Origin of the sequence: Ensifer adhaerens, assembly GCF_000697965.2 — a bacterium.
GTDB lineage: Bacteria > Pseudomonadota > Alphaproteobacteria > Rhizobiales > Rhizobiaceae > Ensifer > Ensifer adhaerens.
Map to the genome: position 1 here is coordinate 3,244,234 of NZ_CP015880.1, position 55,767 is coordinate 3,300,000.

Genomic DNA, 55,767 nt, shown 5'->3' on the forward strand with positions numbered 1-55,767 from the left:
TTTCGGCCGAGGCGATGCGGCGCGCCAGCGTCACGCCGACGCCGAAGAAGAACGGGTCGCCCGAGGCAAGCACCACCACCGGGCTGCCGCGACGCGCGACGATCTCGACGACCGAGCGTTCGAGGGGGCTTAGCCAATTGTGCGCTTCGCCGGTGATGAGGGAGGCGGCGAGCTCCAGATGACGATGGCCGCCGTAGACGACCGGCGCTTCGGCGATCAGCCGCTTGGCCTCGTCGCCGAGACCCGCTACACCATCCTCACCGATACCGATGACGGTCAGCCAGGGGGAGACGATGGCGGGTTCGCTGTTCGACACGTCAGCCATGGAAAAACCTCGTATTCTGATTCTGGGTGGCACCACCGAGGCACGCGAACTCGCGCGCCGCTTGGCCGAAGATGTCCGCTACGACACCGCCATCTCGCTGGCCGGCCGCACCGCGGACCCGCGGCCGCAGCCGGTCAAGACGCGCATCGGCGGCTTTGGCGGCGCCGATGGGCTGGCGCATTTCCTGCATGACGAAAATATCGCGCTGCTGGTCGATGCGACGCACCCTTTTGCCGCACGCATTTCGCACAACGCCGCGGAAGCAGCGCAAAGAACCGGCGTTGCGCTTATCGCCCTCCGCCGACCGGAATGGGTGCCCCTGCCTGGCGACCGCTGGACTGCTGTCGATAGCGTTGTCGAGGCCGTCAGCGCGCTCGGTGATCGGCGACGCCGCGTCTTCCTGGCGATAGGTCGACAGGAAGCTTTCCACTTCGAGGTCGCGCCGCAGCACAGCTACGTCATCCGCAGCGTCGATCCGGTGACGCCGCCGCTTAATCTGCCCGACCAGGAGGCGATCCTGGCGACCGGTCCCTTTGCGGAAGCCGATGAAGCCGCGTTGCTCAGGAGCCGGCAGATCGATGTGATCGTCGCCAAGAACAGCGGCGGCAGCGCCACCTACGGCAAGATTGCCGCAGCGCGCCGGCTCGGCATCGAGGTGATCATGGTCGAGCGGCGCAAGCCCGCGGACGTGCCGACGGTCGGCAGTTGCGACGAGGCACTCAACCGCATCGCTCACTGGCTCGCCCCTGCATAGAAGCGCGGCGTGTAGACGAGATCGGGTTGGCTGTCGCGCTCGACGATTCGCGTCTCCGGCGAGCCGATGATGACGCATGTCGCCATGTCGGCGCGGTTGGCATCGGCCTCGCCGAGCGGCATCACCGCGATCCGTTCGTCCGGCCGCCCGGCCGCACGGCCGAAGATGACCGGAACCGTTGCCGGCAGAACGCTGCGCAGAAGCTCGAAGGCCTCACCGAGCTGCCAGGGCCGCGCCTTGCTGATCGGATTGTAGAGCGCAATGACGAAGCCCGCTTCCGCCGCCAGCCTGAGGCGCCGGGTGATGACTTCCCAGGGCTTCAGATTGTCGGAAAGCGAGATCGCACAGAAATCATGACCGAGCGGCGCGCCGATGCGGGCGGCAACGGCGAGCATCGCGGTCACGCCGGGCGTGATCACCAGTTCAACCGACTTCCATTCCGCCGGTCCCTTGTCGATCGCCTCGCAGACGGCGGCCGCCATGGCAAAGACACCGGGATCGCCACCGGAGACCATGCAGACCTTCACGCCTGCCGCAGCCCGCGTCAACGCGACCTGTGCCCGATCGAGCTCCTCGCGGTTGTCCGAGGCGACACGGATCTGATCCGGTCTGAGGTTCAGCCGGTCGAGATAGGGAAAGTAGCCGTAAAACTCCTGAGCGGCCGCAACGGCTTCCGCCGTTTCCGGCGTCATCTGCTTGGCGCTGCCCGGTCCGGTACCGACGACATAGAGCGTACCGGTCATGGTCGGTCCTTCCAGCCGGGAACGAGCACCAGCGAGAAATAGGGCGCCTCGTCGTCGGCCTTTTCCGCAAGAGCCGTCATCGCCGCGTTCTTCATCGTGCCGCGTTCGACATAGACGGCCTGGTCGAGACGGCCGGAGGCAGCGAGCGCCCGACGGATCTTCGGCAAATTGCGCCCGACCTTCATGATCACGGCGGCTTCGGTATCCGCAAGCCTGCGGCCGAGCTCGGCCTCGGCCATGGTGCCCGGAAGCACCGAGAGCACGTCGTCGCCCTGCACCAGCGGCAGGCCGGCAAGCGACCAACAGCCGGACATGGCGGTAATGCCGGGGATCACCTCGACCGGGAAACGATTGGCGAGCCGCACATGCAGGTGCATGTAGGAACCATAGAACAGCGGGTCGCCTTCACTGAGCACGGCGACCGTGCGTCCGGCGGCAAGATGCGCCGCTACCGCTTCGGCCGACGCATTGTAGAAGTCGGTGATCTGGGTCTTGTAGGCGCCATCGTCCTTGTCGATTTCGGTCGTCACCGGATAGTATAGCGGCAGCTCGACAAGATCGGGCTTCAGCAGACCCTCGACCACCGCGCGGCCGTTACCGCTTCGCCCGGCCTTGGCGAAATAGGCAAGCACATCGGCTTGCCCGAGCGCCTTCACCGCCTTGACCGTCAAAAGTTCCGGATCACCGGGGCCGGTCCCAACACCGATCAGGCGCCCCACGCCGACGCCGCTCACAGGCCCGGCCTCGCGAGCGAGTTGAGCGCTGCCGCCGTCATGGCGCTGCCGCCGAGCCGGCCGCGCACGATGGCGAAGGGAACGCCATAGGAATTCTCGGCCAACGCATCCTTCGATTCCGCCGCGCCGACGAAACCGACGGGCATGCCGAGGATTGCCGCCGGCTTCGGCGCGCCGTCGCGCAGCATTTCCAAGAGGAAGAACAGCGCCGTCGGTGCGTTGCCGATCGCGACCACCGAACCGGCCAGCCGCTCGCTCCAGAGCTTCAGGGCTGCGGCGGAGCGGGTGTTGCCGATCTCGGCCGCAAGGCCGGGCGTGCGAGGATCGCGCAGCGTGCAGATCACCTCGTTGCCGGCCGGCAGACGGGCGCGGGTGACACCGTGCGCAACCATCTCGGCATCGCAGAGGATCGGCGCACCGGCTTTCAGCGCCGCACGGGCCGAGCTTACGAAATCGGGAGAAAACACGAACTGCCTGGTCGCCTCGACGGAACCGCAGGCGTGCACCATGCGCACCGCCAGATCCGCTTCCTCTTCGGAGAAGCGCGACAGATCGGCCTCGGCGCGGATGATGGCGAAGGAACGCTCGTAGATGGCGTTGCCATCGCGAATGTAATCATACTCAGGCATGTCTATCCCTGTTCGAACGCTGCCGAGACGCGCGCAGCTCCGAGCCGTGTAAGACAGGACTGCGCCGATTCGCCAGCGTCTTTGTTTTGCCGCACCAGCCGGCCGAGCCGGGCAAGGGCGGATCCCATTCCATTCTCATCGGTGTAAGCGCTTGGCAAGCCATTGGCAGCCCCATTTACGACAAGCCCGTATCCTGATGGCGCACCGACCAGCGTCAGTTCGGACGGCTTCGGCCGGGCGCAGCCCTTGGCGCAGCCGGAGAGATGCACGGCGAGCGACCCGTCGAGCAATTCCGGCGCCGTCTCGACGAGGCGCTCGGCCATGCCCTTGGTTTCCATCCACGCCGAGGCGCAACCCCTGCTGCCGGCGCAGGTGGCGATCGCGTTGCGCGGATCCTGCTCGGCAATGCGAAAACCGTGTGCCGCTGCCAGGCTCTGCGCCACAGCCGCCGTCTCGGGGCAAAGGCCGAGGACGAAGAAGGCGTGCCCGGGCGCAAGCCGGATCGCATTGGCGCCAAGCGCCTGGACCTGATGCAGGTAGGATGCCAGCGCGGCGGCCTCCACCTGAGCAAAGGCCAGACCGAGGCCAAGAACGGTGTCGGCGTTACCCAGCGCATGAATGCCGGGTATTGCGGCCGAACGCGGAGCGGCCGGGCGTTCGGACGATGTCTCACAGCGACAGAGCGCACGGATTTCCGACGGGTCCAGATCGCGCCCGCGCACCGTCGTGCCCAGGATCGCCAGTTTCTCGAGAATGGTGGCCAGGGCCGGCACGACCGCGTTGCCGGCCAACGTCCCGACGATCGATGCCTTCGTTGCCGTGCCGCCAAGCGACAGCACCCAGGCCACCCCCGCGACAGTCGAAACCGCCTGAAGGCGAATGTCGGCGACGACAGCGCCGAGACCAAACCGGCCACCGCTATCGATGACGACGGATAGTTTGGGTGCAAGCTTCAACGGCACCTGGCGCGCACCCAAGGCTTCACGAAGCTCAGTGGCAATCGGCCGCGGATCGGCGATCTCGTCCGGGTCGATGCCGGCTAGGGGCGGCACCTCGATCGCGAGCCCCTCGGCAATGGCGATCTCCGCATCGCCGATCGCCTGCGCCAGCATTGGCCCCGAAGCCGCGCTCAGGCCGCGAAGCTGCAGGTTTCCGCGCGCGGTAATCTCGATGATGCCATTGCCGAAGCGCTCGGCAGCCGTGGCAAGGGCAATGACCTTCGGCAGCGTCAGGCTGTGATCCGTTGGCCTCACCCTCACGAGCAGGCCGTCGCCGGTCTGCATCGGCTCTGCCAAGGACGGGCAGGCACCGCGGCGCATCGAAGCGACGGTGCCGGCATCTCCGGTCAATGGAAGGGCGCAGCTGGTCATCAAATCCGCCATCACTTGAGGCTCTCCTCCCTGAAGAAGCTCTTAAGACGCTATAACACAGCCGCAAACCTTGAGTGAGATCAAACACGACGCAGATCGGCCCTCCCCGTCACTCGTCGAAGTCGGCGCCCTTGCGCAGGAGATAGATGTCCATGATCCATCCCATCTTCGCGCGCGCCGCCGCCCGCGTTTCAAGGATCCGGTCCTTCACCTCAGCCACGCGGCCGGAAATGACGATCTCATCCGGCGTGCCGAGATAGGCGCCCCAATAGATCTCCGCTTCCGGGTCCTCGACCCGCTGAAACGCCTGTTCGCCATCGAGCATGACGACCGAGGTCTGGCTCTTCTCGGGAAAGCTTTCGTGCAGCCGACGCCCCGTGGTGATCTCCACGGGCTTGCCGACGAGGTTCAGCGGAATGCGGTGGCTGGCGCAAAGCGCCTGCAGACTGGTGATCCCGGGAATGACGTCGTAGGCGAAGGCGACCTCACCGCGTGCCTTGACCCGCTCGACGATGCGAATGGTGCTGTCATAGAGCATCGGGTCGCCCCAGACGAGAAACGCGCCGGTTCCCTCTTCGCCCAACTCCTTCGACAGAAGCGCTTCATAAATCCCAGCGATCTGGGCGTGCCAGTCATCGACGCTGCCGTCATAGCTGACGCCTTCGGTGCGCCGCACGGGCACCGCGAACTCGACGGTGCGGCTGTCCTTGCGCGTGACGTAGCGGGCGCAGATGTCGCGGCGCACTTCGGCAAGCTCGGTCTTCTTCGCTCCCTTGGTCGGGATAAAGAGCACGTCGGCGCGGTTCAGCGCGTTGATCGCCTGCACGGTCATGTGTTCGGGATTGCCCGAACCGATGCCGATGATCAGAATTTTGCGCATGCCCGCCTCCGCCATTTCGTTCGGGCGTCTTAGGCGGATCGCCGCCGCCAAGGCAAGACCTCAGGGCGACGACAAAGCCGTCATTCGCGCCAAGCCTTCAGTTGATGTCCGCAGCCGGATTTTCCGGCAGCCGCCAGTCGATCGGATCGAAGCCTTTGCCTTCAAGGAAGGCATTGGCCTGGGAAAAATGCCGGCAGCCGAGAAAGCCGGAATGGGCCGAGAGCGGCGACGGATGCGGTGCTCTCAGGACAAGATGGCGCGAGCGGTCGACGAAGGCCGCCTTCTTCTGCGCATAGGAGCCCCAGAGCATGAAGACGACGGGATGCTCGGCCTCGTTGACCGCACGGATGATCGCATCCGTGAACTTTTCCCAACCGTGACCCTGGTGTGATGCCGCGTTGCCGCGCTCTACCGTCAGCACGCTGTTGAGGAGCAGCACACCTTGCTTCGCCCAGCTTTCGAGAAAGCCGTGTCGCGCCGGCGGAATGCCGAGATCTGTATTCAGCTCCTTGTAGATATTGACGAGCGAGGGCGGCGTCCGGACACCGGGGCGAACGCTGAAGCAGAGCCCATGCGCCTGGCCGTCACCGTGATAGGGATCCTGGCCGAGAATGACCACGCGCACCTTGTCGAGCGGCGTCAGGTCGAGCGCGCGAAAATACTCAGGCCCGCGAGGGAAAATCTGCCGGCCCTCGTTCTTCTGGGCCACGAGGAACTGCTTGAGGTCAGCCATGTAGGCGCTGGCGAATTCCGGTGCCAACGCTTCCTTCCAGCTTTCTTCAAGCTTCACTGCCGTTTCCATTGCACGTCCGCTCCATGTCAGGGCATCGAGGCCGCAATTTAGGCCGCCCGGACATCATCGCAAGCCCAATCGCGCCCGCCGCAGGAATGCTGCACCGGTTTTGCCGGGCGGCCACAACCACACGGGTATTACGCTAGCCCTTTTGAGGAGCATTGTATTTCAACAGATACAACGGTAATCAGGAGGCGATATCGTTGTATCCTAAGAGATATCACGCATCGTTGGAGGGAAATCGATGATCAAGAGAAGAGACTGGCTGAAGGGACTGGTGCTGGCGCTCGGCCTCGCCTGGGCCGGCGCAAGTGTTCTGCCGGCGTCCGCACAGGCGGAAGAAAAGGTGACGGTCTTTGCGGCTGCGAGCCTGAAGAACGCGCTCGATGCGATCAATGCCGAGTGGCAGAAGGAAAGTGGCAAGGAAACGACCGTTTCCTACGCGGCCAGCTCGGCGCTGGCCAAGCAGGTGGAACAGGGCGCGCCCGCCGACGTCTTCATCTCTGCCGACCTCGCCTGGATGGACTACCTCGCCGAAAAGAAGCTGATCAAGGACGACACCCGCGCAAACCTGCTCGGCAACCGCATCGTGCTCGTCTCCGGCAAGCAGGACGCTGCCCCGGTCGAAATCAAGCAGGGCTTCGATCTCGCAGCCATTCTCGGTGACGGTCGCCTTGCCATGGGTGCCGTCGATTCCGTTCCGGCCGGCAAGTACGGCAAGGCTGCGCTCGAAAAGCTCGACGCCTGGAAGGCCGTGGAGGCCAAGGTCGCCGGCGCTGAAAGCGTTCGTGCCGCCCTCCTGCTCGTTTCGCGCGGCGAAGCGCCGTACGGCATCGTCTACCAGACCGATGCCGCGGCAGACCCGGGCGTCAAGGTCGTCGGCACCTTCCCGGAAGACAGCCATCCGCCGATCATCTACCCGATCGCGATCACGGCCGAGAGCAAGAGCCCTGATGCGGCGGCCTACATCGACTTCGTCAAGTCGGCAAAGGCTGCTGAACTCTTTGAAAAGCAGGGCTTCACAGTCCTGAAGTAGCCGGCTGAAATAGGCGCTAGTGCCGTCTGTCCAGAGGCAGGCGAAGCATCTAACGTCATGTTCGCGTCGCCCGCGCCCAAACGCGGGCGACGCGAACATTTGTCAGAGGCAATAGGGGGCAGACAGCCGCGTCCCACAAGCCTCGTATTGGGGAGCGATATCCATTGGACTGGCTTGCAGTGAGCGATGCGGAATGGACGGCGATCCTGTTGAGCCTGCGTGTCGCAACCGTCGCAATGATCTGCAGCCTGCCCTTCGCACTCGTCGTCGCCATGCTGCTTGCCCGCGGGCGCTTCTGGGGCAAGACACTGCTGAACGGCCTCGTTCATCTGCCGCTGATCCTGCCGCCTGTCGTCACCGGCTTCCTGCTGCTCCTGCTTTTCGGCCGCCGCGGCCCGCTCGGCGCCTTCTTCGCCGATTATTTTGGCCTCGTCTTTTCCTTCCGCTGGACCGGCGCTGCCCTTGCCTGCGCCGTCATGGCCTTCCCGTTGATGGTGCGCAGCATCCGCCTGTCGATCGAGGCGGTTGACCGCAAGCTCGAGGACGCGGCGACCACGCTCGGCGCGAGCCCCCTCTGGGTCTTTGCCACCGTCACGCTGCCGCTGATCATTCCCGGCATCATCGCCGGCATGATCATCGCCTTTGCCAAGGCGATGGGCGAGTTCGGCGCCACGATCACCTTCGTCTCCAACATTCCCGGCGAGACGCAGACGCTTTCGGCCGCCATCTACACCTTCACCCAGGTGCCCGGTGGCGATGCCGGCGCCATGCGGCTGACAATCATTTCCGTCATCATTTCCATGGCCGCGCTGATCCTCTCGGAACTGCTGGCGACATTTGCCGCGCGCCGGGTGGCAGCCCAATGAGCCTTACCGTCGAAGCTCATCATCAACTCGGCAATTTTGCGCTCGACGCCGCCTTCACCTCGGATGGAGGCGTGACCGCGCTGTTCGGCCGCTCCGGCTCCGGCAAGACCTCGCTCATCAACATCATCGCCGGGCTTATGAAGCCCGAAAGCGGACGTGTCCTGCTCGATGGCGACGTTATCGCCGACAGCGAGAGGAGAATCTTCACGCCGGTGCATCGCCGGCGCTTCGGCTATGTCTTCCAGGAGGCCCGGCTGTTTCCGCATTTGAGCTCACGCCGCAACCTCGCCTATGGCCGCTGGTTCGCCGGCAAGAGCGGCACCGGCAATGAGTTTACCCGCATCGTCGACCTGCTCGGCATCGGCCATCTGCTCGAACGCAACCCTTCGGCCCTTTCCGGCGGCGAAAAGCAGCGCGTCGCCATCGGCCGAGCCTTGCTCGCGGCACCGCGCCTGCTTTTGATGGATGAGCCGCTGGCCGCGCTCGACGAGGCGCGCAAGGCCGAAATCCTGCCCTATCTCGAACGGCTGCGCGACGATGCCCGCATACCGATCGTCTATGTCAGCCACTCGGTCGGCGAAGTCGCCCGGTTGGCCCGGCGCGTGGTCGTGCTCGAAAACGGTCGGGTCACCGCATCGGGCGCGGCCGCCGAGGTGTTGAGCGCGCCCGCCGCAACGCTTGCCACCGGCAGGCGCGAAGCCGGTGTCCTGCTGGAGGGCGAAGTCGAGGGAACCGATCCGGTGCACGAACTGACGACCGTCCGGGTCGGACGGGAACGGCTGCGCATCGCCGGTGTCAGCGCGACGGCCGGCGTCAGGCTTCGCCTGCACATAGCCGCCCGCGACGTCATGCTGGCGACCTCAAGGCCAGTGGAAATCAGTGCGCTCAATGTGCTCGAAGGGCGCATTCTGACGCTGACATCGGAGGAGGATGGCAGCGTCGATGTCCGGGTGACTTGCGGCGATGCGACGATTGCCGCCCGCATCACCCGCTTTTCCTGCGACGCGCTGCAGCTTGTTCCCGGCAGAACCGTCTATGCCGTCATCAAGTCGGTCGCGATCGATCACTAAAGCCTGTCGCATGAAAACGCATTCGCGCGCCAGGCTCTAAGCTCTTGTTTTTATGCACCGCTGCACACTTTTGCGCGACATGCACTAGGCCTTTTGGGAAACAGCCTCGGCCGTATCGGACGCTGGTGTATCGCTGCTCCGAACGGATTCGAGCCAGGCCAGATCCTCGCCGATCGCAAAGCGTGCCTTCTCCTCCATCTCGCGGTAGCGCCGGATAAGCTCTTCGCCGAACGGCGTCACCAAGGCTCCGCCACCCTGCTTGCCGCCGCGCTGCGATTCTACCGAAGGCTCGCTGAACATCCGGTTCAGGGCATCGACCAGCAGCCAGGCGCGGCGGTACGACATGTCCATCGCCCGCCCGGCGGCGGAGATGGAGCCGGTCTCGCGGATCAGTTCGAGCAAGAGGATCTTGCCGCGGCCGAGCCGGTCGGCGGGCGGAAAATCGATGCGCAGGACGGGGCGAAGATCAGGGCGGCTCTCACTCATGCGCGCGAGCATAGAAGCACGCGCAAAATTCCGAAAGACCGTCTCGCGGCGAACCGGACGGGTTGGCGATAAAAGATTGCCAGCAACCGAGCGCCGGCCGACGACGGCCAGATTGCAGGTCTTGATCTCGCGGCGGCGGCATGCACCGATGACCGCGACACCTCCTGCCCGAAAGTGCCCTCCCCATGCCCGGCCCCACGCTCGATCCGATCGCCACAGACACCATCCTGCCCGCCAGGGCCGACGTCGTCATCGTCGGCGGCGGCATCATCGGCGTCAGCACCGCCCTCTTCCTTGCCGAACGCGGTATCAACGTCGTGCTCTGCGAGAAGGGCACGCCCGGCGCCGAGCAATCGAGCCGCAACTGGGGCTGGGTTCGGGTGATGGGCCGTGACGAGCGCGAAATCCCGCTGGCGATCGAGGCGCTGAAGATCTGGGACACGCTCGACACGCGCATCAGTGGCGAGACCGGCTTTCGCCGCAGCGGCATCCTCTATATCTCCGAGAATGAGCGCGACATCGCCAATCGCGACGCATGGCTTGCCATGGCCCGACCCTACGGCGTCGACAGCGTGCAACTCAGCTCCGACACGACAGAGGCGATGATGCCGGGCGCCGCCATCCGCTACCAAGGCGGGCTCTTCACGCCGAGCGACGGCCGGGCAGAACCGCAGAAGGCGGTGCCCGCGATTGTCGCCGGTGCACGCCGCGCCGGTGCCCGTATCCTGACGGGCTGCGCCGTGCGCGGGGTCGAAAAGGCAGCGGGCCGGATCTCCGCCGTCGTCACCGAGAGAGGCCGCATCGAGACGTCGACCGTCATCGTCGCCGGCGGCGCCTGGTCCAGGCTCTTTCTCAAAAGCCTCGGCATCCGGCTGCCGCAGCTGAAGGTGCGGAATACGGTGTTGAGAACCGGGCCGGTCTCCGGCGGTCCGGAAGGGGCCGGCGCAACCGCGACCTATGCCTATCGCAAGCGCCTCGATGGCGGTTACACGATTGCCGACGGTGCCGCCAACCTGCACGCGGTCGTGCCCGACAGCTTCGCATTCTTCCGGGATTTCCAGCCGGCGCGAAAGGCGGAGGGCGATGCCGTGCAGGTGGGCATCAACGCCCAGAGCTGGAACGAATTGTTCGAGATCGGCACCGTCCCGCTCGACCGGCCCGGCGCCTTCGAACGCCACCGCGTGCTCGATCCCAATCCGGATTCGCGGCGCGCCCTGCGGGCCCTCGACGCCGCCGGCAGGGCCTTGCCATTCCTGCGCAAAACCAAGGTGCAACAGATATGGGGAGGACTGATCGATGTGATGCCCGATGCCGTCCCCGTCATCTCACCCGCCGAAACCGTTCCGGGCCTCATTGTCGCGACGGGTTTTTCCGGCCACGGTTTTGGCATCGGGCCTGGCGCCGGACACCTCGTCGCTGACCTCGTAACCGGCGAGAAACCGATCGTCGATCCGACGCCATTCCGGCTCTCGCGCTTCCTCGATGGAACGCCGATCACCATCGCCCCGCCGGTCTGAGCGCTACCGCCGACGGATCGCCGCGAAAGAAAATTACCGGCAACGACCGGCAAGAAGGTGAACGACACAACGCGTGGGCGCACTCCCGGCAGGATTCTATCTTTCTTCGCCTGCCCCTGCCCCGCAACACGGAAAGACCTTCATAAGCCCCGGAACTCGTGGCAGTCTGTGAGCATTCCCGTCGGGAGAGCGGGGGCTTTTAGGAGGAGTCTGTGCAGACCTTGGGCGGAGGAGCCTTGCCGGTCACATTGCACGTCCTCGTACACCTCAGGCCCATCGTTATCCCGTCCCAGAGCATTTCCAGCGAGGGTCTTAGCGCCTTTGCGTCCGGAAATGCGTGAGAACAGAAATGAAGAGCGGTTCGACTCGAACCGATCTTGATTTGGTGCACTGCGCACTCCGGAGGAGGCCGGAAACCGCATGAGCGATCTCGATCGACTTAGCCTGCATGTCCCCGAACCCGCCGTTCGGCCCGGCGGCCAGCCGGATTTCTCCAACGTCAAGATCCCGAAGGCCGGCTCCGTGCCGCGCCCGGAGGTGGACGTCGCGCCGGAAGAGATGCGCGACCTCGCCTATTCGATCATCCGCGTCTTGAACCGCGACGGCGAAGCGGTCGGTCCCTGGGCCGGGCTGCTTTCGGATGACGAGTTGCTCTCCGGCCTCAGGCACATGATGCTGCTGCGCGCCTTCGATGCGCGCATGGTCATGGCGCAGCGCCAGGGCAAGACCTCCTTCTACATGCAGCATCTGGGCGAAGAGGCCGTCAGTTGCGCCTTCCGCAAGGCGTTGGTGAAGGGCGACATGAACTTCCCGACCTATCGACAGGCCGGTCTTCTGATCGCCGACGGCTATCCCATGGTCGAGATGATGAACCAGATCTTCTCGAACGAGAGCGACCCTCTGCGCGGCCGGCAGCTGCCGATCATGTATTCCTCCAAGGAGCATGGCTTCTTCACCATCTCCGGCAACCTCGCCACCCAATATGTGCAGGCGGTCGGCTGGGCGATGGCGTCGGCCATCAAGCGCGACACCAAGATCGCAGCCGCCTGGATCGGCGACGGCTCGACGGCGGAATCGGACTTCCACTCGGCGCTCGTCTTTGCCTCCACCTACAAGGCGCCCGTTATCCTCAACATCGTCAACAATCAGTGGGCGATCTCGACCTTCCAGGGCATCGCCCGCGGCGGCTCCGGCACCTTTGCCGCCCGCGGCCTCGGCTTCGGCATCCCGGCCCTGCGCGTCGACGGCAACGACTATCTCGCCGTCTACGCCGTCGCCAAATGGGCGGCCGAGCGCGCCCGTCGCAATCTCGGTCCGACACTGATCGAATACGTCACCTACCGCGTCGGCGCCCATTCGACCTCCGACGATCCGAGCGCCTATCGCCCGAAGACGGAATCCGAAGCCTGGCCACTCGGCGATCCAGTCTTGAGATTGAAGAAGCACCTCATCCTTCGCGGCGCCTGGTCGGAAGAGCGTCATGCGCAGGCGGAAGCCGAGATCACCGACGAAGTGATCCAGGCCCAGAAACAGGCCGAGGGCCACGGCACGCTGCATGCCGGCGGCAAGCCGTCGGTGCGCGATATCTTCGAGGGCGTCTATGCCGAGATGCCGCCGCACATTCGCCGCCAGCGGCAGAAGGCAGGATACTGATATGGCCAGAATGACAATGATCGAAGCCGTGCGCAGCGCCATGGATGTCTCCATGGAACGCGACGACAATGTCGTCGTCTTCGGCGAGGACGTCGGCTATTTCGGCGGCGTCTTCCGTTGCACGCAGGGGCTCCAGGCGAAATACGGCAAGACCCGCTGTTTCGACGCGCCGATCAGCGAAAGCGGCATCGTCGGCACGGCGATCGGCATGGCCGCCTACGGGCTGAAGCCCTGCGTCGAGATCCAGTTCGCCGACTATATGTATCCGGCCTACGACCAGATCACCCAGGAAGCGGCCCGTATTCGTTACCGCTCCAACGGTGATTTCACCTGCCCGATCGTCCTGCGCATGCCGACCGGCGGCGGCATCTTCGGTGGCCAGACGCATAGTCAGAGCCCCGAAGCGCTTTTCACCCATGTCTGCGGCCTGAAAGTCGTCGTGCCCTCCAATCCCTACGACGCCAAGGGCCTGCTGATCGCCTCGATCGAGGATCCGGATCCGGTGATGTTCCTGGAACCGAAGCGGCTCTACAACGGCCCCTTCGACGGCCATCATGACCGGCCAGTCATTCCCTGGTCGAAACACGATCTCGGCGAGGTGCCGGAAGGCCACTACACCGTTCCGATCGGCAAGGCGGAAGTCCGCCGAGAGGGCTCCGCCGTCACCGTCGTCGCCTATGGCACCATGGTGCACGTGGCGCTCGCGGCTGCCGAGGAAACCGGCATCGACGCCGAGGTGATCGACCTGCGCAGTCTGCTGCCGCTCGACCTCGATACGATCGTCAAGTCGGTGGAAAAGACCGGGCGCTGCGTCGTCGTGCACGAAGCGACGCTGACGTCGGGCTTCGGCGGCGAAGTGGCCGCCCTCGTGCAGGAGCACTGCTTCTACCATCTCGAAGCGCCCGTCGTGCGCGTCGCCGGCTGGGACACGCCCTACCCGCACGCGCAGGAATGGGACTATTTCCCCGGCCCCGCGCGCGTCGGACGCGCGCTCGTCGAAGTGATGGAGGCCTGACATGGGCGAATTCGTAATCAAGATGCCCGATGTCGGCGAAGGCGTGGCCGAGGCTGAACTCGTCGAATGGCATGTGAAGCCCGGTGACCCCGTGCGCGAGGACATGGTGCTCGCCGCCGTGATGACCGACAAGGCGACCGTCGAAATCCCCTCGCCCGTCACCGGCACCGTGCTCTGGCTCGGCGCCGAGGTAGGCGACACCGTTGCGGTGAAGGCGCCGCTCGTGCGCATCGAAATATCAGGCGAAGGCGAAACGGCTGCTCCCGTGGAAGAGAAGCCTGTCGCGAAGGTGGAAGAAAAACCCGCAGTGAAGACTGAGGCGCCCGCGCCGGTCTCCAAGCCGGCCCAGCCCGCCAAGGTCGAGGTCAAGGCGCCGACCACGAACGGTGTCCACGCCAACGGCGCACATGCCGCTGGCGAACGATTGGAGAAGGCCCTTGCCTCGCCGGCGGTGCGCCTGCGCGCCAAGGAAAGCGGCGTCGATCTGCGCCAGGTGACCGGCACCGGTCCGGCTGGCCGCATCACCCATGATGACCTCGACCAGTTCATCGCCCGCGGCGCTCAGCCGGCGCTTGCGCCGGCCGGCCTGCAGCGCAAGACCGCCGTCGACGAGATCAAGGTAACCGGCCTTCGCCGTCGCATCGCCGAGAAGATGTCGCTTTCGACCTCGCGCATTCCCCACATCACCTATGTGGAAGAGGTCGACATGACGGCGCTCGAGGACCTGCGGACGACGATGAACCGCGACCGCAAACCCGACCAGCCGAAGCTGACCATCCTGCCCTATCTGATGCGCGCGCTCGTGCGCACCATTGCCGATCAACCCGCCGTCAATGCCACTTTCGACGACGGCGCCGGCATCATCAGCCGCCATCACGGCGTGCATATCGGCATCGCCACGCAGACCCCGGCCGGCCTCACCGTTCCGGTCGTGCGCCATGCCGAAGCCCGCGGCATCTGGGATTGTGCCAACGAGCTCAATCGCCTGGCGGATGCTGCCCGCACCGGCACGGCCACCCGCGACGAGCTCACCGGATCGACCATCACCATCTCTTCGCTCGGCGCGCTCGGCGGCATCGTCTCCACGCCGGTCATCAACCATCCGGAAGTGGCGATCATCGGCGTCAACAAGCTCGCCGTCCGGCCGGTCTGGGATGGCACGCAGTTCGTGCCGCGCAAGATCATGAACCTGTCCTCGAGCTTCGATCACCGCGTCATCGACGGCTGGGATGCGGCCGTCTTCGTGCAGCGGCTGAAGACCCTGCTCGAAACGCCGGCGCTTATTTTTGTGGAGGCCTGAGGCGATCATGAAGGAAATTTCCTGCAAGCTGCTCGTCATCGGCGCCGGCCCCGGTGGCTACATCTGCGCAATCCGCGCCGGCCAGCTCGGCATCGACACGGTCATCGTCGAAAAGGCGAAAGCCGGCGGCACCTGCCTCAATGTCGGCTGTATTCCCTCCAAGGCCCTCATCCACGCGGCGGAAGAGTTTCATAAGCTGCGCTCGGCCGCTTCCGGCCGCAGCCCGCTCGGTCTGTCGCTCGCCAATCCGACAATCGACCTCGCCCGCACCATCGCCTGGAAAGACGGCATCGTCGGACGGCTGAACGGCGGCGTCATCGGCCTTCTGAAGAAGTCGGGTGTCAAGGCGGTGATCGGCACCGCCCGTTTCGTCGACGGCAAGACCGTCGATGTCGAGACCGAGATCGGACTGCAGCGCATCCGCGCCGAGACGATCGTCATTGCCACCGGCTCGGCGCCGGTCGAGCTGCCCGACCTGCCATTCGGCGGGTCGATCATTTCCTCGACCGAGGCCCTGTCGCTGAAAAGCGTGCCGAAGAGCATCGCCGTCATCGGCGGCGGTTACATCGGTCTCGAACTTGGCACCGCTTTCGCCAAGCTCGGCAGCCACGTGACCGTACTCGAAGCGCAGCCGCGCATTCTGCCGCTCTATGACGCCGATCTGACGAAACCGATCGCCAAGCGTCTCGGCGAACTCGGCATCGAGGTCTTCACCCAGACGGTCGCCAAGAGCTACTCCGCCGAAACCGGCAGCCTGCAAGCCGAACACAACGGTCGCGCAATCGATGTCGCCGCCGAAAAGGTGCTGGTCACCGTCGGCCGCAAACCCGTGACCGAGGGCGTCGGCCTTGAGGAAATCGACCTCGACCGCACTGGCCGCTTCATCCGCATCGACGACCAGTGCCGGACGTCCATGCGCGGCATCTATGCGATCGGCGACGTCACCGGCGAGCCGATGCTGGCGCACCGCGCCATGGCGCAAGGGGAAATGGTGGCGGAGATCGTCGCCGGTCACAAGCGCAACTGGGACAAGCGCTGCATCCCGGCCGTCTGCTTCACCGATCCGGAGATCGTCACCGCAGGGCTCTCGCCCGACGAGGCGCGTGCGAGCGGCATCGAGATCAAGATCGGCCAGTTCCCCTTCCAGGCGAATGGCCGCGCCATGACGACGCTTGCCGAAGACGGTTTCGTTCGCATCGTCGCTCGCGCCGACAACCACCTGGTGCTCGGCATCCAGGCCGTCGGCCACGGCGTCTCGGAACTCTCGGCAAGCTTCAGCCTGGCGATCGAAATGGGCGCGCGCCTCGAAGACATCGCCGGCACGATCCATGCGCATCCGACGCAATCGGAAGCTTTCCAGGAGTCCGCGTTGAAGGCGCTGGGGCACGCGCTGCATATCTGACGTCGAGGGGCGGTTGGGGCAAAAGTGCCCCTCATCCGGCCTGCCGGCCACCTTCTCCCCGCCACGCGGGGAGAAGGACACACGCGGGTGACGCACTCGCGCCAACCATTGCCTTTTGCCGTATGGGAGAAAGACATGAGCAGAACTGACCCGATCGTCATCGTTTCGGCGGCCCGCACGCCAATGGGCGCCTTTCAGGGCAGCCTCAAGGATTTGACCGCGCCGGAAATCGGCGCCATAGCGCTCAAAGCCGCACTCGATCGTGCCGGCCTTGATGCTGTCGACGAGGTGTTGATGGGCAATGTGCTGCCGGCCGGCATTGGCCAGAACCCGGCGCGCCAGGCAGCCCTTGGCGCCGGCCTCGGCAAGGAAACGCCGTCGACGACCATCTCCAAGGTCTGCGGCTCCGGCATGAAGGCGCTGATGCTTGGCCACGATGCTCTGCTGTCCGGTAGCGCGTCGGTGCTTGCGGTCGGCGGCATGGAGTCGATGACCAACGCGCCCTATCTGCTGCCGAAAGCGCGCGGCGGCTTCCGCCTGGGTCATGGCGAAGTCAAGGACCACATGTTCCTCGATGGCCTCGAAGACGCCTATTCCGGCCGGCTGATGGGCACCTATGCCGAGGACACGGCCGAGCACTATCAGTTCTCGCGCGCCGATCAGGACGGCTTTGCGCTGCGATCTCTGGAGCGCGCAACCCGCGCAGCTGAGGATGGTTCCTTTGCCGAGGAAGTCGTGGCAGTCGCTGGCGCCGGCAAGCGCCAGACCGCCAATCTCGACCGCGACGAACAGCCGACCAAATCGGATCCGTCAAAGATCCCGAAGCTGAAACCCGCCTTCCGCGACGGCGGCAGCGTGACGGCCGCCAATTCGTCGTCGATATCAGACGGGGCAGCGGCGCTGATCCTGATGCGCGCCAGCGAAGCGGAAAAGCGTGGGCTGACCCCGCTTGCTATCGTCGCGGGCCATGCGGGCCACGCCCAGGAGCCGGCCTGGTTCACGACGGCCCCGATTGGCGCAATCGACAAGCTGCTGGCAAGGCTCGCCTGGGAGAAGGGCAGCGTCGGCCTCTACGAAATCAACGAGGCCTTCGCCGTGGTGGCGATGGCGGCGATCCGCGACCTCGGCCTGTCGGACGAGATCGTCAACATCAACGGCGGCGCCTGCGCGCTCGGCCACCCGATCGGCGCATCCGGCGCCCGCATCATCGTGACATTGCTTCACGCCATGCGCGCCAAGGGCGTCAAGCGCGGCATCGCCTCGCTCTGCATCGGCGGCGGCGAGGCGACGGCGGTCGGGCTTGAGCTGTTGCAATAGCGTAGCGCGTTCCGGTCGCCTCGCGCTCCAACCTACGAGAAACGCCGCCGATCGAACCGGCGGCGTTTCTCGTTTTCAGCATGCGATTTGCCTGACGCCTCACCCCATACGCTCGGAAGCATAGGAGCCGGGGCTCGGCGGGAAGACGACGACACGGTTGCCGTTGATGAAGCAACGGTTGTGGATATGGGCGTGCACGGCGCGCGCCAGCACCTGGCTTTCCACGTCGCGGCCGATCGAGACATAGTCTTCGGCGCTCTGGGCGTGGGTGATGCGGGCGATGTCCTGCTCGATGATCGGGCCTTCGTCGAGGTCGGCGGTGACGTAGTGCGCCGTCGCGCCGATCAGCTTCACGCCGCGCTCATAGGCCTGCTTGTAGGGGTTGGCGCCCTTGAACGACGGCAGGAAGGAGTGATGGATGTTGATGATGCGGCCCGACATCTTCTTGCAGAGCGCGTCGGACAGGACCTGCATGTAGCGGGCAAGCACGATCAGTTCGGCGCCGGTCTGGTCGACCAGTTCCAGCAGCTGGGCTTCCGCCTTCGGCTTGTTCTCCTTCGTCACCTTGATGCAGTGGAACGGGATATCGTGGTTGACCACCACCTTCTGGTAGTCGAAGTGGTTGGAGACGACACCGACGATATCGATCGGCAGTGCGCCGATCTTCCAGCGATAGAGCAGGTCGTTGAGGCAATGGCCGAAACGCGACACCATGAGCAGCACCTTCATGCGCTCCTCGCTGTCGCGGATCTCGGCGTTCATGTCGAAGCGCTTCACCACCGCTTCGAAACCTGCCTTCAACTCGTCGAGTTTTGCGCCTTCCTGGCTGATGAAGCTGAGACGCATGAAGAACAGGCCGGTTTCGAGGTCGTCGAACTGCGAACTGTCGGAGATATAACAGCCCTTTTCGGCGAGATAGCCGGTGATCGCGGCGACGATGCCACGGGTGGTCTTGCAGCTGACGTTCAGCACATAGCTTTTCATCGGTATGTCTCTCGCTCCAGAGGTTTTTCCGGCCCCCCTTATACGGCCAGTCATACAAAAACTAGCGCGGCCTTTTCGCCGCCGTCGATCCATTCGCGACATTCGCTTGACGGAACCGGCCAGAGAAGGCGGCCCGCAGGATGCGGGCGCGCCCGAAGGTGCAAGGAGAAGGGATCAAGCGAGAAGCCGCTTGGCCGATCAGCGCGGCGTGCGGTCCGGGTGCGCGCGGGCGAAAGCCTCGATCTCCGCGCAGTTCTGGTCGATCGCGACCAGCCGCGGACAGGCCGAAATATCGACGTCCCATCGGCGGGCATTGTAGACCTGCGGCACAAGGCAGAAATCCGCCATGGTCGGCATGTCGCCATGGCAGAAGCGCCCGGTCGCGGAATGGTCGAGCAACCGTTCGAAGGCGGCAAGCCCCTCGCCGATGAACTTGCGCATCCAGTTGCGCCGCGCCGCCTCGCTGTCCTCGGCATTGGCCATGACGTGGGACACGACGCTGAGATTGCAGACGGGGTGGATGTCCATGGCGATCGCATAGGACAGGCTGCGCACCCGCTGACGACCGATGGCGTCATCCGGCAGGAAGCCGGAGGTTGCCCGGGTCTCGGCGAGGTACTCGATGATGGCGAGCGATTGCGTGAAGCGCTCGCCATCGATCTCAAGGACAGGCACGAGCCCTTGCGGGTTGCGGACCAGATGCCCCGGCGCCTTGTGTGCCTTGGCAAGCAGGTCGACCGGCACAGAACGATAGCTTTCACCGAGGTTGTTGAGCGCGATGCGCACCCGATAGCTCGCCGACGAACGCCAGTAGTCGTAAAGGACGGTCTCGCTCATGCCTTGCCCGTTCGTGTCAGTCAGCCGTTTGCGACTGTGTTGTAAGCTTCGACGGTCTGCTCGATAGCTCCGAAGATGGAATGACCGGTTTTGTCCTTCATCTCGATGCGCACGACGTCGCCGACCCTCAGGAACTGGGTTTTCGGCGCACCGCCGGCGATCGTCTCGATCATCCGGAGTTCAGCGATGCAGGAATAGCCGGCGCCGCCTTCCGCAACGGGCTTGCCCGGTCCGCCGTCGAGCTTGTTGGAAACGGTGCCCGAACCGATGATCGTGCCGGCGGAAAGCGGCCGGGTCTTGGCCGCATGCGCGACCAGCTGCGCAAAATCGAAGGTCATGTCGATGCCGGCATTGGCGCGGCCGAAGGGTTTGCCGTTGAGGTCGACTTGGAGCGGCAGGTGCAGCTTGCCGCCGTCCCAGGCGTCGCCCAGTTCATCCGGCGAAACGGCAACCGGCGAAAAGGCCGACGACGGCTTTGACTGGAAGAAACCAAAACCCTTGGCAAGCTCGGCCGGGATCAACCCGCGCAGCGACACGTCGTTGACGAGCATGACGAGCTGGATCGCCGCCCGTGCCTCGTCGATGGTCGCACCCATCGGCACGTCGTCGACGATGACGGCGACCTCGCCCTCCATGTCGACGCCAAAGGTCTCGTCGGCAAGCGGGATCGGATCGCGCGGCGCAATGAAGCTGTCGGAGCCGCCCTGGTACATCAAGGGATCGGTCCAGAAGCTTGAAGGCATCTCGGCATTGCGGGCCTTGCGCACCAGCTCGACGTGATTGACGTAGGCCGAGCCGTCGGCCCATTGGTAAGCGCGCGGCAACGGCGACAGCGCATCATGTTCATGGAAGCGGATCGTCGGCTGCGAACCGGTCTCGATCCCTTCGGCGACGCGCGCAAGCCGAGGGCCCGCATGCGCCCAGTCGTCGAGCGCTGCCTGCAGCGTGCGGGCGATGTGCCCGACCTCCGAGCAGCGGGTAAGATCGCGGGAGACGACCACGAGCTTTCCGTCGCGCGTACTGTCCTTGAGTGTCGCCAGTTTCATGCAGTCCTCCCTCTCAAACTTCTCATTGTTCCAGACCGAAGACCGCTTCGCGGCCGTCGCGGAATTCCTTTACGCGGACGAATCGTCCGCAATCTTCACAACAAGGCCGTCGGTGGCGATCGTCAAGGCGCCCGCCCAGTTTTTGCGAGCCGCCGCAATCCAGTGGGCCTCAGATATCTCGGGGTCGTCGGCGGGGATGAGGTGATGCAGCACCAGCCGGCCGACGCCGGCAGCCGCCGCGATCGCCGCCGCCTGTTCGGCGAAGCTATGGCTCGCCAGCAGATGCTCCTTCAGCCGCGAGCCATTGCCGGTGCGCGCCACCAGCCGGTCGACGCCTTCGGCGAGCATCGCCTCATGCACGAGGATGTCAGCTCCTTTGGCGAAATCAGCAAGCGGAGGGAAATAGGCCGTATCGGACGAGAACACGACCGAGCCTTCCGCATCGTCGAACCGAAGCGCAAAGCAATCGGTCACCGGCGGATGGTCGACGCGCAGCGCCGAGAGCGTCAGGCCGTTCTCGGAGAAGATCTCGCCTTCCGAAAACTCGATGACCTCGACCAGCATCCGCAGGTCGGGCCGGCCCTCATCGACGATACGGATCTCGATGTCGAAGGCCATCGATTGCAGGAAGCCCTGCCAATAGGCGCGAGTGCCTGTGGGCCCGTAGACGCGTACCGGCTGCGACAACCCCGCGGTCCAGGCCGTGTGAATGAGCGGCCCGAGTTCCAGCACATGATCCGAATGCAGATGGGTAATGACGATCAGGTCCAGCGTCTTCAGCGCCACACCGGCATCGGTCAGTCCGCGCGTGACGCCAAGGCCGCAATCGACGACAACCGTCCGGCCGCCGATTTGAAGCAGAGACGACGTCGGCCACGGGCCGCCCGGCCGGATCGCCGGACCGCCCTTGCTGCCGAGCAAAACCAGGCGTGAACTCAAGACCAATCGCCTTCCGGCGTCCCGTTGAACCGCTTCTTGAGATCCGTCCAGCAGTCGATGTAGTTGTCCTGCAACGTCTCCAGTTCGGCGGCGTAGCGGGTCAGTTGCTGCGGGAAGCGGGTCTCGAACATGAAGGCCATCGTATGGTCGAGCTTCACCGGTTTCAACTCGCTATTCGTCGCTTTGTCGTAGCCCGACGCATCGGGCCCATGCGCCAGCATCATGTTGTGCAGGCTCATGCCGCCAGGCACGAAGCCCTCTTCCTTTGCGTCGTAGCGACCGTAGATCAGCCCCATGAATTCGCTCATGATGTTGCGGTGGTACCAGGGCGGACGGAAAGTGTGTTCAGCCACCAACCAGCGCGGCGGGAAGATAACGAAATCGATATTCGCCGTGCCCTCTTCGCCCGAGGGCGCCGTCAGCACCGTGAAGATCGACGGATCCGGATGGTCAAAGAGGATCGCGCCGACGGGCGAATAGGTCTTGAGGTCGTATTTGTAGGGCGCGTAGTTGCCATGCCAGGCGATGACGTCGAGCGGCGAATGGCCGATCTCGGTTACGTGGAAACCGCCGCACCACTTCACATGCACGCGGCAGGGCGTCTCCTTCTCCTCGAAGGCGGCGACCGGCGTCTTGAAATCGCGCGGATTAGCCAGGCAGTTTGCGCCGATCGGACCGCGATCCGGCAGCGTGAACTTGGCGCCGTAGTTTTCGCAGACATAGCCGCGCCAAACCTTCTCGTCGCCAAGTCGCGTCACCTTGAACATGGTGCCGCGTGGCACGATGCAGATCTCGGAGGGTTCGACGTCCATCTTGCCGAGCTCGGTGAACACCTGGATCGCGCCCATTTCCGGAACGATCAGCAGCTCGCCGTCGGCATTGAAGAAATAGTCGTCCACCATGTCGGCGTTGAAGGCATAGGCATGCGCTGCCATGCCCGAATGCGTCGGCGCATCGCCCGCCGTCGTCATCGTGCGGATGCCCTGCAGGAAGTTCAGCTTTTCCGTCGGCTCCGGCAGTGGATTCCAGCGCAACTGGCCAAGCGCCAGGGAATGCTCGGCGACATGCGGCGCCGTCTTCCAGTGCGGATAGTCGATTTTGTTGAAACGTCCGGTGTGGCGAACGCTCGGGCGGATGCGATAAAGCCAGGACCGCTCGTTGGTGCCGCGCGGCGCGGTAAAGGGGGAGCCCGAAAGCTGCTCGGCATAGAGGCCATAGGCACATTTCTGCGGGCTGTTCTGCCCTTGCGGCAGGGCGCCCGGCAGGCTCTCGGTCTCGAAATCATTGCCGAAGCCGGGCATGTAGCCAAGCGCTTCGTTGGCCTTAGCCAGTGTCCCGGCCTGTTTTCCTGCCTTGTCCAGCATCGTCGATCCTCCTCCTCATGGCACCCTGCTTCGGCTTCGCGAAGCGACCTGTTCACAGGTCCGGCGCAATTCCAAATACCGCGGCGACGGCCTTTTCCCAGGGTGGACGCAGGCGTCGCCTTCGGCATATTAGTTGCAATCGTAACTATCGATTTTGTAACTATCAAGGATGCCCGATGGCCGCCGATGGCTTCGAACTCAATGCCTTCCTACCCTATCGGCTGAACCGCGCCGAGGAGTTCGTCGCGCTGCGCTTTGCCGCCCAGTACAAGGCGCGCTACCAGCTCACGCGCCCGGAATGGCGCACTCTGGCCGCCCTCGGCAGCACAAGCCGCCCGATGACGGCCACCGAAGTCGGCGCGCACTCGGCCATGCACAAGACCAAGGTCAGCCGCGCCGTCGCCTTGCTCGAAGAACGCCGCTGGCTGACGCGGCGCGAAGACGAAAACGACCGCCGCATCGAACATCTGGAACTGACGAAGACCGGCATCCGGGCCTATGGCGAATTGACGGAGCTTGCCGTCCGCTATCAGGCGGAACTCGACACGCTGATCGGGCCGGCCGGGATACAGGCGCTCGCCGTCGGGCTGGAAGCAGTGGAACGCGCTATCGGCAGGTTCGACCCTCCGCCCTCTGCCTGAGGCTTCAGCCCTTCATCCGCTCGGGGATCGGCACGCCCTCGAAGCTCTTCAAGGTTTCAAGCACGATCGACGTCTTCACATGCTGCACGCTGTCGTGCGGCAGAAGCACGTCATTGACGAAGCGCGACAGCCCCGCAAGATCCGGCGTCACCACCCGCATGTGGTAGTCCATCTCGCCGGTGAGCGCATAGGCCTCCAGCACCTCCGGCAGGCCGGAAATGAGCTTGCCGAAGCGCTTGGCATTGTCGCGATTGTGGGTGGCGAGCGTGACCGAGATCACCACCATCAGATCGAGGCCGAGCTTCTGCCGGTCGATCTGTGCCTGGTAGCCGGTGATGTAGCCTTCCGCTTCAAGCCGGGTGCGCCGGCGCGAACATTGCGATGGCGAAAGCGCGATGCGTTCCGACAGTTCGTTGTTGGTCAGATGCCCGTCACGCTGCAATTCGCTGAGGATCTTGAGATCGAACCCGTCAAGCTGCTCCATTCGTGCATCCTAATACGCAATTTTGCATGTTTCGTGCGCCATTCTGTCTAAACCGCGCAAGAATACAAGCATCATGCATGGGAATTGCGTCATACTCCAGCAAAGTTTGGAAGAATAAGAGGAGACTTCCGATGGGCCCCTTCCCGCATGACGCCCCGCCGGCAACGATTACCGCTGACAATCCCGCCGGCACCGACGGCTTCGAGTTCGTCGAATTCGCCCATCCGGAACCGGAAAAGCTGGCCGAGCTCTTTACTCGCATGGGCTACAGCCCGGTCGCCAAACACAGAAGCAAGAACATCACCGTCTGGCGCCAGGGCGACATCAATTACATCCTGAACGCCGAGCCTGGCTCGCACGCCATGCGCTTCGTCGACGAACACGGCCCCTGCGCCCCGTCGATGGCCTGGCGCGTCGTCGATGCCAAGCACGCCTTCGAGCATGCAGTCTCGAAGGGCGCCATCCCTTACGAAGGCAGGGACAAGTGTCTCGATGTCCCGGCGATCGTCGGCATCGGCGGCTCGCTGCTCTATTTCGTCGAGACTTACGGTGCCAAGGGCTCGGCCTACGAGGCCGAATTCGAGTGGACCGGGGAGCGCAATCCGAAGCCCGAGGGCGTCGGCTTCTATTATCTCGACCACCTGACCCACAACGTCTATCGCGGCAATATGGACAAGTGGTGGGCCTTCTACCGCGAACTGTTCAACTTCACGCAGATCCACTTCTTCGACATCGACGGCCGCATCACCGGCCTCGTCAGCCGCGCGATCACCTCGCCCTGCGGCAAGATCCGTATCCCCTTGAACGAGTCCAAGGACGATACGAGCCAGATCGAGGAGTATCTGCGCAAGTACAAGGGCGAAGGCATCCAGCACATCGCCGTCGGCACCGAAGGCATCTACGATGCCACCGACAAGCTGTCGGACAATGGCCTGAAGTTCATGCCGGGGCCGCCGGAGACCTACTACGACATGTCTCACGACCGTGTGCACGGCCATGATGAGCCGATCGACAGGATGAAGAAGCACGGCATCCTCATCGACGGCGAAGGTGTCGTGAACGGTGGCATGACAAAGATCCTCTTGCAGATCTTCTCGAAAACCGTAATCGGCCCTATCTTCTTCGAGTTCATCCAGCGCAAGGGCGACGAGGGTTTCGGCGAGGGCAACTTCCGCGCTCTGTTCGAATCGATCGAAGCCGACCAGATCCGTCGCGGCGAACTGGGTCCGCAGGCGGCCGAGTAAGTCAGGTCCGGCATCGGCCGGACGCCACCGCCCAGTCAAATCAGCCTCTCGCCTCAAGCGAGGGGCTTTTTACTTTGGAGACCTGGGCCACCTGCGAGCCAGCCGCGCCCAGTGTACCCCCCAACGTGCCCCAAGAGGGGCACGCATCGGCGAGATGCCTCAGTTCGTGGCGTCGTTGACCACCCGCCAGTGTGGCCGACCAAGGTCGTGCGGCCAATCGATGACGTCGCGGTCGTTGAAGTAGACGACCTCGGCGAGATTGGGGAACTGCGAATCCGCTTGCGTCGCGGCGTTCATCCAGGGCTGCATATAGGCTTGGCTGCCTTCCCATCCGAGCTCGGCCACCCATATCGGCTTGTTGTATTTGGCGACCAGGTCGTAGCCGGGTTTCAGTGCCTCGGTGAAGGTCTTCGGCGCGCCGTATTCGATCTTGTCAAACGGTTCAAGCCCGAAGACCGAGAGGCCGACGAGATCGACGTAGTCATCGCCCGGATAGTAGTCGACCAGGTTCGGCAGCCCCTTGGGCGACCACATGATCTGCGCTTTTGGCGCTTTCGCCCGCACGATGTCCATCGCGTGCCGGTAGGCCTTGATCCAGTCCTGGGGATCCCAGCCGGCCCAGGAGAAACGCCCGGACGTATCTTCCATTTCCTGGCCCCAGCGCACGATGACTGGGCTCTTCAGCCCGGCAATCGTGTTGGCGATTGCTTCCATGTTGGCGTCATACTCACCTCTGAGCATGCGGTCGCGAAGCTGCGTCGGCGTCAGTTTCCAGTCCAGCGACCAGGACCAGGGCTCGATGGTGATCAGCAGGTTGCGATTGCGCTGGAGCGCGTACTCGTCGGCGACCTGCAGAGAGGCGAGGTCCACGTCTTCCCAAGGCAGGAACAGCGCCTCGGTCGAGACATCGCTCTGGGCGCCGAAATCGCCATGCGGATCATAGGCACCGAACTTCGTTCCGCCCGGGTGAATGACCGGACGTTTATCGCTCATCGTCTGTTCTGCACTGGTCGCAGGATTGGCTTTCTCCTGCGCCAACGCGGATACCAAGCTTGCACTGAGATCCAGCTGGAGAGCCAGAGCCGTGCATAGCGCGAATGCCAATTTGCGTTTCATTTCATCCTCCTGCAGCAGAACGTCTATTTCTTGGCCAGGAACTGTTCCTTCAGCCGGAGTGCCTTGGCCGTGATGTTGTCGTGTGCGACGAAGCGTTTGTACTCGTCACCGGCGCGGGGCTTGGCATGGCTGAAGACGTACCACTTCCCGTTGGGCACCTTGCGTTGATAGACCGTGTCGCCGATCCGGGCGTGACCGAAGCAGCTCCTGGCGTTGCCGGCATTGGCCGAGGTCGTCCAGGTGGCCTGCATGCACATCATGCCGAGGTCGCTGACGTACCAGTTGCCTTCGGCAAAGGAACGATCGCCCTTGCCCTTGTCGACGAACGCCACGAGCTTGCGCCCGTGGGCTTCGAACCGGGCACCGCCTGTCGACCATTCCCAGGTCTTGTTGCGGTAGAGCGAGTAGACCTCATAGGCGCTGAGCGGCTTTGGCTTGACTTCCATCTTCGCCTTGACCGGCTCGGCGCCGAAATAGACCGCGGCCGCTGCCAAAGGCACCAGCAGCGGGAGAGCTATGACTTTCAACGACCCTTTCATTGCATTTCTCCTCGCATTGGAGACCACACACACTCGACTGCTTGCCGTCGTCATGACGGCACATGAAACCGACCGACCTTCCTGGTCGTTATCGTTTCCCTGTTACTTTGTTGGCTGATATTCGATGCACTGATTTCGCCGCGCGCCTGCCCGTCGGATGGCTGTGAAAACCCTCTCCATTTCAGGCGGAAGCGAACGGTTTTGAGATTGGTGCCGCTGCCGGCACCGGCGACCGTGTATCTCGTTTCGGTGAAGCTCACGAACTGCAGGCCGTGCGACAGCGCCTGGGTTGCCTCGGCCCCATGGCGCACGGCCGATTGAGCCGAGAGCACCGAGACCAGCACCAGGCACCCGGCCGTCGCCGCCGTCATCGTCGACCGCGGGATCAGGGCCAACCGGTTTTCGCGTGCGTGGCAAATGAGGATCACCGCCACCAACCCCGCATAGATGAGCGCGTTGATGCCGGCGAAGACATAAAACCCGCGCGCCGTGCCGGCATCGGAGATACCCCAGGCGACCAGAGCCGATGCCAAGGCGAGCACCAGATAGGGCATCAGCACCCGCAGCGGCAAAGGCGCGGCGGCACCGCCACCCTTCGGCGTGATGCGGAAGTCGACGAAGGAGCCCGTCAGATGATCGCGCACCGCCGCAAGGCAACCGAGCAGCGACCAGGGCCAGCGTGCAAACAGGAACAGCGTGCCTTCCCAGCTCAGGACGCGTGCGTCATAGGGCCGGAACGTGCCCGTCGAGCGCCAGAAATAGGCAAGCGCGATCAGCACCAACGAGAGCGGCGCGAAATGCAGCAGAAATTCCGGATAGGTGACGGCGACGAAGGTCCGACCGGAGACGAGCGCCACGATCGGCATCAGGAACATCAGCGCCATGAACGACGAAAACAGCGGATACCAGAGCTGCGAGAACAGGAACTGGAACTTCAGCCGCGGCGACAGCTTCGGCACGTAGACCGGCGAGTATTTCAACAGGATCGTGACGAGGCTTCGCGACCATTGGAACTCCTGAACCACGAGATCGGCGAAATTGGCCGGTCCGTCGCCATGGGCGATCGCGTTCAGCGCATGCACGCCGCGCCAGCCATGGGCATTCATGATCAGCGTTGTCGAATGGTCTTCGGCAAGTTCGGGCCCAAGCCCACCGATCTGCTTCAGGGCCTTGGTCCGAACGGCATAGTGCGAACCGATGCACAGCGGCGCCCAGCCGTTGTTGTAGCCGGCCTGCAGCGAGCCGTGCATGCTGGCCTCCGCGTGGAGCCTCCCGCGCGCTGCCCAGCTGGTGGCGGCGTTGGCATCGCAGATGCTCGGCGCCGAGACATAACCGACCGACGGGTCGTTGAACGGGCGCAGCACCTCGACGAGATAGGTGGTTTCCGGCACATGATCGGCATCGAACTGGGCGACGAAATCGTAGCGCTCGTAGCCATAGTGATCGTAGAAATAGGCGAGGTTTCCCTCCTTGCACCGGGTCCGGCGCGGCCAGGAAGAGCGATGGTAGTCTGCGACGCCCTTTCGCGTGGAGATCATCACCCCGCGCGCCGCGCACCAGGCAATCGTGTCCGGTGACGGATCTTCGTCGGCGAGCCACACGTCGAATTCGCAGCCGGTCTGGTCGAGCATGGCGAGCAGCGTCTTGCGCACCACCGAAAAGGGTTCCGAAGGCGCCTTGGTCACCACCATCGCGACCCGCCCCTGCGGCACCCGGACGGCGCTTGCCGCCATAACCTTCGCGCCGGAAAAGATCACGATGAAATAGACCGGCAGCAGCGTGATCCATCCGACGACCACCGTGATCAGCACATAGGACGGCCAGTCGACGACGTGGGCGGGATCAAGCCACCACTGCCAGAAATACAGGAGGGCGCCAAACCATGCGGCAATGCCGAGGACATGGAGCAGTCGCAGCCGGCCCGAAAACAGGGCGGCGGGCGCCGAAGCGGCCTTCCGGCTCTGCCCGAAGGCGATCGTCTCATCCGGTTTCGCGGTTTCCAGCGACCAGTTCATGAGCGCACCTCCAGGCCGAAGCTCGGCGCGGCCGTCGCGATGATCGTGTCGATGTCCGAAAGCTGCGGACGGAAACCCAGCCTCTGGCGCGCCCAGTTTGTGTCGGCATAGAGAACCGGCGGGTCGCCGGGCCGGCGCGGCAGCATCTGCACCGGAACCGGCCGACCGGTGACCCGGTCGATGGCCGACAGCACCTGCCGGACCGACGTCCCATGGCCAGAACCGAGATTGGCGTGCAACACCTCGCCGCCGTCGCGCAGATAGTTCACCGCCGCCACATGCGCGTCGGCAAGATCGGTCACGTGGATGTAGTCGCGGATGCAGGTGCCATCCGGTGTCGCATAGTCGTCGCCGAAGACATCGAGCCTGTCGATCCGCCCGGCCGCCGCCATCAGCGCACGGGGAATGAGATGCGTTTCCGGATCGTGTTTTTCGGTCAGCTGCCCCTCCGGATCGGCGCCGGCCGCATTGAAGTAGCGCAGCGCCACCGAGCGGATGCCGTAGGCACGGGCATAGTCGCCAAGCATCAGTTCGATCATCAGCTTGGTGCGGCCATAAGGATTGATCGGCAGCTGAACCATGTCCTCGGTAATCGGCAGCTGCGGCGGGATGCCGTAGGTGGCGCACGAGCTGGAAAAGACGATGCGTCCAAGTCCGGTCGCCCGGCAGGCTTCCAGAAGCGCGATGCTGCCGGCGACATTGTTGGTGTAGTATTTTCCGGGATCCTCGACCGATTCCCCGACATAGGCGGATGCGGCAAAGTGGATGAGGCATTCGGGCGAATGGGTCCGGATAGCCGCCGCCAACCGTTCCTTGTCCTCGATCGCCCCCTCCACGAGGGGGCCCCATTTCACGTTGGCTCGATGCCCCGTCGAGAGATTGTCGTAGACGACGGGAACGATGCCCTGCTCAGCCAGACGCTTGCAGGTGTGGCTGCCTATGAAGCCGGCTCCGCCGGTGACCAGTGCGACGCGAGACATGTCATACCGCCTCTCCGGCCACTGCGCGACCGGCCGCACTGAGGCGCTCGTCGAAATGGGCGATCGTGCGCTCAAGGCCTTCGCGCAGCATCACCTTCGGCTCCCATGCGAGCTCGCCACGCGCCTGGGTGATATCGGGTCGCCGCTGGCGGGGATCGTCGGTGGCCGCCGCCAGATGCACGATGCGCGAGCGCGAGCCCGTCATCGAAAGCACCATTCGCGCGAGCTCGAGAACCGTGAACTCTCCGGGATTGCCGAGGTTGATCGGCCCGGTGCACGGGTCGGCCGAGACCGAAAGGCGGAGGAAACCGTCGATCAGGTCGTCGACATAGCAGAAGGACCGGGTCTGGTGCCCGTCACCGTAGATCGTCAGGTCCTTGCCCTGCAGGGCTTGGACGACGAAGTTCGATATCACCCGCCCGTCATCGGGCCGCATGCGCGGACCGTAGGTGTTGAAGATACGCGCGACCTTGATCTTCACGCCGTAAGTCCGGTGGTAGTCGAAGAACAGCGTCTCGGCCGACCGTTTGCCTTCGTCATAGCAGGCTCGCGGCCCGATCGTGTTGACGTTGCCGAAATAGGTTTCCCGCTGCGGACTGGTCAGCGGATCGCCATAGACTTCCGAAGTCGAGGACTGGATGACGGTGGCGCCAGTGGCCTTGGCGTTTTCGAGCGCATGCAGCGCGCCGAGAACGTTCGTCATCAATGTCCCGACCGGGTCCGCCTGATAGTCCGGTGGTGACGCGGGGGAGGCAAAGTTGAAGATGACATCGGCATCGATCAGGTAGGGCTTTCGAACGTCGTGATCGATGATGTGGAGATGGGGGTCCTGCGCCAGATGAGAGAGATTTTCGCGCCGGCCGGTCGAAAAGTTGTCAAGACAGATGACCGTATGACCCAGGGAAATAAGTCTTTCGCAAATATGAGATCCGAGAAAACCACTTCCACCCGTTACTAGTATTCTCTTCGGTATTCCTGCGATCTTCTTAAGAAACTCCCGCTGTCCGACCACGGACAGCGGTCCCGTGACGACCTTTCGCATGCGCACCTCCAATTATTAAACTCACCATTTTCGTTGGTGATTTGGAGACGGGATGCGAGCGCAATAGATAATAAAAATATTCTCTTTATTACAACGACACGCACAACCCGACAAAAAATAAACTATTCAATTTCAATCAATATTTTTTAGATTCTCAATTTCAATATTAGCTAATTATCAAATACGAACCGTCCAGTCAATATGTATGGAATTTATTTCCAGTAAATAATCCAAAATTACAACAAATTACTATTGACATAATCATATGTGATTACATTTCAGCCAATCCAGGCCAAAAGTAACGAAATATTTACCAGTATATTCTAGGGTAATTTTCGGTGTGATCTTTCGAGCTTTCACTGTCGAGGAGACATGCCACAGCGGGACCGCCCGGCCAATCGCCGGGGCAGGCTCAAAGTAGCATTTGATTTCGGGAATCAGCCCCAGGAGAACGCACCTGGGGCCGAATACGTCGCGCCTAGTTCTTCCAACGCGACAGGAGGACGTCGCCGTTGCGCTCCGTCGCCGAATCGTTGGTGAAGTATCGAGACGCCGCTTCCGTACGGTTGCGAACGTTCATCTTCTTATAGATGTTGCGGACGTGAACCTTGACGGTATTTTCCGACAGCCCGAGCCGGTCCGCGATGATCTTGTTCTGCGTGCCCTTGCAGATCAGATCGAGGATCTGGACCTCGCGTGTCGTCAGGCCATCGGGGCCAGCATCGCGCTTGCGCCGTCCTGTTCCCGAAACGGTCGTCTGGCCCGGGGCCTCCCCGCGCCGGCCATAAAGGCTGTTCGCCGCGAAAGGCTCGGGAGAAAGCCGCCGCAGCAGAGCCGCCGGGAAATGTTCGCCGCCCTTCATCAGTAAGTCGATGGCCGCAAGGCAGACATCCAGATTGAGGTTCAACGGCAGGACGCCATGGATGAGGCGCTCTTCGACGAAGCCGGCAATCGACGGATCGAGTTCCTCGGCATTCTCCACCACCAGGCCAATCGATGCCCGCGGGTGGAACTCGTGAATGGTCCGCAAGATAGCCGGAAAGGACTTGGGAGGCATCCGGTACAGCATGATCAGCGTGACATCGACGAGACTACCGTCAAGCAGATTGTCGGGATCGGAGAAGCTGACGATATCGTGCCCTTGAAACCTGGACCCGACGGCCTGCATCAGGCATTCGGCGAACAGGTCGATCTTGGCGAGCATTACGATTTTTTTCTTTTGTGACAAAGCCTTGTTGTTATCTTCAAAATCACCCACGTTGGAGCTTCCAGGATACATTACGCCCTCCTAGGATTTTTCCATTTATTTTTATGGGTGCCCCGGTCTGGCCGTGGGCACGCCCCACTTTCAAAAAATTTATTCGGAACCACTTATGCGTCACGATTATTCCTGTGCGATAAAATTCGCGATAGCTAATGTAACGTAAAGATCTCCGCAACGAAACAGCCCAAAAGGATTAGAGAAGCGCCGGAAGGGCACTTAAATCGTTATAAATCGAACCATCTTTGGGTTATATTGCTAACGTTCTGTTTACCAAGACGCGGAACGCTCTCAAAAACAAGCCTCTAGGATACCCCCAGCAGAGCGAGCGTCCTATGCATTTCTGCCAAGACGGACCCGACGGCGCGCGATAAATGGATTAGTTAAGCGGCCTCGTGCAGCCGCGCTTACCCCCCCTCTTCCGCTCCGATATACGCAGGAATACTTAGTTGGTACTAGGAGGCCCGTCCGCTGCTGTCGACGATAGCCCGAAGCCAAGCGCAAAGCGTGGAAAGCGCGGAGGTATCGGTCGGCAGATGCCCCTGAAAAAGCAGGGGATTTCCTCGCTGCGCCAATGGCTTGCGGTCGATGGCTAGGCGAGAAAGTGTCAGTAATTACAAACCACTAACTAGAATTGGTATCTTCCGCGCCACGCCATTTGGTGTCAAATTGAGCGTTCGTTCCGGAAGATCAAAAGGGAGCGGCTGAGCGCCACCAAGCGCTTCCAGCCGTGAGAAGCCTCGACCTCCGGAGAGTAGCGTCAGCGTTCCACCGAGTAAGCGTAAAGCAAGTCAACATACAAACCGGACCTAAATCCGGGCATAAATTATATAAAAAAGTAAAAACTAAAATAAATTTAGCAAAAAAGCGAAAATCTCTAAATCAAGATATTATCGTTCTTCCAAACGGAGCCAACACCGGAAAAATACCGTAAGAGTTAAGGGTATTTGGTGTTGGCCTCCCCTTTTTCCGAAATCCGCTCCAGCAACGAAAACCGCGCCCGGCGACGTCAGGCAACGCCGAAAGAGGCAGCCATGATCAGCGCGCCTGGAAAGCGGCGCGCTGCCTGTCACTCAATGATGCAATCGGGCACCACGCGGCGACACCGCAAGGCGGCTCGCCGCTGCGATCACTTCTTGCTCAGCGCCTGCGCCAGCTGATCGACAATGTCCTGTTGCGACTTCAGGCCCGATGCCGTGAGGTAAAGCTTGGCGGAGTCGAGATAAACGACGTGTCCGTCCTTCCAGGCCTTGGTCTGCCGCACGAGTTCGTTGTCGAGCAGGGCCGCTGCCGGCTGTGCCTGCTGGCCGATGGCTGCATCGCGATCGACGACGAAGATCCAGTCGGGGTTGGTTTCGAGAATGTATTCGTAGGAAACCGCCTGGCCGTGGGTCGCGACCTGCAGCTCGGGATCGGCCGGCTTGATCCCGAAGACGTCATGCAACGCGCCGAAGCGCGATCCCTTGCCATAGGCGCTGATCTTTCCGCCGGTCGTCAGCAGGATGAGACCCGTTCCACGTTCCGCAGCAAGGCCACGCAGCGCCTCGATCGAGGAATCGAGCTTGGCGATGCTTGCCTTGATCTCGGCTTCTTTGCCGAAGATCTCGCCGAGGATCTCTGCATTCTTCTTGACGCTGCCGATCAGATCCTTGTCGTCCGAGGTCAGGTCGATCGTCGGTGCCAGTTTGGCGACTTCAGCATATTTCGCCTGCGACCGCCCGCCGACGATGACGAGGTTGGGCTCCGCCGCATTGATCGCCTCGAAGTCGGGTTCAAACAGCGTGCCGATCTTCGCATAGGTGTCGGCCTTGTACTTTTCGAGCGACGGCGGGACGGCCGATCCGGGGACGCCGGCGACGGCGACGCCGAGCATATCCAGCGTTTCCAACATGCCGAAATCATAGACCAGCACGGTCTTCGGGTTTTTCTCCACCTCGGTGACGCCGCTGCTGTGTTCGATCTTCAGTGTTTCGGCCATCGCCACCGATGCGCCGCCAACCGTCATCACGGCCGCGACGAGCAGTCCGCGCAAACCATTAGAGAAGGGAGATATATTCATGACTATTTACCTCATGTTTTCTCCTCCTCCCTAGCGCGATTTTGCCGGGAGGGCAATGCGCGCATTCCGCGTCATTCCCGCCTCACAAAACTTGACGAAGCCGATCATATATATGACTAAGGCGAGCCTTCGATCGAGCACCTCCTCACGGCCGCAAGCCTCAGGGGTTTCGTTGCGGCGGTCGATGGAAAAATGCAGCCACGGATACGAGAGCGGTGATCAGAACGAAAAGCAGCTGGAGCGTGACGCAACCATGAGGCCGGTCCTGTTCGCCATCCCGGTCGTCCTGTTGCTTGCCGCCGTCAGCGTCTTTACCGGTGTCGGCAGTCTTGCGGCCAGCGACGACGGCCGCGGCTGGCTTCTGGTCGTCGAAAGCCGCCTGCCACGCACACTGGCGCTGATGCTCGCAGGCGCCGGCCTCGCCGTGTCCGGCACGATCATGCAGATGCTGGCGCGCAACAGCTTCGTCGAGCCGTCGACCGCCGGCACCGCCGAGTCCGCCGCCCTCGGAATGCTTCTGGCCATGCTGATCGCGCCGGGCCTGCCGGTGGCAGGCAAGATGGCCTTCGCCACCCTGACCGCGCTTGCCGGAACCGCCCTGTTCCTGCAGATCCTGCGCCGCGTTCCGCTGCGCTCGGCGCTGATGGTGCCGCTGATCGGCCTCATGCTCGGCGGCGTGGTCAACGCCGTTACCACCTTCATCGCCTATCGCTACGACCTGATGCAGTCGATGGGCGCCTGGATGTCCGGCGATTTCTCGGTCGTCCTTCGCGGACGCTACGAGCTGCTGTGGATCGGTTTCGCGCTGACGCTGGTCGCCTACGCGACCGCCGCGCGCTTCACCGTCATTGGCATGGGCGAGGCGATCGCCCGCAATGTCGGGCTCGACTACGACAAGGTGGTCATCCTCGGACTTGCCATCGTCTCCATGGTCACGGCGACGGTGGTTGCGACCGTCGGTATGATCCCGTTCCTAGGCCTCGTCGTTCCCAATATCGTCAGCCTGACCCTTGGCGACAATCTCAGGCGCACATTGCCGGTGGTCGCCATCTCCGGCGCTGGGCTGGTTCTCGCCTGCGACATCGTTGGGCGAATGGTGATTGCGCCCTACGAGGTGCCGGTGGGCACGGTCATGGGCGTGATCGGCAGCCTCGTCTTCCTTTATCTCCTGCTTTCGAGGCGGTCCCATGCAGGCTGATGCCAAGCGGATCTCTCCGTCGACCGTCCTTCTTGCGTCCGCTGCGCTGGCGCTGCTGTCGATGATCGCCTTCATGACCATCGGCGCGAAGGGAAGCTGGAGCTTCATCCTCTCTTTCCGCGGCACAAAGCTTCTCGGCATGGTGCTGGTCGCCTACGCGATCGCCGTCTCGACGGTGCTGTTCCAGACGATTTCCGGTAATCGCGTCCTGACGCCGTCGATCATCGGTTTCGACGCCATGTACACGCTGCTGCAGACGGTCATGGTGTTCTTCCTCGGCGCCGCCGGCGCGGCAAGCATGAACCCGCAGATGCAGTTCACGCTCGAAACGACCGTGATGGTCGGCCTGTCGCTGCTCCTGTTCCGCGCCCTCTTTTCCGGCGGCAGCCGTAGCCTGCATCTCCTGATGCTGGTCGGCGTCATTCTCGGGGGCCTGTTCCGCAGCCTCTCCTCGTTCCTGCAGCGCATTCTCGACCCCAACGACTTCATCGTCCTGCAGGACAGGTTGTTTGCAAGCTTCAACAGTATCGATGCCAACCTGCTCGGTATTGCCGCCGCAGCCACCCTCGCCGTGACCTTCGTCCTGTGGCGGCTGTCGCCCACCTTCGACGTGCTCTCGCTCGGGCGCGAGGCGGCGATCGGGCTTGGCGTCGACCATCAGCGCGTGGTGACGCTTCTCCTGGTGCTGATCGCCGTGCTGGTCTCGGTCTCCACCGCGCTCGTCGGGCCGGTCACCTTCTTCGGTCTGCTCGTTGCAAGTCTCGCCTGGCAGCTGTCACCCACCGCCACCCACCGCTTCGTCCTGCCGGTCGCAGTCTTTATCGCGGTCGCGACGCTCGTCGGCGGCCAGGTCATCCTCGAGCGGCTGTTTTCCTTCAACACGGCGCTCAGCATCGTCATCGAATTCTTCGGTGGCCTAGTCTTCATCTTCCTGCTCGTCCGAGGCTCCGCGCGATGATCGAGATCCAAGAGGTAACGAAATCCTATGGCGGCACCGCGGTCGTCGACCGGGTGTCGCTGACGCTACCCGCAGGCGGCCTGACCTCGATCATCGGCCCAAATGGCGCCGGCAAGTCGACGCTTTTGTCGATCGTCAGCCGGCTGATGCCGATGGATACGGGCAAGGTGCTGGTCGACGGCCTCGACGTCAGCCGCGCCGCCGGCGACGTGCTTGCCCGGCGGCTGTCGATCATGCGCCAGGACAACCATATCAGCGCGCGCCTGAGCGTGCGCGACCTTGTCGCCTTCGGCCGCTATCCCTATTCCAAGGGACGGGTGACGGCGGCCGATGCGGAGCATATCGACCGATCGATCGCCTATCTTGGGCTCGAACCCTACCAGAACCGCTTTCTCGACGAACTCTCCGGCGGCCAGCGCCAACGCGCCTTCATCGCCATGGTGCTGTGCCAGGACACCGACTACATGCTGTTCGACGAGCCGCTCAACAATCTCGACATCAAGCATGCGGTCGAGACGATGAAGCTCCTGCGCCGGCTGGCCGACGATTTCGCCAAGACGGTGGTCGTCGTGCTGCACGACATCAACTTCGCCTCCGCCTATTCCGACCGCATCGTCGCCATGCAGGGCGGCCGCCTCGCCTTCGAGGGACCGCCGCAAGACATGATCGTGCCGTCGCGGTTGCAGGCGATCTTCGATGTCGACTGCCGCGTCCATGCCGTCGGCGAGACGCGCCTCGTCAACTATTTCGATTAGAACGCAGACATACGCCTTGGCCCGAATGCGCGAAGCGCGCTGCACGGACACCCATGCAGCGCGCTTCGACAATGATCATGCCGGGAACAGGGCGGACGCTATCCGGCCGCGCCGGGTGCGCCCTCCTTGCCGATCCGGGCCGCATCCGCCGCGTGGTCCTCGTCCGTCACGGAGGAGAAGCGCTTCAGCCAGCGGCCCATCTTCGTGTTGATGTCGTCCATCACGGTGAACATCACCGGCACGAAGACAAGGCTCAGCATCGTCGACGTGATCAGGCCGCCGATCACCGCAACCGCCATCGGCGCGCGGAAGGCGGCACCGGCGCCGACGCCGATGACTGCCGGGACCATGCCCGCCACCATGGCGATCGTCGTCATGATGATCGGCCGCGCGCGGGTGACGCCCGCCGTCAGCAGCGCCGTGCGCCGGTCGGCACCTTCGTTGCGGCACTCGATCGCATAGTCGACCAGCAGGATCGAGTTCTTGCAGACGATCCCCATCAGCATCAGGATCCCGATCATCGACGAAAGGTCGAGTGCCGCACCGAACAGGATCAAAGCCAGCGCCGCGCCGCCGATCGACAACGGCAGGGCAACGAGGATGGTCACCGGCTGCAGGAAATCCTTGAACAGCAGGATCAGAACCGCCACGACCATCAGGATGCCGGCAAGCAGCGCCAGGGCGAAGTTGCGGAACATCTCCGACATGTATTCCGCGTCGCCATAGTTGGCCTGCGTCACGCCCGTGGGCAGTTCCTTCATGGCCGGCAATGCCGAAATCGCCTCGAAGGCCGTGCCGAGTGTCATGCCGTTGAGGTTTGCCTCGACGGCGATCAGACGCTTGCGATCGAGACGCTCGACGCTGCTTTCCTCGGCACCGAAGGAGACGTTGGCGACGGACGTCAACGGCACCAGGGCACCCGCATTCGTGCCCACCCGCAGATTGCGCAAGGTGTCGAAATCGCCGCGGGCCGACCGGTCGAGCATCACCCGGATCGGCACCTGGCGGTTACCGAGGTTGAACCGCGCGGAGTTGCTCTCGCTGTCGCCCATCGTCGCGATACGGGCGACGGTGCCGATCGAGGTCACCGACACGCCGAGCCTTGCCGCCTCGTCGAAGCGCGGCTTGACCAGAAGCTCGGGCGAAAGCAGCGGCTCGGTCGACCGAACGCTGATCAGCCCGGGGAGTGCACGCATCTCGTTTTCCAGACGCCGCACCGAAGCCATCAACGTTTCCGGGTCATCGCCCGTCAGGTAGATGGAGAGGTCCTTCGCGCCTTCGGTCGAGGAGAAGGTTGCCTGGATGTCGGGGGTCTCCGCCAGCAGGGGCCGCAACGACAGTTCGAAGGACTTGCGGTCGAGTTCACGCTCCTTGCGCGGCTTGAGCTTGATGCGCAGCGATACCTCGTTGAGACTGTCGGTCGTCGCCAGAACGTTCTCGACTTCCTTGCGTTCCTTGAGCTTGGCCACCAGATCGTCGGAAATGCGCGCGGTTTCCTGGAGCCTCGTGCCGGGCGGCAGCGTGATCTTGAGCTGCGAGACGTTGCTGTCGCTCGTCGGCATGAAACCCGTCGGCAGCATGCTCAAAAGCGCGATCGAGCCGACGAAGATCAGCGCGACCATCGAAAGCGCGGTCTTGCGGTGATCGAGGGTCCAGCCGAGCATGCTGCGATAGGCGTCGCTGATGCGCGACGGCTTGACGGCATGGCCGTGACCAGGTTTCGGCCGCAACAGATAGGCCGCCATCAGCGGCGTCAGCAGGCGTGCCACCAGCAACGAGAACAGAACGGCGATCGCGACGGTCAGGCCGAACTGCTTGAAATATTGCCCGACCGCACCACCGATGAAGCTCACCGGCGCAAAGACGGCGACGATCGTCAGCGTCGTTGCGACGATCGCAAGGCCGATCGCATCGGCCGCATCGATTGCCGCGATAAACGGCCGCTTGCCCATGTCGACATGCCGCTCGATATTCTCGATTTCGACGATCGCATCGTCGACAAGAATGCCGATGACCAGCGTCAGGGCCAGAAGGCTGATGCCGTTGAGCGTGAAGCCGAGCAGGTCCATCACCGCGAAGGTCGGCAGGATGGAGAGCGGCATGGCAAGCGCCGAGATCAGCGTCGCCCGCCAGTTTCGCAGGAAGGCGAAGACGACGACGATGGTTAAAAGTGCGCCTTCGATCAAAGCCGTGACGGCCGCATCGTAGCTCTCCTGCGTATACTCGACGAGAGAGATCAGCTCGGTCATCTCGACGCCGGGGGTGCGCGCCTGGATCTCCTTCAGCCGCTCGATGACGCGCTCGGCAACGACCGTGTCGCTCGCTCCCTTGCTGCGCGAAACCGAGAAGCTCACGATCGGTTCGCCATCGAAATGGGCAAAGCTGCGCGGCTCGGACGATGTGTCCTCGATCGTCGCGATGTCGGAGAGCTGCAGCCAGCGGCCGCCTGCAAGCGGGATCGAAAGCTGTCGGAGCTCGTCCACCGAACCGGCACTGCCGACGGTGCGGATCGACTGTTCGCGTCCGCCGATTTCGCCACGACCGCTCGGGATGTTGATGTTGATTTCCCTGAGCGCCGTGTTCACCTGATCGGCCGTCACGCCAAGTGCCAGCAAGCGTTCGGGATCGAGCGAAACGCGCACTTCGCGGCTGACGCCGCCGAGACGCTGCACCTTCTGCACGCCGGGCAGCGTCAGCAATTCGCTGGTGATCGTGTCATCGACGAACCAGGACAGCTCCACTTCCGACATGTGGGGCGCCCGCACGGCGTAGTAGACGATGGCGCTGCCGTCGACGTCGAGGCGCGAGACGATCGGCTCCTGAATGGATTGCGGCAGGTCGGCGCGGATCTGCGCCACGGCCTCGCGCACGTCGTTTGCCGCCCGGTCCGGATCCGTGCCGATCTTGAATTCGACCGTGGTCGTGGAGACGCCGTCGGTAATGGTCGAGCGGATGTGACTGACCCCGACAAGGCCGGAGGCGACCCCTTCGACGCGGCGCGTCACCTGCGTTTCCATTTCGCCCGGCTGCGCGCTCGGTTGCGTGATCGTCACCGTGACGATCGGGAAGGATACGCTCGGATTGGCGTTGACCGGCAGCCTCAGAAACGAGGCGATCCCCATCAGCGTCAGCACGACGAAGAGAACGATCGTCGGAACCGGCTTGCGGATCGCCCAGGCGGAGATGTTGCTCGTCATTGCTGGTCGCCCGTCTGCATCGGCTGGACGTCTTTCGTTGCGACCGCTTCGCCTTCGCGCAGCGACGCCCCGGATTTAAGGACGACCCGTTCGCCGGTCGAAAGGCCCGAGGTAATCTCCACCTTGCCGCCCTGGCGCATGCCCGGCTTGACCGACTTGCGCACGACCTGGCCCCCATCGACGACGAAGACCGAGACGGCGCCATCCGGCGCACCGAAAAGCAGGGCGGAATCGTCGACCATGATCGCCTTGCGCTCGCCCACCACGATCTCCGCCCGGCCGAACGTGCCCGCGAAAGGCGGACGCCCGGTGGACAGCGTGACTTGCGCGGTGCCAAGGCGGGTCTCGCGGTCGATCTTCGGGTTGATTACCCGCACATGCCCCTGGAGCCAGTCGGCTCGGCCCGAAAGCTTGACCTTCACGGTCTGGCCAACCGCGAGCAACGGCAGTTCGGTTTCCGGCACGTCGGCCGCAAACTCGATTTCGCCACCGCGAATGAGCTTGAGCAGCGGGTCCGAGCCCGCAAGCGCACCGGCGCGCGCCAGCCGTTCCGAAACGATCCCGTCGGCAGGTGCCACGATCACGGCACGATCGAGCCTTCGGCGCGCCTCGGCCTCAAGCGCTTCCGCCTGGTCGTAATCGGCCCGCGCGACCTCGACAGCCTGTTCGGCAAGGGCGAGCGCGGAGACGCGTTCCTCGAGAATGGTCGCGGCCTGAAGGTGGCTCAACTGGCGGGCGCGCGCGAGTTTTCGCTGTTCCTGCGTGACCGTCTCTTCCTCCCGCGCCATCGCTGCACTGGCGCGCGCGACGCGGCCCTTGGCCTCGCGCAGAAGGTTCTCCAGCATGTCGGTTTCCAGCCGGGCGAGCACCTGCCCCGCGGCTACCCGATCGCCGATCTCGACCTCGACACTGGCGATACGCTGGTCAGTCAAGGTTGTGCCGACGGCAATCTCCTCGCGGGCAACGAAGATGCCGGCAAAGGAGCGTGTCCATTGCTGTGGGCGGCTGTCGGCAACGAGCGTCGTTACCGTGCGGGTGGCAGACGGGGCGGGAACGGAGGCGGCGGCCTCCCCCGAGGCGCGCGCCGGACCAGCAGCCGCCGCAATCATAAGCAACGCTGCAAGAGCGACGTTCAACTCAATTGTACGTCTCATTTCATTGGCTTTCCATTGGCGGGGCCGGCGGCGTGATGCGCCTGCGATACCGGATCCCGGGTCGGGCAAAGGGCGTCGATAATTTATTAGATCATTCAATCTAACAATAGAATTCATCAAACGCGACAATTGTAAGGCAGATCACACACGAGCATTGCGGGAAGATGGCGGAGATCATGCAAACGGCCGGCGGCCTTGACACCGATCGTCTGCCCACCGAAATCAGAGTGCTTGATCTAATAATTGAACGGCATGCAAGGAGAACCGGCGATGCGCAAGATCGACCCCGAAAAACATGCGGCCAGGCGTCGGCTGATTCTCGATGCGGCAATCGCCTGCTTTTCGCGCAAGGGTTTTCACGGCACGTCGACGGCCGAGATCTGCGCCGAGGCAGGCATGAGCCCGGGAAATCTTTTCCATTATTTTCCGACCAAGCACACCATCATCGCGGCGATCGTGGAAGAGGAACGTCAAGAAACGGCGGAGATTTTCCGAAAGCTGGGCGAAGAGGAGGATCTGTTCGCCGCCTTGCTGGGCTTTATGGATAGCGTTCTCGAACTCGCGGGCGATCCTGCCTATTCGAGCCTCGCGCTCGAAATCGCCGCCGAAGCGATGCGTGACGAGCGCATCGGGACGCTAGCGGCGACGAACGACGCGGAACTCCAGTCGGCGCTCGTGGCACTCCTGCGCAACGCCGCCAGCCGAAACCAGATCGACAGGACCCTCGACGCGGAGGGCGCTGCCCGCTGGATCGCCGCGATCATCGACGGCATCTTCAGCAGGGTCGCGGTCGATCCCGGCTTCAAGCCGAAGGAGGAAGGTGTGCTGCTACACCGCCTGTTGAGCCGCTTTCTGCGCACGCAAGACTGAGCGTGAGAAATACGAAACCGCAGCGGCCCTTCGGCACCCTGCGGTCTCCTGTTGCCGGCCCGCCTCGGCTTGAAGCCGAGGCAGTTCGTCGAAGCAATCTCAGGAATGCTTCTGGATGACGCCGTAGACGATGTTGCGGTTGGCACCGAAGAAGACGCGCGCGTCGATCGCAGACTTCCCGGCACTCTTGTGGATGATGTTCCACATGTCCACTTCGGAACGCAGCAGCAAGGCCCAGTTCATGAAGGTCTCCATGTAACCGTCGACACCGATGTCCTGGGCGAAGTTGGCAAAAAGGAAGACGCCGTTCGGCTTCAGCATCTGCAGGCAGCGATGCGTCAGCTTGATGGCCACCTTGTCGGCGAGATAGTCGTAGAGACCGGCCGCATAGATGAAGTCGAACGTGCCGAGCTTCTGGTCGCGGCCGAGCAGGCTGCGAACGGAACCGTCGACCGCTTCGATCGCCGTGCCGTAGAAATCGCGGCTGATCGATCCGACACTGAGAGGATCCTGATCGAGCGCCACCCAACGCTTGATGCGGCGTTCCTCGAGCGCTTTGGAGCGGTTGGCTTCCCGCAGATGACCCGCGGCAATCGTCAGGATCTCCGCCTCGGAACCCCGGCTCGCCGCGATCTCGTCGACGTGGCGCGTGAGGATATCGCGGCGTTCGCGCACCGCCACCGAGGACGAAGCGTCCTTCGTGTAGTCGTAAAGGGCGCGCCCGACCGGCGACGCCTGCTCGATTTCGCCGGCAACGCTCGCATGGCCGTAGATGAAGTCGAGCAACTGCGCGTCACCCGAATATCCCCTGGGCTTGTCGAACGACCACCGGGTGAACGGATCCTGCAGGAAGTACTCCGAAACCGGGTGATCCTGGGCAATCGGGATTAGCTCCTGCCACACGCTCGGGTGGTATTTGGCACGGGTCTGGTGGAGGGAGGCCGCGAGCCGGTCGATAATTTTCGACGCATCCGTTCCTTGAATGAATTGTTCCTGAGCGACCCTGAGAATCAATGCGAGCTCGGCCTTGGCGGTCGAGAGCTGTTCGTCATGTCGTTCGCCGCGGGGCGAAACGAACTCATCAGCCATTGCCTTGGGAGTAATGAGGCTCTGACCGTCGAAAACAGTCTGAAATTGGCGCACGCGAGACCATCCGTTAAAGCTTTGTTAACAATAGTCGCGAAGATGCGCGCATTACGGCTCGGAATGCAAGTTTTTGTATATAATAAGGTAAATACTCGGAGCTCACCCCTTTGGGTGATACCGATTCGCAGATGCCCTGACCCATTAATTTAACAAAACTTAATGGACACCTCCTATCATGCCTCGCAGCGTTTCCCGCCCTTGTTGCATATGGGCCGCGGCGAACACGCAGGGAGTGTCCGAAACAACGTCCATTGATGGAAAAGCGACGACAGATTTCCGTTGACCGTGACGCAGCGCGATGGATCAGTGCATGAAGCACACGTTGGCCGACGTAGTTGACATCGACCTACACAAGCAGCCGCACAGGCCGCACCTGGCTGAGCTTCAGACCCTCTATCGTATGGAGGGCGAGGCTGGCCGGCGCGCCTCGACCCGGCAGGGGCTGTGGGTTGCCGTCGTCGTCTACCTGCTCTTCTTCATCCCGGACATCCTGCTCGTCCCCGACGTCGCCTTCTACACGATCGTCTCGCGCCTCTTTGTCGGCATCGGCTCGCTTCTGACCTTCGAGATCCTGTTTCGGCTGAAGGCCCAGACCAAATGGCTCGACGGCACCTGCGCCGCAGCCCTCGTCTTCGGCTACATAGGCTGGCTCGTTCCGGCGATGATGACGGCCGATACGAGCAGCATGTCCTACTACATGATCTTCGGCGCCATCTTCATGATGGGCGCCAATCTCTTTTTCAGCTTACGGTTCCGCCTCTCGGTGGTCGCCTCCAGCATCGTGCTGGTGACGTTTTTCATCGCGCTGTCGTTCTTCTCCGAGCACGATCCGGCCTACCTGATCGCCTTCGGAACGTTCTACGTCTCCTGCTTCGTCTTCACCTCCTATGTGAACTGGAAGCTCAACCGCGAACGCTACAAGGTTTTCCTCAACGCCTTCGAGGCGAAGATCCAGCAGAACGAAGCTTCCGAGCGGGGAATGGCGCTTCTGCGGCTGTCCAACACCGATCCGCTGACCGGTCTCGACAACCGCCGCGCCATCGATCAGCAGCTGCGCGACTACTGGAACGATTGGCAGAAGCTCGGCAAGAACTTCACCGCCATGCTGATCGATGTCGATTTCTTCAAGAAATACAACGACTGCTACGGCCACCAGGAGGGCGACCGCTGCCTCATTCTCGTGGCCAATGCGCTCGGCGAAGCGATCAGGAACTATCACGGCTCGATCGGCCGCTACGGCGGCGAGGAGTTCATCGTCCTTGCTCGCCTGGATACGCGCGAGCAGGCGGCCGAGCTTGCGGAGGTCATCTGCCGCACGGTTGAAAGCATGGGGCTGATCCACGAGCAGCGACGCGACGGCGTGTCCATCGTCACCGTCAGCGTCGGCGCCGCCTTCACCCGCAATCACACCGGCGCCAAGCTCGAGAAAATCATCCACGAGGCCGACCGCGCGCTTTACGCCGCCAAGGCGAGCGGGCGAAACTGCTCGAAGCTGTTCGATCCGAACGATCCGCAGAGCAGCGACGAGAGCGAGAACATCGCGGCCCTCCTGAAGATCGCCGTCGACCAGAACCTGGTATCCCTCGTCTACCAGCCGATCACGAACGTGACGACTGGCGAGGTCGATGCCGTCGAGGCGCTGATGCGCCTGACGATGCTGGACGGCACCTCGGTTCCGCCAAGCCTCTTCATCCCGGTCGCCGAGCGGACCGGCGCCATTCTCGATCTCGGCCGCTGGGCGATAAAGACCGTGTGCCGCGAACTGCTTGTCGACAATCACGTTCCCTTGGTCAGCGTCAATGTCTCGCCGATCCAGCTGAAGACGCCGGGCTTTGCGACCTCGGTCGCGGCGATCCTGGGAGAAACCGGGGTTGCCGGAAGCCGGCTCGCCTTCGAAATCACCGAAGGGCTGGAGATGGAGATGCACTCGGGCATCCTGCGCTGCATCAGCGACCTGGAGACCCTTGGCATCCGCATCTGGCTGGACGATTTTGGAACCGGCTTCGCCGGCCTCTCCTGGCTGCGCCTGATCGATTTCGACACGGTGAAGATCGACCGGTCGTTCCTGCACGATTGCGCCACGCCGAAGGGCCGCGCGATGCTGCAGGACATCATCGGGCTCGTGCGCAACCGCGGCCACAAGATCCTGATCGAGGGCGTGGAAACCGACGAGCAACTGGCCCTGATGCGGCGCTTTCGGATCGACCATGTCCAGGGTTTCCACGTCGGACGCCCGGCGCCAGCGGACATGTTCCGCACGCCCACCGACAAGCCACGTCTCCCGCTTCGAAACGGCGTCCGTAACTAGAAGCCTTGTCGACTTCATTTGCCACGATTTGCGGTCGACAGAAGGCAAACCGGTATCGGCGAACGGGAATGCCGCTGCCGCTTCCCGTTCGGCGCTGATCAATGACATCGGCAAGCGAAACGCCCGGCCGCGCCCCGCGTCTTCGGCATCGTCAGCGCGCGCCCGCGCAACCTCGGCAAGGAACGTGAAGCCCGACGCGAATAAATGTTGCGCTCCGACCGAACCGGTGCGTAGGATACGGGAGACTACACTGCCGCCGGATACAATCTCACATTGTGCCCATGGAGGCGCGTGATGGCCATCGGGGACCAGCAGGACGTCGGCGTCGAACAGACCATATCTCCGCCCAGCAGCGTGGAGGTTCTGGCACAGCTTGAGCGCATTCGCCTGAGCGCCGAATTCGATGCTCCAGACCGCGACCGTAAATTCCTGGCCTATGTCATCGAGGAAACGCTGGCCGGGCGCGGCGACCGCATCAAGGCCTATTCCATTGCCACCGAGGTTTTCGGCCGGGATTCCTCCTTCGACCCGCAAACGGATCCCGCCGTTCGGATCGAGGCGGGCCGCATTCGTCGGGCACTCGAACGCTATTACCTCGTCGCCGGACGCAGCGACCCGATCGTGATCCGGATGCCGAAGGGCGCCTATGTGCCGACCTTCGAAAGACGAGCCGAAAAGCAGCCAGCACCCGTTAGAGAAAGCGGAATGCCACCGTCCGAAGCCGCGCCGGTCGGCTGGCGTCATCTCCGCCGCATCCTGCTTGGCGCTGCGGCGCTTGTCTGTGGCCTCGCCGGTCTGTCGGCCGGCTTGCTGCTTCTTTCCGGTGACAACAGTACGGCGGCCAGTCGGCCAAATATTCCGAAGGTGATCGTCACGCCTTTCGAGGACATCTCGGGGACGCGGCAATCGGCGATGATGGCGCAGGGGCTGACGGACGAAGTCGTGAGCAACCTCGCCAAATTCAAGGAGATCGTACCGGTCACGGTCAGCGATCCGTTACGGACACCGGCCGATCAAACCTATGCGCTTGAGGGACGGGTAAGGCTCGAGGCAGAGCGGCTGCGGCTGGTCGTGAGGCTCATCCAGCGATCCGACGGGGCGGTCGTCTGGGCGAACACCTACGACGAACGACTGCAGTCCGGCGACGTCATCGATCAGCAGGCAAGGACGGCGGCCGCGGTCTCGAGCGCGGTGGCAGAACCCTATGGCGCCATCTTCCAGGCAAGCGCAGCCGAACTCAGGCGTTCGGTTCCCGAGGGCTGGCAGGCCTATGCCTGCTCCCTCACCTACTACGACCATCGCGGCGACATCGATCCGCAATCCCGTCGCTCCGCCGAGGAGTGCCTGCAGCGCGCGACCCGGCAATTCCCGACCTACGCCACCGCTTGGGCGCTTCTGTCGATGAGCTATATAGATGCGCTGAGCAATGGCCTCGATCCCTCGGCCTCAGCAGGGCTGCTGGAACAGGCTGGCGAAGCGGCGGCGCACGCCGTCGATCTTGCCCCCTTCGACGTTCGCGCCCTCGAAGCACAGATGCTCGTCCTCTTCGCTCGCGGCGAAGTCGATGCTGCCCTGGCCGTCGGCGCCCGCGCGCTTGCCATCAATCCCAACGACACCGAACTTGCCGGCGCATACGGCCTCCGGCTCGCGCAGTCGGGCCAATGGGATGCGGGCTGCAAGCTGCTGTCGGACGCCACCGAACGCAACCTCGGCCAGACTGGCGTTTTCGAAAGGGGGTTGGCAAGCTGCGCCTATTTCGCCGGCGACTATGTCGCCGCCGAACGGTGGGCGCGCCTCGCCAATCCGGGCGCCAACCCGGCCGACCGGGTCCTGCTGCTTGCGATTCTCGGAAAGCTCGGCAAGACGGACCAGGCGCGTGAGGAGCGAAAGTGGTTCGAGACCAACGCGCCGGCATTCCTCGGTGACCTCGGACAAGCGATTGCCCTTCAGTTTCACCGTCCCGAGGATCAGCACCGACTGTTCGACGGCCTGCGCGCCGCCGGCGTTGCTGTGCCCGAAGCGGAGTATCAGCAGGCAGGTACCACCAGCGCGATACGCTGATCAGATATTGCCGGGTTCAAGCTCGCCGTCACGGACGGCGGGTGCAGCCGCCTTCTCTGGCGCCGCATCAGAGCGCGCCCAGACCATCAGCAGATCATGCGCGACACTCAGAACGATCGGCCCGAGAAAAAGACCGATCAGGCCATAGGACAGCGTGCCGCCAAGCACCCCGAGCAGGATCACCAGCGTCGGCGTCGACAGCCCGCGTGCCACCAGGATCGGCTTCATCACATTGTCGATGACGAACAGCGGGATCAACAGAATCGTCAGCAACAGCGCCGGACCGAAATCCATGGTGAACCAGGCCCAGATCATGACGGGCAGCAACACCAGCGCGGGGCCGATCTGGATGATGCAGAGGATCAGCACGACGAAGGCAATCGCGCCAGGTGCCGGAACATCGAACAGGCTGAGCACCAGTCCGCACAGAAATGCCTGTAGCAGCGCCACGCCGATGACGCCGCGCGCCACGTTGCGGATCGTCGCCGTCGCCAGCTTGAGGAAACCGATGCCCCGCTGGCCGCCGATCCTGCCGGCAAAGCGCTGTGCCATTTCCGCCAGCCGCTCCGCCGAACCGAAGAGAAAACCTGCGATCAACACCGAGACCACAAAACTTAAGACCTCGGCGCCGACGCTCGCGACCTTGCCGAGAACCTTGGTCCCGGCTTGCATCAGCGCCGGTTCGATCTTGCTCAGCAGTGCTTCGATATTGCCCGACGCCATGCTCCAGACCGCATGTATGCGCTCGCCGACGACAGGCCACGTGCGGATATATTCCGGCGGGACCGGTACGCTCAGAGAACCGTCGGCAAGCCTGGCAAGCAGCGCCTGCAACCCTTCGGCAAAGCTGACCGCGATCGCAGTCAGTGGGGCGACGATGACGGCGAGGCATATCAGCGTGATCAGGAATGAGGCAAGGCGCCGCGAGCCGAGCAGGCGTCCCAGCCGGGCATAGGCTGGAAAGAGCGCCACCGCGAGGATTGCCGCCCATATCAGAATGATCGCGAAGGGTGCGATCAGCGTCAGAGACCAGTAGGCCAGAAGCCCGACGATGCCGATCCGGGCGATATCCGTGATCTTCGCCTCGATGGAAGGCGACCCGTTCGTTCCGTTGCGGACCACATTCGATCGGGAAGGATCCTCGTCCATGCTAGCCCCTTCCCCCTGACGCGAAACAGCCGACACCCGCAGCTCTATGCTCGCCGGCACCTTGCAAGCTCTACCGTCACGTGGATGGCACGCCCACGGCAACCGTGAGGCAGTAACATACAGTAGAATACGCCTGCCGGGCTTCCCGATCCGCCGGCCTCCTCTAGAGATTCCATTGACTGATGACGGCTGTGGTCAGAGACTGCTGCGCGATCAGCTTGAAATTGCAGAACAAGAAGCGTCGACAGGGGGCTGTCCCGCGCGCCAGTCCAAGCGCCCGTGCCATTGCCCAATACACGAGGGAGGCTGGATAGATGATCAAAAAGACGATCATCGCGCTCGGCAGCGCAATCGCGGTTTTGATAACAACACCCGTCACGGCGGTTCTTGCACAGCAGACAGCAGCCGCACCGGCTGCTCAGGAACAACAGACAGCACCCGAGCCGCTCAGCGACGATGAGCTCGAGGTGCTGGTGGCGCGCATCGCGCTTTACCCGGACGAGTTGGTGGCGCTCATTTCCGCCGCCGCGCTCTATCCTTTGCAGATCGTCGAGGCAGAACGGTTTCTTGAGGCTCGCGAGAAGAAACCCGACATGAAGCCGAAAGACGACTGGGACGGCAGCATCATATCGCTGCTGAACTACCCCCAGATCGTCAAGATGATGAGCGAGGATCTCGAGTGGACGCAGTCTTTCGGCGATGCGATCGCCAATCAGCAGAAAGACGTGCTGATGGCCATCCAGCAACTGCGTGACGAGGCGGTCGCGAAGAACATCATCAAGACCGACGACAAGGTAAAGGTGGTCCAGGAAGGCGACAACGTCGTCATCCAGGCGGCCAATCCGGAAACCATCTATGTGCCGCAGTATCCGCCGGAGATGCTCTACGAGCCGAACTATGCACCGGCGCCGATCGGCTACTATGACGAGCCCTATCCCGCCTACTGGTATCCGGGTGCGGCCTTCTTCGCCGGTGCGGTCACGGGTGCGGCCTTCGCCGCGATCGTCGACTGGGACGATTGGGGCGTCTGGGGTGGCCGCTGGAACGGCGGCGACATGGACATCGACTGCAACAACTGCTTCAACAACATCAACGGCAAGGTGAAGTGGAACGACGTCGACTGGAAGAATGTCGATCGCAGCAAGATCAACTTCAATCGTGACCAGCTTCAGCATTTCGACCGAAACAGCATCAAGAACAACATCAAGGCGAACGGCAACAACAACCTGCGCAACCGCGCCGCCGAGATCAATCGCGACCGGCCGAACGCACGGCCCGGCGGAGGTGGCGGCGGCCAGATCAGGGATGTGCGCAAGAGCACGCTCGACGGGCTGAAAGCGCAGCAGAGACCGGCAGCTCGGCCCGGCGGCGGCGGTGGCGGTCAGGCGATCGCCAAGGCCCGCGCTGGGGACGGAAAGCCGAGCATCAATCGCCCGGGCAACAAGCCGTCGCAGGTCAACCGCAGCGGTGGCAAGAAGAAGATGGCGGCAAAGGCGCAGAACCGGCCGAAGAAGCCATCGGGCCTTGGCAATGTCAATTCCGGACGGCGTGAGGTCGCTTCCTCACGCCGCGGCGGGCAAAGCCTTGGCGGTGGTCATCGCGGCGGTGGGCGGCCACAGATGAGCCGTGGTGGCGGCCGGCCGCCGATGCACCGTGGCGGTGGCGGACGCGGCGGCGGCGGCCGCAGACGTTGATCGGATCACAGGAGAACGACCATGACAAAGCTCTTCAATTCCCTTCTCCTGGGATCAGCGATGGCGCTGGTTCTGGTAGCGACGCCGATCGGCTCCGCCTATTCGCAGGACAAACCGCCTGCCGATAAACCTGCTGGCGATCAAGCTGCCGGCGATCAGCCTGCGGGAGACCAACCGTCGGCCGATCAGCCGCCGGCGGACCAGATGGTGGGTGGGCTGGATGCCTATGCCGCCGCAGAAGACCCGCCGGTCTTCGACGATCCGGACAAAGCCATCGGCGAATTCAAGGCCAGGCTGGCCGCGGATGATTTCGACGGCCTGGCAAAACTTTTGGGGCTTAATGCGGAGAAGCTGAAAGACAGCGAAGGGGTGAAGGATACGTTCGCTCTTATCCGCGAAGGGGCAGCGCGCAATGTCGTCGTTCGCGATCTGGAGGGTCGAAAGATCCTGCAGATCGGCGACCGGCTCTGGCCCTTGCCCTTCCCGCTCACCAAGGGCGATGACGGCAAATGGGCCTTCGATACCTATGTCGGGCTCGAAGAGATCGTCAATCGTCGCGTCGGCGAGAACGAGTTGCAGGCGATCGACACGGTCGAGGCCTATGTCGATGCCCAGAAGGAATACGCCTCTGAGGATCGCGACTCCGACGGCGTGCTCGAATATGCCCAGAAGCTGATCAGCACGCCCGGCCAGACCGACGGTCTCTATTGGCCGGCCGACCAGGGGGATGGCGAAAGCCCCGTCGGAGACTCGATCAGCGAAGCGGCCCTGGAAAAGGCAAAGGCTGGCGAAGGATACTTCGGCTACCGCTTCCGTATCCTGACCTCGCAGGGCGACAACATTGCCGGCGGTCGCTACGACTATGTGATCAACGGCAACATGATCGGCGGCTTTGCGCTGATCGCCTGGCCGGTCACCTATGCGGAGACGGGCGTGAAGACCTTCGTCGTCAACCAGCAGGGCATCGTCTACGAGCGCGACCTCGGGCCGAGCACGGAAGCAATCGTACCCTTCATCGACCGCTTCGATCCGGACGACAAGTGGTCCGTCGTCGACGATTGACGGGGATGCTACCATCGGCATGAACGATAACGCCGCCCAGTCGGGCGGCGTCAGACAATAACATCGCCGGCCCGTCCGCCAGCCTCTTCCTTTGCCTCAAACAAGTATCAAGGGCATATCGAGCGAGGCTCGGAATTTGCGCGGCTCGATCGGGCCTGCTGTCAGCGAAGCTCCCTCCGGGAAATGGGTCTGGACACGATGGGCCACATTGGCAAGGCCGATGCCGAGCCCGTGCGTCATCCCCGCCGCAGTCGCTGCGGCAACATCGTTTTCGACGATCAGATTGAGCCTGTCCCCGCGCCTTGCCGCGCGGATCAGGATTTCGACTGTGCTGCTGGAACGACCGACGCCGTGCTTGACCGCGTTCTCGACCAAAGGCTGCAGGATGAGACTTGGAACTTTCGCATCCTCGAGTTCGCCGGGAATGTCGATCCGAACGCGCATCCGGTCCGAAAACCGCTCCTTTTCGATCTCGAGATATTCCTTCTGCAGCGCCATCTCGTCGGCAAGCCTGAGTTCACGCAGGGGGTCGAGCTGCAGCGTCGAGCGCAGGAAGCCCGAAAGCGACATGATCATCCTTTCGGCCCGCTCGGAGGCCCCCTCCTCGACAAGGCCGGTAATGGAATTAAGCGTGTTGAAAAGGAAATGCGGGTTGATCTGGTACTGCAGCGCCCGCATTTGCGCCGCGAGCGCCTCTTCGCGCGACGCGATCAGCTTCAGGTCGCGGTCGCGCACGTCCATGTGATTGAGCAACGCGACGAAGAGAAACGACCAGCCGAAGAAGATCGACATGCGATAGCAGACCGCATAGGCGTAATCCATGATGTTGAACGGCACGACCACGGGCAGCATGATCAGGCTGCAGAGATAGGCGTCCAGCAGCGACATGCCGAGAGAGCTGACCAGCGACAGCAACAGACACGCCGCGATTTGCCGGCCATAGCTCTGCCGCCGCATCCGGCTGAGAAGCCCCGCGAGGAGGATGGCGACGAGGACAAAGACTGCTTCGAGCGCCAGCTTGCCGAGAAGGGGTTTCAGCGGATTGTTCCCGATCGTGAGCCAGATGGGACTGCTGATCAGGAATTCGGCCGCCGCGTAGATCAGTGCCAGCCGCAGGGTGACGACGCGAAACCGGTTGCCGTCCAGGAAACCGTCGGTGGGAATGGTGATGTGCTTCATCAAACTCTGTCGTGCTGAATTCGGGTTCAAGCCCCAGGCGCCAGCATGACGAGGGGCCGCTATTTGAAAAAGCAAATAAAGAAATGTAGCAACTAAAAGGATCACTCGGTTCCGTCTTTCCGCGCGAAGATTGCGGCGGAAGTCAGATGGCTCGGTCCCGTGGAAGGCCACGTGGGCCGACGACGGCAGGCGTCGGGCGAGAGTGCGTTGAGGGACGGGTTGACCACGAAACAGGCGTGGCTGCGATCATGGAGATTGTGATGGCATGTCGCGGGTGTCGCCTATCGTTACGGGCGCTGGGCCGATAGCGTCATGGTCCAGCGCTCTCTGGGTACGGGCTCGACGACGCCGCCACCGCCGCCGCCCCTCTCAACCCGATGAGGGTCGCCCCTGTGTGCGCCGTTCAAACGTCAAAAAGCCCGCTTGGATTTCTCCATGCGGGCTTTTTTTGATTTGGTTGCGGGGGCAGGATTTGAACCTGCGGCCTTCAGGTTATGAGCCTGACGAGCTACCGGGCTGCTCCACCCCGCGTCCAGCGCAAATCCCTGTGGGATTTGGCGCGGTAGCGTAAACCGCTTGGCGGTTTATGCTTTTTCCGGTCCGGGTTTTGCGAAGCAAAATCCCGTTGTGTGTTTCGATTTTACCTACGCAAAAAGGCCGCTTGGTGGCGGCCCTTGCGTTTCGGCTTGGCCGAGTTTTGTGTCGAGAAGATTTCCGGATTTTATCTTGCGCTTTGCAGACCTGGCAGCGACCTACTCTCCCGCGTCTTAAGACGAAGTACCATCGGCGCTGGGGCGTTTCACGGCCGTGTTCGGAATGGGAACGGGTGCAGCCACCCCGCCAGAACCACCAGGTCGGCAAAGCGCAAGATTTGCGTCTAGCGGACGCAAACCGGATTGAGAAGCTGGTGAGTTGGTCGAGCCAACTCGTTTTGTTTTGAACACGTCGCTCATCTGAAGATGAGCATGAGCAATGGGAACGATCAAGCCAATCGAACGATTAGTACTGGTAAGCTTCATGCGTTGCCGCACTTCCACACCCAGCCTATCAACGTGGTCGTCTTCCACGGTTCTCAAGGGAATACTCGTTTTCAGGTTGGTTTCCCGCTTAGATGCCTTCAGCGGTTATCCATTCCATATATAGCTACCCTGCTATGCCCTTGGCAGGACAACAGGTCCACCAGAGATATGTCCATCCCGGTCCTCTCGTACTAGGGACAGATCCTGTCAATATTCCTACACCCACGGCAGATAGGGACCGAACTGTCTCACGACGTTCTGAACCCAGCTCACGTACCGCTTTAATTGGCGAACAGCCAAACCCTTGGGACCTGCTCCAGCCCCAGGATGCGATGAGCCGACATCGAGGTGCCAAACAACCCCGTCGATATGGACTCTTGGGGGTCATCAGCCTGTTATCCCCGGCGTACCTTTTATCCGTTGAGCGATGGCCCTTCCACGCGGGACCACCGGATCACTATGACCGACTTTCGTCTCTGCTCGACTTGTCAGTCTCGCAGTCAGGCGGGCTTATGCCATTGCACTCGACGACCGATTTCCGACCGGTCTGAGCCCACCATCGCGCGCCTCCGTTACTCTTTCGGAGGCGACCGCCCCAGTCAAACTACCCACCATACACTGTCCCGGATCCGGATAACGGACCGCGGTTAGACATCCATGACGATAAGGGTGGTATTTCAAGGATGGCTCCACAAGAACTGGCGTCCCTGCTTCAAAGCCTACCACCTATCCTACACATGCCGACACGAATGCCAGTGTAAAGCTATAGTAAAGGTGCACGGGGTCTTTCCGTCTGACCGCAGGAACCCCGCATCTTCACGGGGAATTCAATTTCACTGAGTCTATGCTGGAGACAGCGGGGAAGTCGTTACGCCATTCGTGCAGGTCGGAACTTACCCGACAAGGAATTTCGCTACCTTAGGACCGTTATAGTTACGGCCGCCGTTTACTGGGGCTTCGATTCAGAGCTTGCACCCCTCCTCTTAACCTTCCAGCACCGGGCAGGCGTCAGACCCTATACGTCGTCTTGCGACTTCGCAGAGCCCTGTGTTTTTGATAAACAGTCGCTACCCCCTGGTCTGTGCCACCCCAACAGACTTGCGTCCCTTGGGGTCACGCTTCTTCCGAAGTTACGCGTGCAATTTGCCGAGTTCCTTCAGCATAGTTCTCTCAAGCGCCTTGGTATACTCTACCTGACCACCTGTGTCGGTTTCGGGTACGGTCTATACGGTGGAGCTATTTCCTGGAACCGCGTCCCCGCCCACACAATCCAATAAGTGTGAACAAGTTAAGCGATCCGTCACTACCACCAGGCCCACGAATATTAACGTGGTTCCCATCGACTACGCGTGTCCGCCTCGTCTTAGGGGCCGGCTAACCCTGCTCAGATTAACTTTAAGCAGGAACCCTTGGTCTTTCGGCGAGAGGGTCTCTCACCCTCTTTATCGTTACTCATGTCAACATTCGCACTTCCGATACCTCCAGGACCCCTCACGGGTATCCCTTCACAGGCTTACGGAACGCTCCGCTACCACACGTCTTGCGACGTATCCTCAGCTTCGGTGCATGGCTTTAG

46 protein-coding genes, 1 tRNA gene, 2 rRNA genes and 1 pseudogene (2 of these 50 cut by a window edge) are annotated in these 55,767 nt (G+C 62.7%); 21 read left to right on the top strand and 29 right to left on the bottom strand.

Annotated features, from left to right (window positions below):
- A protein-coding gene (locus FA04_RS15860) for a bifunctional cobalt-precorrin-7 (C(5))-methyltransferase/cobalt-precorrin-6B (C(15))-methyltransferase (RefSeq protein ID WP_034787097.1) crosses the window boundary here: on the bottom strand, positions 1-325 show its beginning. Its footprint begins 917 nt before the window's first position; the window shows 325 of its 1,242 coding nt (coding positions 1-325); it begins with the start codon at positions 323-325; the stop codon falls past the left edge of the window.
- On the opposite strand from FA04_RS15860, the gene FA04_RS15865 reads away from it, so the two are divergent.
- Positions 294-1,079, top strand: coding sequence for a cobalt-precorrin-6A reductase (locus FA04_RS15865; RefSeq protein WP_082573069.1), 786 nt, complete (start codon positions 294-296; stop codon positions 1,077-1,079). The genes FA04_RS15860 and FA04_RS15865 overlap by 32 nt on opposite strands.
- On the opposite strand, the gene FA04_RS15870 is transcribed toward FA04_RS15865, so the two are convergent.
- The 6 genes from FA04_RS15870 to ung all read right to left on the bottom strand — a co-directional run bounded on the left by FA04_RS15870 (position 1,058) and on the right by ung (position 6,237).
- A complete protein-coding gene (locus FA04_RS15870; protein ID WP_034787103.1) occupies positions 1,058-1,822 on the bottom strand; it encodes a precorrin-3B C(17)-methyltransferase in 765 nt (254 codons plus the stop codon). The genes FA04_RS15865 and FA04_RS15870 overlap by 22 nt on opposite strands.
- Entirely contained in the window at positions 1,819-2,556 is a 738-nt protein-coding gene (locus tag FA04_RS15875) for a precorrin-2 C(20)-methyltransferase (protein WP_034787112.1), read from the bottom strand. Before FA04_RS15875 ends, FA04_RS15870 begins: the two co-directional genes overlap by 4 nt.
- Positions 2,553-3,185 (bottom strand): precorrin-8X methylmutase, encoded by a 633-nt coding sequence (locus FA04_RS15880; protein ID WP_034787118.1) that lies wholly within the window; start codon positions 3,183-3,185, stop codon positions 2,553-2,555. Before FA04_RS15880 ends, FA04_RS15875 begins: the two co-directional genes overlap by 4 nt.
- A 2-nt stretch (positions 3,186-3,187) precedes the next feature.
- Entirely contained in the window at positions 3,188-4,555 is a 1,368-nt protein-coding gene (gene cobG, locus FA04_RS15885; RefSeq protein WP_034787295.1) for a precorrin-3B synthase, read from the bottom strand.
- A gap of 109 nt (positions 4,556-4,664) precedes the next feature.
- On the bottom strand, positions 4,665-5,435 hold the full coding sequence (gene cobF / locus FA04_RS15890; RefSeq protein WP_034787123.1) for a precorrin-6A synthase (deacetylating): 771 nt from the start codon (positions 5,433-5,435) through the stop codon (positions 4,665-4,667).
- Between the two features lie 97 nt (positions 5,436-5,532).
- Positions 5,533-6,237 carry a uracil-DNA glycosylase gene (ung, locus tag FA04_RS15895; RefSeq protein WP_034787127.1) on the bottom strand — a complete coding sequence of 235 codons (705 nt, stop codon included), beginning with the start codon at positions 6,235-6,237 and terminating at the stop codon, positions 5,533-5,535.
- A 235-nt stretch (positions 6,238-6,472) separates the two neighbouring features.
- Between ung and modA the strand changes: the two genes are divergently transcribed.
- From modA to modC, 3 genes are all read left to right on the top strand, one after another.
- The gene (modA, locus tag FA04_RS15900; RefSeq protein WP_034787129.1) at positions 6,473-7,264 is read left to right on the top strand and encodes a molybdate ABC transporter substrate-binding protein; all 792 of its coding nucleotides are present in this window, start codon (positions 6,473-6,475) and stop codon (positions 7,262-7,264) included.
- 164 nt (positions 7,265-7,428) lie between these two features.
- The gene (gene modB / locus FA04_RS15905) at positions 7,429-8,130 is read left to right on the top strand and encodes a molybdate ABC transporter permease subunit (protein WP_034787131.1); all 702 of its coding nucleotides are present in this window, start codon (positions 7,429-7,431) and stop codon (positions 8,128-8,130) included.
- Positions 8,127-9,200: a molybdenum ABC transporter ATP-binding protein gene (gene modC, locus FA04_RS15910; protein WP_034787133.1), complete on the top strand. Its 1,074-nt coding sequence runs from the start codon at positions 8,127-8,129 to the stop codon at positions 9,198-9,200. Before modB ends, modC begins: the two co-directional genes overlap by 4 nt.
- Positions 9,201-9,284: 84 nt before the next feature.
- Here modC and FA04_RS15915 read toward each other — a convergent pair whose 3' ends face one another.
- Entirely contained in the window at positions 9,285-9,686 is a 402-nt protein-coding gene (locus FA04_RS15915; RefSeq protein ID WP_051659096.1) for a winged helix-turn-helix domain-containing protein, read from the bottom strand.
- Positions 9,687-9,871: 185 nt separating this feature from the next.
- On the opposite strand from FA04_RS15915, the gene FA04_RS15920 reads away from it, so the two are divergent.
- From FA04_RS15920 to FA04_RS15945, 6 genes are all read left to right on the top strand, one after another.
- Positions 9,872-11,203 (top strand): NAD(P)/FAD-dependent oxidoreductase, encoded by a 1,332-nt coding sequence (locus FA04_RS15920; RefSeq protein WP_034787143.1) that lies wholly within the window; start codon positions 9,872-9,874, stop codon positions 11,201-11,203.
- Between the two features lie 420 nt (positions 11,204-11,623).
- A complete protein-coding gene (locus FA04_RS15925; protein ID WP_034787158.1) occupies positions 11,624-12,856 on the top strand; it encodes a 3-methyl-2-oxobutanoate dehydrogenase (2-methylpropanoyl-transferring) subunit alpha in 1,233 nt (410 codons plus the stop codon).
- A 1-nt stretch (position 12,857) separates the two neighbouring features.
- Complete coding sequence (locus FA04_RS15930; RefSeq protein ID WP_034787163.1) at positions 12,858-13,871, top strand: alpha-ketoacid dehydrogenase subunit beta; 1,014 nt, start codon at positions 12,858-12,860, stop codon at positions 13,869-13,871.
- 1 nt (position 13,872) lies between these two features.
- Positions 13,873-15,171 (top strand): dihydrolipoamide acetyltransferase family protein, encoded by a 1,299-nt coding sequence (locus FA04_RS15935; protein ID WP_034787169.1) that lies wholly within the window; start codon positions 13,873-13,875, stop codon positions 15,169-15,171.
- A 7-nt stretch (positions 15,172-15,178) separates the two neighbouring features.
- Positions 15,179-16,573, top strand: a complete 1,395-nt coding sequence (gene lpdA, locus FA04_RS15940; RefSeq protein WP_034787174.1) for a dihydrolipoyl dehydrogenase — start codon at positions 15,179-15,181, stop codon at positions 16,571-16,573.
- A gap of 135 nt (positions 16,574-16,708) precedes the next feature.
- On the top strand, positions 16,709-17,890 hold the full coding sequence (locus tag FA04_RS15945) for an acetyl-CoA C-acyltransferase (protein WP_034787179.1): 1,182 nt from the start codon (positions 16,709-16,711) through the stop codon (positions 17,888-17,890).
- A 99-nt stretch (positions 17,891-17,989) separates the two neighbouring features.
- On the opposite strand, the gene purU is transcribed toward FA04_RS15945, so the two are convergent.
- The 5 genes from purU to hmgA all read right to left on the bottom strand — a co-directional run bounded on the left by purU (position 17,990) and on the right by hmgA (position 23,060).
- The gene (gene purU, locus FA04_RS15950) at positions 17,990-18,874 is read right to left on the bottom strand and encodes a formyltetrahydrofolate deformylase (protein WP_034787183.1); all 885 of its coding nucleotides are present in this window, start codon (positions 18,872-18,874) and stop codon (positions 17,990-17,992) included.
- Positions 18,875-19,072: 198 nt separating this feature from the next.
- Positions 19,073-19,711: a maleylacetoacetate isomerase gene (gene maiA, locus FA04_RS15955; RefSeq protein ID WP_034787186.1), complete on the bottom strand. Its 639-nt coding sequence runs from the start codon at positions 19,709-19,711 to the stop codon at positions 19,073-19,075.
- A 20-nt stretch (positions 19,712-19,731) separates the two neighbouring features.
- Positions 19,732-20,757, bottom strand: a complete 1,026-nt coding sequence (locus FA04_RS15960) for a fumarylacetoacetate hydrolase family protein (RefSeq protein ID WP_034787188.1) — start codon at positions 20,755-20,757, stop codon at positions 19,732-19,734.
- Positions 20,758-20,826: 69 nt separating this feature from the next.
- The gene (locus tag FA04_RS15965) at positions 20,827-21,696 is read right to left on the bottom strand and encodes an MBL fold metallo-hydrolase (RefSeq protein ID WP_034787191.1); all 870 of its coding nucleotides are present in this window, start codon (positions 21,694-21,696) and stop codon (positions 20,827-20,829) included.
- A complete protein-coding gene (gene hmgA / locus FA04_RS15970; protein WP_034787194.1) occupies positions 21,693-23,060 on the bottom strand; it encodes a homogentisate 1,2-dioxygenase in 1,368 nt (455 codons plus the stop codon). The genes FA04_RS15965 and hmgA overlap by 4 nt, the downstream gene beginning before the upstream one ends.
- A gap of 176 nt (positions 23,061-23,236) precedes the next feature.
- Between hmgA and FA04_RS15975 the strand changes: the two genes are divergently transcribed.
- The gene (locus FA04_RS15975; RefSeq protein WP_034787197.1) at positions 23,237-23,701 is read left to right on the top strand and encodes a MarR family winged helix-turn-helix transcriptional regulator; all 465 of its coding nucleotides are present in this window, start codon (positions 23,237-23,239) and stop codon (positions 23,699-23,701) included.
- A gap of 4 nt (positions 23,702-23,705) precedes the next feature.
- Here the strand turns inward: FA04_RS15975 and FA04_RS15980 are convergent, their stop codons facing one another.
- Positions 23,706-24,185 (bottom strand): Lrp/AsnC family transcriptional regulator, encoded by a 480-nt coding sequence (locus FA04_RS15980; RefSeq protein ID WP_034787199.1) that lies wholly within the window; start codon positions 24,183-24,185, stop codon positions 23,706-23,708.
- Positions 24,186-24,316: 131 nt separating this feature from the next.
- Here FA04_RS15980 and hppD point away from each other — a divergent pair, with 131 nt between their 5' ends.
- Positions 24,317-25,429: a 4-hydroxyphenylpyruvate dioxygenase gene (gene hppD, locus FA04_RS15985; RefSeq protein ID WP_034787202.1), complete on the top strand. Its 1,113-nt coding sequence runs from the start codon at positions 24,317-24,319 to the stop codon at positions 25,427-25,429.
- 159 nt (positions 25,430-25,588) lie between these two features.
- On the opposite strand, the gene FA04_RS15990 is transcribed toward hppD, so the two are convergent.
- From FA04_RS15990 to FA04_RS16020, 7 genes are all read right to left on the bottom strand, one after another.
- Positions 25,589-26,545, bottom strand: coding sequence for a glycoside hydrolase family 26 protein (locus FA04_RS15990; protein ID WP_034787204.1), 957 nt, complete (start codon positions 26,543-26,545; stop codon positions 25,589-25,591).
- 23 nt (positions 26,546-26,568) lie between these two features.
- Positions 26,569-27,084, bottom strand: coding sequence for a DUF995 domain-containing protein (locus FA04_RS15995; protein ID WP_034787207.1), 516 nt, complete (start codon positions 27,082-27,084; stop codon positions 26,569-26,571).
- A 50-nt stretch (positions 27,085-27,134) separates the two neighbouring features.
- Positions 27,135-29,099 carry a glycosyltransferase family 2 protein gene (locus FA04_RS16000; RefSeq protein ID WP_063979552.1) on the bottom strand — a complete coding sequence of 655 codons (1,965 nt, stop codon included), beginning with the start codon at positions 29,097-29,099 and terminating at the stop codon, positions 27,135-27,137.
- Positions 29,096-30,079: a UDP-glucose 4-epimerase GalE gene (galE, locus tag FA04_RS16005; protein ID WP_034787210.1), complete on the bottom strand. Its 984-nt coding sequence runs from the start codon at positions 30,077-30,079 to the stop codon at positions 29,096-29,098. The genes FA04_RS16000 and galE overlap by 4 nt, the downstream gene beginning before the upstream one ends.
- Position 30,080: 1 nt before the next feature.
- Positions 30,081-31,121 (bottom strand): UDP-glucuronic acid decarboxylase family protein, encoded by a 1,041-nt coding sequence (locus FA04_RS16010; RefSeq protein ID WP_082566281.1) that lies wholly within the window; start codon positions 31,119-31,121, stop codon positions 30,081-30,083.
- A gap of 478 nt (positions 31,122-31,599) precedes the next feature.
- Positions 31,600-32,400: a helix-turn-helix transcriptional regulator gene (locus FA04_RS16015; RefSeq protein ID WP_051659091.1), complete on the bottom strand. Its 801-nt coding sequence runs from the start codon at positions 32,398-32,400 to the stop codon at positions 31,600-31,602.
- A 1,111-nt stretch (positions 32,401-33,511) separates the two neighbouring features.
- Positions 33,512-34,441 carry a siderophore ABC transporter substrate-binding protein gene (locus tag FA04_RS16020; protein ID WP_034787212.1) on the bottom strand — a complete coding sequence of 310 codons (930 nt, stop codon included), beginning with the start codon at positions 34,439-34,441 and terminating at the stop codon, positions 33,512-33,514.
- A gap of 253 nt (positions 34,442-34,694) precedes the next feature.
- Between FA04_RS16020 and FA04_RS16025 the strand changes: the two genes are divergently transcribed.
- The 3 genes from FA04_RS16025 to FA04_RS16035 are packed head-to-tail and all read left to right on the top strand — an operon-like array spanning position 34,695 to position 37,352.
- Positions 34,695-35,639: an ABC transporter permease gene (locus FA04_RS16025; protein WP_034787313.1), complete on the top strand. Its 945-nt coding sequence runs from the start codon at positions 34,695-34,697 to the stop codon at positions 35,637-35,639.
- Positions 35,629-36,597, top strand: coding sequence for an iron chelate uptake ABC transporter family permease subunit (locus FA04_RS16030; protein WP_034787214.1), 969 nt, complete (start codon positions 35,629-35,631; stop codon positions 36,595-36,597). The genes FA04_RS16025 and FA04_RS16030 overlap by 11 nt, the downstream gene beginning before the upstream one ends.
- Positions 36,594-37,352 carry an iron ABC transporter ATP-binding protein gene (locus tag FA04_RS16035; protein ID WP_034787216.1) on the top strand — a complete coding sequence of 253 codons (759 nt, stop codon included), beginning with the start codon at positions 36,594-36,596 and terminating at the stop codon, positions 37,350-37,352. The genes FA04_RS16030 and FA04_RS16035 overlap by 4 nt, the downstream gene beginning before the upstream one ends.
- A gap of 98 nt (positions 37,353-37,450) precedes the next feature.
- On the opposite strand, the gene FA04_RS16040 is transcribed toward FA04_RS16035, so the two are convergent.
- Both FA04_RS16040 and FA04_RS16045 read right to left on the bottom strand, forming a co-directional pair.
- Positions 37,451-40,549 (bottom strand): efflux RND transporter permease subunit, encoded by a 3,099-nt coding sequence (locus FA04_RS16040; RefSeq protein WP_034787217.1) that lies wholly within the window; start codon positions 40,547-40,549, stop codon positions 37,451-37,453.
- Complete coding sequence (locus tag FA04_RS16045; RefSeq protein WP_159415413.1) at positions 40,546-41,703, bottom strand: efflux RND transporter periplasmic adaptor subunit; 1,158 nt, start codon at positions 41,701-41,703, stop codon at positions 40,546-40,548. Before FA04_RS16045 ends, FA04_RS16040 begins: the two co-directional genes overlap by 4 nt.
- Positions 41,704-41,973: 270 nt before the next feature.
- On the opposite strand from FA04_RS16045, the gene FA04_RS16050 reads away from it, so the two are divergent.
- Complete coding sequence (locus FA04_RS16050; protein WP_034787219.1) at positions 41,974-42,573, top strand: TetR/AcrR family transcriptional regulator; 600 nt, start codon at positions 41,974-41,976, stop codon at positions 42,571-42,573.
- A 99-nt stretch (positions 42,574-42,672) separates the two neighbouring features.
- Here the strand turns inward: FA04_RS16050 and FA04_RS16055 are convergent, their stop codons facing one another.
- Positions 42,673-43,716, bottom strand: a complete 1,044-nt coding sequence (locus FA04_RS16055; RefSeq protein ID WP_034787222.1) for a class I SAM-dependent methyltransferase — start codon at positions 43,714-43,716, stop codon at positions 42,673-42,675.
- Positions 43,717-44,029: 313 nt separating this feature from the next.
- Here FA04_RS16055 and FA04_RS16060 point away from each other — a divergent pair, with 313 nt between their 5' ends.
- Positions 44,030-46,027: a putative bifunctional diguanylate cyclase/phosphodiesterase gene (locus tag FA04_RS16060; RefSeq protein ID WP_034787225.1), complete on the top strand. Its 1,998-nt coding sequence runs from the start codon at positions 44,030-44,032 to the stop codon at positions 46,025-46,027.
- Between the two features lie 294 nt (positions 46,028-46,321).
- Entirely contained in the window at positions 46,322-48,088 is a 1,767-nt protein-coding gene (locus FA04_RS16065) for a hypothetical protein (protein ID WP_051659093.1), read from the top strand.
- Here the strand turns inward: FA04_RS16065 and FA04_RS16070 are convergent, their stop codons facing one another.
- Positions 48,089-49,237 (bottom strand): AI-2E family transporter, encoded by a 1,149-nt coding sequence (locus FA04_RS16070; RefSeq protein WP_034787228.1) that lies wholly within the window; start codon positions 49,235-49,237, stop codon positions 48,089-48,091. It abuts the gene before it with no gap.
- Positions 49,238-49,551: 314 nt separating this feature from the next.
- On the opposite strand from FA04_RS16070, the gene FA04_RS16075 reads away from it, so the two are divergent.
- A complete protein-coding gene (locus tag FA04_RS16075) occupies positions 49,552-50,931 on the top strand; it encodes a DUF3300 domain-containing protein (protein ID WP_034787232.1) in 1,380 nt (459 codons plus the stop codon).
- A gap of 21 nt (positions 50,932-50,952) precedes the next feature.
- The gene (locus FA04_RS16080; RefSeq protein WP_034787236.1) at positions 50,953-51,993 is read left to right on the top strand and encodes a DUF2950 domain-containing protein; all 1,041 of its coding nucleotides are present in this window, start codon (positions 50,953-50,955) and stop codon (positions 51,991-51,993) included.
- Positions 51,994-52,089: 96 nt separating this feature from the next.
- Here FA04_RS16080 and FA04_RS16085 read toward each other — a convergent pair whose 3' ends face one another.
- Positions 52,090-53,172: a sensor histidine kinase gene (locus FA04_RS16085; protein ID WP_051659094.1), complete on the bottom strand. Its 1,083-nt coding sequence runs from the start codon at positions 53,170-53,172 to the stop codon at positions 52,090-52,092.
- Between the two features lie 273 nt (positions 53,173-53,445).
- Here FA04_RS16085 and FA04_RS35895 point away from each other — a divergent pair.
- Positions 53,446-53,553, top strand: a pseudogene (locus tag FA04_RS35895) (GNAT family N-acetyltransferase); the annotation flags it as partial.
- A 73-nt stretch (positions 53,554-53,626) separates the two neighbouring features.
- On the opposite strand, the gene FA04_RS16090 reads toward FA04_RS35895, so the two are convergent.
- The 3 genes from FA04_RS16090 to FA04_RS16100 form a co-directional block, all read right to left on the bottom strand.
- A tRNA-Met gene (locus tag FA04_RS16090) sits at positions 53,627-53,703 on the bottom strand.
- Between the two features lie 208 nt (positions 53,704-53,911).
- Positions 53,912-54,026, bottom strand: a 5S ribosomal RNA gene (gene rrf, locus FA04_RS16095).
- Between the two features lie 124 nt (positions 54,027-54,150).
- Positions 54,151-55,767: ribosomal RNA gene (locus FA04_RS16100) — 23S ribosomal RNA — on the bottom strand; it runs 1,179 nt beyond the window's last position.

What these genes read in the sequence shown, in the direction of transcription:
- FA04_RS15865 (WP_082573069.1), top strand. Translation starts at nt 294, where the DNA reads ATGGCGGGTTCGCTGTTCGACACGTCAGCCATGGAAAAACCTCGTATT.
- FA04_RS15870 (WP_034787103.1), bottom strand. Translation starts at nt 1,822, where the DNA reads ATGACCGGTACGCTCTATGTCGTCGGTACCGGACCGGGCAGCGCCAAG.
- FA04_RS15880 (WP_034787118.1), bottom strand. Translation starts at nt 3,185, where the DNA reads ATGCCTGAGTATGATTACATTCGCGATGGCAACGCCATCTACGAGCGT.
- cobG (WP_034787295.1), bottom strand. Translation starts at nt 4,555, where the DNA reads ATGACCAGCTGCGCCCTTCCATTGACCGGAGATGCCGGCACCGTCGCT.
- cobF (WP_034787123.1), bottom strand. Translation starts at nt 5,435, where the DNA reads ATGCGCAAAATTCTGATCATCGGCATCGGTTCGGGCAATCCCGAACAC.
- ung (WP_034787127.1), bottom strand. Translation starts at nt 6,237, where the DNA reads ATGGAAACGGCAGTGAAGCTTGAAGAAAGCTGGAAGGAAGCGTTGGCA.
- modA (WP_034787129.1), top strand. Translation starts at nt 6,473, where the DNA reads ATGATCAAGAGAAGAGACTGGCTGAAGGGACTGGTGCTGGCGCTCGGC.
- modC (WP_034787133.1), top strand. Translation starts at nt 8,127, where the DNA reads ATGAGCCTTACCGTCGAAGCTCATCATCAACTCGGCAATTTTGCGCTC.
- FA04_RS15915 (WP_051659096.1), bottom strand. Translation starts at nt 9,686, where the DNA reads ATGAGTGAGAGCCGCCCTGATCTTCGCCCCGTCCTGCGCATCGATTTT.
- FA04_RS15920 (WP_034787143.1), top strand. Translation starts at nt 9,872, where the DNA reads ATGCCCGGCCCCACGCTCGATCCGATCGCCACAGACACCATCCTGCCC.
- FA04_RS15925 (WP_034787158.1), top strand. Translation starts at nt 11,624, where the DNA reads ATGAGCGATCTCGATCGACTTAGCCTGCATGTCCCCGAACCCGCCGTT.
- FA04_RS15930 (WP_034787163.1), top strand. Translation starts at nt 12,858, where the DNA reads ATGGCCAGAATGACAATGATCGAAGCCGTGCGCAGCGCCATGGATGTC.
- FA04_RS15935 (WP_034787169.1), top strand. Translation starts at nt 13,873, where the DNA reads ATGGGCGAATTCGTAATCAAGATGCCCGATGTCGGCGAAGGCGTGGCC.
- lpdA (WP_034787174.1), top strand. Translation starts at nt 15,179, where the DNA reads ATGAAGGAAATTTCCTGCAAGCTGCTCGTCATCGGCGCCGGCCCCGGT.
- FA04_RS15945 (WP_034787179.1), top strand. Translation starts at nt 16,709, where the DNA reads ATGAGCAGAACTGACCCGATCGTCATCGTTTCGGCGGCCCGCACGCCA.
- purU (WP_034787183.1), bottom strand. Translation starts at nt 18,874, where the DNA reads ATGAAAAGCTATGTGCTGAACGTCAGCTGCAAGACCACCCGTGGCATC.
- maiA (WP_034787186.1), bottom strand. Translation starts at nt 19,711, where the DNA reads ATGAGCGAGACCGTCCTTTACGACTACTGGCGTTCGTCGGCGAGCTAT.
- FA04_RS15960 (WP_034787188.1), bottom strand. Translation starts at nt 20,757, where the DNA reads ATGAAACTGGCGACACTCAAGGACAGTACGCGCGACGGAAAGCTCGTG.
- hmgA (WP_034787194.1), bottom strand. Translation starts at nt 23,060, where the DNA reads ATGCTGGACAAGGCAGGAAAACAGGCCGGGACACTGGCTAAGGCCAAC.
- FA04_RS15975 (WP_034787197.1), top strand. Translation starts at nt 23,237, where the DNA reads ATGGCCGCCGATGGCTTCGAACTCAATGCCTTCCTACCCTATCGGCTG.
- FA04_RS15980 (WP_034787199.1), bottom strand. Translation starts at nt 24,185, where the DNA reads ATGGAGCAGCTTGACGGGTTCGATCTCAAGATCCTCAGCGAATTGCAG.
- hppD (WP_034787202.1), top strand. Translation starts at nt 24,317, where the DNA reads ATGGGCCCCTTCCCGCATGACGCCCCGCCGGCAACGATTACCGCTGAC.
- FA04_RS15990 (WP_034787204.1), bottom strand. Translation starts at nt 26,545, where the DNA reads ATGAAACGCAAATTGGCATTCGCGCTATGCACGGCTCTGGCTCTCCAG.
- FA04_RS15995 (WP_034787207.1), bottom strand. Translation starts at nt 27,084, where the DNA reads ATGAAAGGGTCGTTGAAAGTCATAGCTCTCCCGCTGCTGGTGCCTTTG.
- FA04_RS16000 (WP_063979552.1), bottom strand. Translation starts at nt 29,099, where the DNA reads ATGAACTGGTCGCTGGAAACCGCGAAACCGGATGAGACGATCGCCTTC.
- galE (WP_034787210.1), bottom strand. Translation starts at nt 30,079, where the DNA reads ATGTCTCGCGTCGCACTGGTCACCGGCGGAGCCGGCTTCATAGGCAGC.
- FA04_RS16010 (WP_082566281.1), bottom strand. Translation starts at nt 31,121, where the DNA reads ATGCGAAAGGTCGTCACGGGACCGCTGTCCGTGGTCGGACAGCGGGAG.
- FA04_RS16015 (WP_051659091.1), bottom strand. Translation starts at nt 32,400, where the DNA reads ATGTATCCTGGAAGCTCCAACGTGGGTGATTTTGAAGATAACAACAAG.
- FA04_RS16020 (WP_034787212.1), bottom strand. Translation starts at nt 34,441, where the DNA reads ATGAATATATCTCCCTTCTCTAATGGTTTGCGCGGACTGCTCGTCGCG.
- FA04_RS16025 (WP_034787313.1), top strand. Translation starts at nt 34,695, where the DNA reads ATGAGGCCGGTCCTGTTCGCCATCCCGGTCGTCCTGTTGCTTGCCGCC.
- FA04_RS16030 (WP_034787214.1), top strand. Translation starts at nt 35,629, where the DNA reads ATGCAGGCTGATGCCAAGCGGATCTCTCCGTCGACCGTCCTTCTTGCG.
- FA04_RS16035 (WP_034787216.1), top strand. Translation starts at nt 36,594, where the DNA reads ATGATCGAGATCCAAGAGGTAACGAAATCCTATGGCGGCACCGCGGTC.
- FA04_RS16040 (WP_034787217.1), bottom strand. Translation starts at nt 40,549, where the DNA reads ATGACGAGCAACATCTCCGCCTGGGCGATCCGCAAGCCGGTTCCGACG.
- FA04_RS16045 (WP_159415413.1), bottom strand. Translation starts at nt 41,703, where the DNA reads ATGAGACGTACAATTGAGTTGAACGTCGCTCTTGCAGCGTTGCTTATG.
- FA04_RS16050 (WP_034787219.1), top strand. Translation starts at nt 41,974, where the DNA reads ATGCGCAAGATCGACCCCGAAAAACATGCGGCCAGGCGTCGGCTGATT.
- FA04_RS16060 (WP_034787225.1), top strand. Translation starts at nt 44,030, where the DNA reads ATGAAGCACACGTTGGCCGACGTAGTTGACATCGACCTACACAAGCAG.
- FA04_RS16065 (WP_051659093.1), top strand. Translation starts at nt 46,322, where the DNA reads ATGGCCATCGGGGACCAGCAGGACGTCGGCGTCGAACAGACCATATCT.
- FA04_RS16070 (WP_034787228.1), bottom strand. Translation starts at nt 49,237, where the DNA reads ATGGACGAGGATCCTTCCCGATCGAATGTGGTCCGCAACGGAACGAAC.
- FA04_RS16075 (WP_034787232.1), top strand. Translation starts at nt 49,552, where the DNA reads ATGATCAAAAAGACGATCATCGCGCTCGGCAGCGCAATCGCGGTTTTG.
- FA04_RS16080 (WP_034787236.1), top strand. Translation starts at nt 50,953, where the DNA reads ATGACAAAGCTCTTCAATTCCCTTCTCCTGGGATCAGCGATGGCGCTG.
- FA04_RS16085 (WP_051659094.1), bottom strand. Translation starts at nt 53,172, where the DNA reads ATGAAGCACATCACCATTCCCACCGACGGTTTCCTGGACGGCAACCGG.